This window comes from Bacillus cereus group sp. N6, assembly GCF_016483705.1.
Lineage (GTDB): Bacteria > Bacillota > Bacilli > Bacillales > Bacillaceae_G > Bacillus_A > Bacillus_A wiedmannii.
Genome location: NZ_JAEHBI010000001.1, coordinates 57,672 through 115,342, shown reverse-complemented (window position 1 = coordinate 115,342; position 57,671 = coordinate 57,672). Strand labels below are relative to the sequence as shown.

Sequence of the window (57,671 nt, the reverse complement as noted above, 5' to 3'; positions counted from 1 at the left end):
AACTGGTCCAAAAATTTCTTCTTTCACAATTGTCATATCATCAGTAACATTTGTGAAAACTGTTGGCTGTACAAAATATCCTTTTTCAAATGCCCGTTCACCACCAGCAGCAACAGTAGCTCCTTCTGCTTTTCCTTGTTCAATGTAATGTAGCACACGTTCTTGTTGCTTTTTAGATACGAGTGGCCCCATTTCCGTTTCCTTCTCCATACCTGCTCCAAGTTTTACGTTGTTCGCCATTTTTACTAATTCAGCTACGACTGTTTCGTAATGTTTTCGGTGAACGAATACGCGAGATCCAGCACTACAATTTTGGCCGTGATTATACATAATACCTTGGAATGCGCCGTTAATCGCTTCTTCTAAATCAGCGTCTTCTAAAATGATATTTGGTGATTTACCACCAAGTTCTAACGTTACATGTTTAATTGTTTCTGCAGATTGACGCATAATATATTTCCCTGTAACTGTTGAACCTGTGAAGGCTACTTTATCAATATCATGATGGTTTACGATTGCAGCTCCTGCTTCAGGGCCAAAACCTGGAACAAAGTTTACAACACCGTTTGGAAAACCTGCTTCTTTAAAGAGCTTCGCTGTATATAATAACGATAAAGGCGTTTGCTCTGCTGGTTTTAATACGATTGTACAACCTGTTGCTAGTGCAGCTCCCATTTTCCAAGAAGACATAACGAGTGGAAAATTCCAAGGAATAATTTGACCTACAACGCCAACAGGTTCATGGCGTGTGTAATTTAAGTAATCTTTTGAAATCGGAATTGTTTGCCCGATAATTTTCGTAGCCCATCCCGCATAATAACGATAATTTTCTACAGTCGCTGCAATATCATCATCCAGTGCTACTTGATATGGTTTTCCATTATCTAAAGCTTCTAACTGCGCTAATTCTTCTCCATGCTCTTCAATTAAGTCTGCTAATTTATAAATTAGGTGCGCTCTTTCAGCGGTAGTCATTTCTGCCCAAGGTCCTGATTCAAATGCAGATCTTGCAGCTTTTACCGCTACATCAATATCCTCTTCTCGCGCTTCGCATACGACAGCTAAAACATCTTCTGTTGCTGGATTGTATGTCTCAAATGTCTTCCCGCTAATGGAAGGTACAAATTCACCATTAATAAACATTTTAATTTCTTCATTTAAAAACGCTTTCACTTTTGGTCTCAGCTCAATGTTTGTCGTTAACATATATGCTCTCCTCCTTATTTAAACAGCTGCATGAGCTGCAATTTTTGAAATAATCGTTTGAAGTTTTTGATCTTCTTCTTCAGTTAATCCGAGTCTCGGATAACGAGAAGGTCCCCCTGCTTGCCCGTGTAATTCCATTGAGCGTTTAACACTTTGTACATATTTTCCTGATCCTTCAAGAAACTCGCAAAGAGGTAAAATAGCATCGTTTATTTCCCAAGCTTTTTCTAATTCACCATTTTGGAAATGCTCATACATTTTCGTAACAAGTCCCGGCACGATATTTCCTGCTACTGAAACCCATCCCGTTGCACCTACTAAATAAGATTCCATAACTAAATCTTCAGATCCACAGAAGACTTGAAAAGCACCTTCGCCTTGTCGTACTAAATCTCTTGCTTTACGAATATCTCCGCTAGATTCTTTAATATGTGTAACATTTTCACATTCTTTTCCAATACGTAGCATGAGCTCTGTACTCATATCAACACCAGATGTAAACGGATTATTGTATAACATAATTGGTATATTTACAGCGTTTGAGATTTCTTTAAAATGAAAATAAATTTCCTCTTCTTTCGGCTTACAATAGTACGAGTTAATAATTAATGCGCAATCCGCTCCGTGTGCTTCTGCATGTTTCGTATATTCAATCGTTTCTTTCGTCGTTTCTGCTGCAGTTCCTACAATAACTGGAATACGACCATCAACTTCTTTTAATACTGTTTCTACCATTTTAAATCGTTCTTCTTTTGATAAACTAACAAACTCACCTGTACTTCCATTAATAATAATGCCAGCTACCTTTTGATCGATAAAATAGTTTACGTTTTGTTTTACACCGTTCCAATTAATTTCTTGAAACTCATCCATCGGTGTGATCAATACTGGAAATGCCCCTTTAATTTTTTTCATATTTATCTCTCCCTTTACTATTTTAATAAAAATCCTGTCGGAAACGGATCTGTAGAGTCTAATAGAAACGTCTGCATCCCTGTAATAAATCCTCTACTTTCAAAGCGAAAAATGTATCCTTGTTCTTCTTTCTTCACTTGTTCCACTGTTATAAAGCTATTAAATATACTTTCATTTTTAAAAGGTTTATCCGCTATATAATCATTTTTAAATAATGTATGAACATAAGATACAATAGTAGAAACAAAACCAGGCGAACGTACGATAAAGTTATCTTCATGAAATGTAATCGACTTTATATGGTTCTTTTCTGTTTGCATAGATTCTACTAAAATAAGTCTTTTTATTAATGACTGTTTTTGTATAGCTTGAAGTGTAACTTCACTCCATTTTTTTAATTTAGAGATATTTTCAATACTGATTTCTGGTGAATATGCATCCTTTTCTACAACTGCATATACTTTATCTGCCTGAATGAGAGAGTAACTTATATTACCAACTTGTAAATTTTTCTCAATCATATAACATAGTTTACTTTCAAACGAAACAGATACAACTTCATCATTCTCTACATACGCATGGATTGAAAATATACCAGATAGCGTTTCAATTTTGTATTGGTTCGTCTCTCTCTTTTTTAAATACCCGCTTTCTAGTAACATCGTTATGACTGCGACAATCCCCCCATAATGAAGCGGAATGGATCCTTCATGATTAAAAAATAATACAGCTGCATCGACTTCCATATGAATAGAAGGAACGACAATACATCCATTTAATCCGATAAAACCACGTGGTTCATTTAATACAAGCTTCATTTCTTCTGCTAATTCACCTGAAAATTGTTCGTTTAATTGCTCTAAACTGTAGTAGTATTTGCATGGTACATCTTTCATTACACGAAATGCTTCACCATTTACATGTACGTCTACTGCTGTATACATTTTTTGAATGTTCATTTTACATCCTCCGTTTCATGTTCCATCGGCGGAATTAGCAAAAAGCCTTCTTTAAGTGGGTCCTTTTCATTATAAAAAAATCTATGCATCCCCATAAGCCAAGCTGAACCTGTAATTTTCGTTACGACAGCTTCAATATTTTCTACAGATGTTGTATTTATGACGCACCCTTTAAATAAAGAGCCAACGATACTCTCATGAATAAACTCTTCATCCACTTCAATTTTTTGATTTGCGTATAATACAGCTAACTTCGCTGATGTTCCTGTACCACATGGAGAACGATCAATTCCTCCTGGCGGAACGACAACTGTATTTTTCACATGAGCACTTTCATGAGTAGGATCTGTATAAAATTCAATATGGGTTAACCCTCTAATAAATGAATACTGCGGATGAATGATTTCAAATTCCTCATTAATGATATTTCTAATATGAATTGCCTTATCGATGATTGTAGATGCATGTTCCGGTACTAACTCTAAACCTACTGACTTCGCATCAATAATGGCATAGAAATTTCCTCCATACGCAATATCTGCTTCTACAGTTCCAATCCCCTCAACTTGTACAGTAATATGTTTCAATAAAAAAGCTGGTATGTTACAGAAAGAGACTTCTTTCGCTTTTCCATCTTGAACAAAGATATCCACTTCAACTAAGCCGGCTGGCGTGTCTAACTTTAACGAAGTAATCGGTTCAACTACAGGAATTAAACCTGATTCAATTAAAGCTGTACATACACCAATTGTATCGTGACCACACATCGGTAAATATCCACCTGTCTCTATGTATATAACACCAATATCTGCTTCAGGATGACACGGATCTGTTAATAGTGCTCCTGACATTACATCATGACCACGCGGTTCATTCATTAACAATTTGCGAATCCAGTCATACTCCTTTTTCATATGTAACATTTTCTCTGCCATCGTCTCTCCAATTAACTTTGGAAGTCCGCTTATCAATGTCCTCGTCGGATTCCCGCCCGTATGTGTATCAATCGTCGTAAAGACTCTTTGTGACCTCATCCATTTAACACCCTTTCTGTAAAACGACTCAAACGAAGTGGTTCAATAGGAATGATTGTTTCTTTTTCATTTAATAACTCTTCAATTACTTTTCCAGTAACCGCTGCAAGGCTAATGCCATCCCCTTCATGCCCCGCTGCGATAAAGTAGTTCGGGATATGTTGCACGCGTGAAATGATTGGCAAATGATCTTCTGTCCACGGGCGTAATCCAGCATATGAACGAATCACCATCATATCCGCCATTTTCGGATAAAAACGAATTGCTCTGTTTGCAATACATTTAATAACCTCGTTGTTTATCTTCGTATGAAAACCTACAAACTCTCTACTACTACCAATTAAAAAATTTTGGCTTTCTGTCGGCTCAAACACAAGAGCTACCCCATATTTCTCAGTTAAAGCATCCACTTTTCGTTTTCCGCCAAATTTAGAAATTAAATAGCCAAATTCCATTACTTTACGGCAACCAACGTGTTGTTGCCTTGAAGCTACAATAATATGCCCTTTTCTCGGTTCAATTGGGATATTTACATCCAACATTTCTCCGATTTTCGGAGCCCACACACCGGCTGCGTTTACCACTTGTTTCGCAGTAAACGTCCCGTTAGTCGTTTCTACAATAAAGGAACCGTCTATATCTCTTTTCATTTCTTTTACTTCCGTATGATTAAAAGCTTTCGTACCAAATTTCTTCGATTCTGTAAGAAGTGAAAAAGCAAGGAGATATGGATTTACAGTCGAATCCGTTGCGCATTCTAACCCGCCTAATAAATCTTCTGCAAAAAATGGCGATTCTTCTCTTATATCTTGTCTATCAAGCATTCGAAACGGTAAACCAGCTTCCTTTTGACGATTCACCCATTGCCGGGCTGCTTCCATTTCTTCGTCCGACTCACATACGAGAATACTTCCTGGTGCTCTATATTCAAATGAGTGCTCTAACTCTTCACTTAAATCAGTTACTAACTTTTGACTTACTAACGACATTTGACTATCAAACCCTGGGTCTTTATCAATAGCCAAAATATTCCCGTCACACCGTGAAGACGTCCCACTGACAAATTCTCCTTTTTCAATGATTGTTACGTCTCTTCCGTATTTTGAAGTGTAATAAGCGATTGAACATCCTATAATTCCACCACCTATTATTAAAACGTCACAGTGCCTCACGTAGCACCCCTCCCTTCTTTTTAATCCCTCACTTTCTTTTATGCAATTGACGTGCCAACTCTACATATATACACTTTTTACAAATAATATTTTTATTTGTAAAAATATTTTGAATTTATCATAAATAGGTGTATTATTTTTTTATCACTGTCAAAATTTTTATACATAATAGGAGGACAATATGGCATTCTCATTTCCCACAATACAAGAATTTCTAAAAACTTTATTAATTGATCACACAAACAATTTGCAACATATTGAGCAAGTTAACGAAAAGTTTTATTACAGCCCTTCTACTACAGAAAAATACAACTGTGCAGTTATAGATGAAGATGATTCATTCAACACTTTAATTGACGCGTTTTCTCATGAAATGACCGTTATCGTAATAAACGAAAATAAAGAGCCTATATGCTGTATAACGGCTCAGCAAATCATTCCGTTTCTTGTTAAGTCTTACAATGAACTACAATCTTTCTATAACACCGTAATACAAACAACTGATTCTTCTGTTACAGTCATCGATGATAAAGAATGTGTTCGTACTTGGACAGATGGCGCCGAAAAGATTTTTTCAGTCAATCATAATGAAATTATTGGACAACCTATCACTCGCTTTTTTGACTATAAAGATTTGGAAATTTTACAATCATTACATGACGGAAAAAGCATAATTGCTCAGTTCCATCAGCCTCGTCCAGATTTATTTGTATTAATTAACTCAAACCCAGTGTATTGTAACGATGAAATTATTGGAGCAGTCGTTTCAGAAACTGATGTTACGAATCAAGTTGCTTTAAATGAAAAACTATTTAATATGTCACATGAAATGCACCGATTAGAACAAGAGGTCGCAAAATATAAAGATGAATTAGACCCTTTCCTTGCGATGAATGGAAAGAGCCCTGTTATACAAAGAACAATACAATTAGCTAGAAAGGTGTGTTCGGTGAAATCAACAGTTTTAATACTCGGAGAAAGTGGTGTTGGAAAAGAAGTATTCGCGAAAGCAATCCATGAAGCAAGTGAAGCAGCTAAAGCACCTTTCATTTCAATTAACTGCGGCGCCATTCCAGAAGCGTTATTTGAAAGTGAATTATTCGGGTATGAGCGCGGGGCGTTTTCTGGTGCAAATAGTAAAGGGAAAAAGGGTAAAATAGAGCTCGCGCAAGGCGGTACATTATTCCTAGATGAAATAGGAGAAATGCCGCTCGATATGCAAGTAAAGCTTTTACGTGTACTACAAGAACGAAAATATTACCGAGTTGGTGGAGAAAAAGAGATTCATATTAATTTCCGCATTATCGCTGCTACAAATCGTGATTTACAAGAGGAAATGAGAAAAGGCACGTTCCGAGAAGATTTATACTATCGCCTAAATGTAGTTAGCTTGCATATTCCACCGCTGCGCGAAAGACGCGAGGATATTATTGAATTAACTTATTCTTTCTTAAATGATTTTTCAATCAACTATAACAGACCAATTCGTGACTTACCTTCCAGCATTATGCATGAACTGCTTCATTACAATTGGCCAGGTAATATTCGTGAGCTTCGTAACGTTGTTGAAAGACTTGTCGTATTTGCGACTGACGGGATTATAAAACAAGAATATTTACCATTTCATACAACTGAAACGTTAGACAATCATACGGCTCATTCCCTATTACTCAGCAACAATCATACAATCCTTTCTTTACAAGAAGAAATGGATGAACATGAGAAAAAAGTCATCGAGAGGGCTTTACGCATTTTAAATGGGAATAAATTAGAATGCGCGAAACAGCTCGGTGTTACGAGGGCCACTTTATATAACCGCCTAAAAAAACTTGGGTTACAATAAACCTTCCTCCTCTATTTTGGCATAGTTTTTGCATAATAATTTGTGCAAACCGAACTAGAGGAGGAATACATATGACGAATAAAGATCACTTAATTGTTTGTCGATGTGAAGAAGTTACATACGGACAACTTCAATCGACAATTGCTGAATATAATTGCTCGGCGAGAGAATTAAAACTAAGAACACGTGCTGGCATGGGATTTTGCGGTGGCCGCACATGTAGAATGATGATAGATCGAATGATTGAAAGTGCAAATCCTGAAGTAACTACTAATGAAATTCCATTAAAATATCAACCACCAGTGCGCGCAGTTACCTTTAGAGCGGTAGGTGAAAATAAATGAATAGAATTACCCATCATCCTGTTTTAGGGAGTTTAAATAGTAGTAATCGCATCACTTTCCAATTTAACGGGCAACAATATGAAGCATATGAACATGAAACGATTGCGGCCGCTTTACTTGCAAACGGAATAAGAACTTTAAGAGTGCATGAAGATAGCGGGACGCCGCGAGGTATTTACTGTAATATCGGGCATTGTTCTGAATGCCGCGTGACAGTAAACAATCAAACGAATGTACGAGCATGCTTAACTGTTGTTGAAAAAGATATGGTAGTTGATAGCGGTAAACATCATCCAAATATCGTGAGAGAGATGGTGAAAAAGCGATGAATGATGTCATTATTATCGGAGCTGGACCAGCAGGTTTGTCAGCCTCCATTTCTTGTGCTCGATTTGGACTAAATGTACTTGTTATTGATGAATTTATGAAGCCTGGCGGAAGGGTGCTCGGACAATTACATCAAGAACCTACTGGAGAATGGTGGAACGGAATAGAAGAATCAAGACGCCTTCACGAAGAAGCAAAATCACTTTCAGTTGATATTCGATGCGGCATTTCCGTATATAATTTAGATAAAGATGAAAGTTCTTGGTTCGTACATACGAATATCGGTACGTTAGAAGCGCCGTTCGTTTTACTTGCTACTGGCGCTGCTGAGTACTCCATCCCCCTTCCTGGTTGGACACTTCCAGGAGTCATGTCGATTGGTGCAGCCCAAGTAATGACAAATGTACATCGCGTTCAAGTTGGGCGAAAAGGAGTAATTATTGGCGCTAACATTTTGTCATTCGCTATTTTGAATGAATTACAACTAGCGGGAATTAAAGTGGAACATATTGTACTTCCTGAAAAAAATGAATTAAGTCAAAAGGCTGGTGAACCAGAAGAAGTATTAAACTCTCTCTTACATGCTGCCCACCTTGCCCCATCACCTTTATTACGTATAGGTAGTCGATTGATGAAATATAATTGGGCGAAACAAGTTGGATTAAACTTCTATCCTAATAAAGGTATGAAAATAAACGGAACACCACTTCACCTTCGAAAAGTAGCTCTTGAAATTATCGGTACAGATCAAGTTGAAGGTGTACGCGTTGCTAATATTGATACGAAAGGAAACATCATAACTGGATCGGAACAAATATATGAGGCAGACTTCGTTTGTATTGCCGGTGGCTTATACCCTCTTGCTGAGCTTGCTGCTGTAGCTGGCTGTCCTTTCCGTTACATTCCGGAATTAGGCGGCCATGTTCCACTGCATTCCGAAACGATGGAAACCCCTCTTCCCGGTTTATTTGTAGCCGGCAATATAACTGGCATTGAAAGCGGGAAAATTGCAATGGCACAAGGAACTGTTGCTGGATATTCAATCGTAAAACAGGCAAATAATAAATCCCATTCGGTTGAACAACACTTGCAACAGGCGATCCAACATGTACATACCGTACGACAACAAGCTGCCATTCAATTTAATCCGATGATTGATCTCGGTAGACGGAAAATGAATGAAATTTGGCGTGATTATTCCCTGGCATATACACATACTAAAAAGAGCTGCTGAGATTACTCTCAACAGCTCTTTTTTCTACTCATCTGAGTTATTAAACTTTGCTAATGCGTAAATGCCTTCTTCATCATCTAATTCAAGTTGTAATCTTGCTGCAAATGAATTGACATTATATTCTCTGTCAAGTAATAAGCGTAATGCTTCAATTAAGTTCGCTTGAATTAAAATTTGCTGGCGACCATTTACCTCTACTTCAGCAGAGAAACCGTAGTCATCATCATACATTAGTTCAACTAAAACTTCTTCTGGACCAACTTGTCTTTTTTCAGCGATATATACACAAAGCGCATTGATAAGTTCTTGTTCAGAAATTTTTATTGTTTCCATGCTACTTCATCTTCCTTTTTCTTACGTTGATCTTTGAAGTATTTAAATGCACGAACTGCTAACATTACGATACCAGCCATTACTAACATATTTACCATAAACGCTAATACAGAACCAAGAGCTCCCATATTTGCAAATAGGCTACCCATTAGTAAACCACCAAGACCACCTAGTAATAAACCTTTCATAAAGCTTCCTTTATTACTCTTTGGTGCTGTGTTTGTTGCCTTTGTTTTTGAATCTGTTGTTGTTTTTTGTGAGTTTACGTTATTATCTTTTTTGTTCAAATCAACTTTTGACTTTTGACCAGAACTTGGTGTGTATGATTTTTTACCAGATTTGTAACCCTTCGCTGCTGCGTGATCTACAAACATGAAGCTACTAGCTCCAAAGATAACCATGAATGCTGTCATGACTGCTACAAGTTTTTTCAACATATTATATCCATTCTCCTTTTATATAGATATATGTGAAATCTACCTTTCTAGTAAATTCAGAATGATAGATTTGTTTTTAAAAACATTTTAAAGGTTCTTATGAACTTATTATATGAACTTTTGTCGAAATATGCAAGTATTATTTACTTCCGACAGTTTGGTGACAAAGGAAAAATTAAGCAAAACAGAATTGACTTTAAATGAAACAAAACATATTATAGGTTCATAAGAACTTTTTATTATTTTTGGAGGTGAAAAGATGGAAACATTTCATCTCACACGAAACGAAATGGCTACCCTTCTTCTATCATTAAGAGGATGGAATACGAAAAAGCCTCTCGGTATTTTACAAGAAGCTTGGGCGAAGTCACATAAAAAAGATATTGAAAGCGGACAAAGCGTAACTGCTTTTATTACTACCGCACTTTCACCTATTTTTGAAAAACTGATTAAAATTGATGATACAGACGTCGGTTTTTCATTAAATGAAATAGTTGCGCTTGGAAATCAGATTGAAAATACAAGTTTCTCAGTAACAGCCATGCAAAACTGGGTGAAACGAGATATAAAAGAAATGATTGGCTCTCCTCAAAAAGGAAAAAAATATTCAATTGAACAAGCAGCCTTACTATTCATTGTTGAAGATTTAAAAACAGCACTTGATTTTGAATCCATTCGTAAGCTATTACGCCTTATTGTAAATGACCCAGCCGATCGAAGTGATGACTTAATCAATCCTGTTCATTTATATGGGGCATACTCTTCTCTATTTGAAGAACTCAATCAAGGGAACTGCTTACAACTAAATGCAACAGATACAATCCATACAATTGAAAATATCGTGAAAGAAAGAGCTGATAAAATTGCAAGCAAGTTCGATCAGGTTAACAACGAACAACGTGAAGCAATTCGTAATGCGATTATTATTGCCACATTATCTGTGCATACCGCTTATGTACAAATGTTAGCAAAACGTTACGTAACAGCAACTTTATTTTTACAAAATTTAGAAGTGAAACCGTAAAAAATAGGAGCAGAAATGCTTCTATTTTTTTATGAGAAATTTTTAATAATCTTTTCATTTTCTCTTCATGAAAACTAAGCTCATATCCTGTACTATACTACTTATGAGAGACATAAAAGAATTGAAATAGCAATCCCCTATACAAATAAGGTATAATCTACACATAGTGAATCTTTTATGTTATTAAGTATAAGGTTCACCTATTCAAAAATACATAAACTAGAAGGTGCAACAATGGTAAGTAGTTTTATTCATTCAGTATTAACGTTTTTTGAAGGATTAGGTTATTGGGGCATTATGCTTGGTCTAATGATTGAGATTATTCCAAGTGAAATCGTCCTTGCTTATGCGGGATTCTTAGTATTCAATGGTAGTATCTCATTTGTAGGCGCCGTTGTATTCGGTACAATTGGCGGCGTTATTGCTCAAATCTTTATTTATTGGCTTGGACGATACGGTGGACGACCTATATTAGAACGATACGGAAAATATATTTTCATTCATAAAAAACATATAGATGCAGCTGAAGATTGGTTTAACCGTTACGGGACTGGTGTAATTTTCACTGCACGCTTTATTCCAGTAGTACGTCATGCGATTTCAATTCCTGCTGGTATTACAAAAATGCCATTATTACGTTTCACTACATTAACAGCACTTGCAATCATCCCTTGGTCTATCATTTTCATTTATTTAGGTGAAAAACTAGGTCAAAATTGGGAGAATATAAACGATATTGCGGGACCGTATGTGAAGTCTTTCGCAATTGGCGGCGTCATACTTATCCTACTATACTTCATCCTTAAAAAATGGACAAAAAAACGTAAAAATCTTGCTTAAGATAATATAAAAACCGCTATACATTCATTACGAATGTTAGCGGTTTTTATATTAGACTTGATTATGTATTAAAAATTGGATTATTTCTTCCTTATGCTTTAAGTCATGCTGAATGAGTGATGAAAAATAATGATTCAGCATGACTTTTTTAGTACCAATTTGAAAGTCATTATAAAAATTATCGGCAGGAATTCGCTCAATTTCGTCTACTAATTGTTTACGAGTATAGCTAAACTGATTGATAAGCTCTTCTCTTGAAATACCTGATCTTGCATATATAATTGCACTCTTATTCATTTCCTCTACATCTGTTGGAAAATGAGGCACTGATTGAGTACTAAGAAAATAAGGAATTCGATACTTCATTACAAAATCATCCCAAATAATAAAATGTGAAATCACATCTGCAATCCCCCACGAACCATTTTTAAATGATTGAAACCATATATCATCAGGTACTTCCTTCAATGTTTGACACCATTCTATTATATTTAACTTTTCTTCTAAAATATTTTCTTTCTTCATTATGCATTCCTTTCTCGCACTTGTAATTCATTCATATTAATATCTTCTAGAAATTGTATAAAAAGCCTCCATAATTATGTGGATAAGCAACAATTCATTCGTCCATTTCGTATATTAACTCTAAAAGGAGTGATTTCCCTATGCATTGGCAACAAAAAATACAATACTTAATCGGACGCCCTATCGGTATTTCCTTCATAAATGGGCAGGGAACTTCTGGTGTATTATGTTCAGCACATGATGGTCAATTATATGTGTATGAATACCTTTATCAAGCGCAGTTCGCAATGAAGCATTATGATTTTAGACAAATTCAAGATATACATGCCTTTCCGAATTGCCCACATCAAAATACTCTATACTAAAAAAGGAACAGCTTATAGCCGTTCCTTCTTCTCCACTCTTATTTTTCAGTATAAAAGTTTTGTACTGCTTCATCAAAGTAAATCCAGCCTTTCCAACCTAAATGAATTGTATCTTTTAAGAAATACTTATCATATTCATGGCCAGAAAAATCAACTACTGGGTATCCTGCTTTCTCAACTTGTTCCCGAACTTTTTTATAATACACTTCACGGCGTTCTTTAGGGAAACCAGCGTAATCATACCACGGTCCGTTTACAGGTACAGAAATGAATAGTGGCTTAACATTTTTCTCTTTAAATATATTTAAAACAATTTGTAAGTCATCATATTCTGGTGATTCTTCATATGATTCATTTGCTCTAAAGTTTTTTAAACCTTTTAATTTTTTCTTTAAATTATGTTTATAGTAATACGGATTTTCAATTCCGAATGTGTTTGTAGTAGATTCCGTTTTTCCTTCTTCCTCCGCATGTTTACGTGCATCTACCCAAGAAATTGAACGTAGTCCCATATTTGTTTTTTCTTTCATCGGTTCAATCTTAAATAAGGAGTTAAATACATCTCTATGATCTAAAATATTTCGATGCATATAAGCAAGTGGTTTAACTAAACCTGCTTTTATGTTATGTTTCGTATCATTATATACAATACCTTCTAATGAATTTTTTAATATATCATCTTTTTGAACAACTTTATAGTCTAATAATCGTTTCGCAATTTGCTTCTTCATTTCAACATTTATTGTATCATTAAAAATAAAATGATAGGCTTGTTGTTTGGAGAAATTGTTTGGAGAAATTGTTAGTAAAATCCCCTTGTGATACACCCGTTTTAGTAAACCATTGTGGTGATAGAACAAAGACTACTTTTTTACCTTCTAACTCATCCATTGTAGACGTCATATTTAATATATGAGCTAAACTTTGTGTACCGCCAATCCCCATTAAATATGGTGTAAAACCTGCAGGATTTACTTTAAAGTAATTAGACGGATGATATGCATCCATTCGTAAAAATTCAGATGAACCATACATCGGTAAATACTGCGAATTCTCTAACATTTTTTGCTGTAAGAAAACACTTTGTAGTTTTTCTTTTTGTAAGGAAGTTGCCGCATCTTCTACCTTCTTATCACTAATAAGTGATACTAAACTTTTCGATGGGATTAATATGATAATGAAAAAAAGCACACACGCTAAAATTATGGGACCAAAAGCATGCTTCATTTTCATCGTCTCTTCCTCTTTCTATCGCTATTAAATTGTAACCCTTGTTTTTGACACGCCATCATTTCTCTCCTTTTTCTCTATACATGTTCCATTCTATTTATCTATTCTATACATGTATGTATTTCTTTCCTTGTTCTATTAAGTTCTATACAAATATCGCAAGAAAATGTTTCCATAGAAACACGTTAATTATACAAGATTCTACATAAATTTCACACTGGAATTTTACTAATAATTTTATTTTTAAGACATGAAAAAATATATAAAATGTCTATAATTCATCAGGAGCTATATTAAATTCAAAATAAGATAAGATACGTCCACTATAATCAATATCATGAGTATATGTAAAACCTAACTTTCGTAAAAGATTTTTCGAATTGTCATTTGCTATTTTCACCCTAGCAATTATTCTTTTTACACCCATCGTCTCTTTTACATATTGAATAGAAGCCCCTGCTGCTTCTGATGCATATCCATTTCCCCAATAGTCTGGATCAAGTAGATACATAATCTCTATTTCATCAGTTTCATCCACTTTTCTTAAACCACAATGTCCTAAAAGCTTTCCTGTTTCACTATTAAATAACAACCATACACCAAAATTATACTGTTCCCAATGTAATATAAGATTCCTGATATAATCATTTGCTTCTTCTTTTGACATTCCTCTTGATTTAGCAAGCCATTTGCCAACAGCTTCTTTCTTTAATATGTTATAAAATTGATCAACATATTCTATACTTGGTTTCCTCATGAACAATCTTTTTGTACATATTACTTCCTTTTCTTCAAACATAAACATCATTCCCATCCAAACATTTTATACAGACCAGTAAATTATACCACGGACTATTTCTCTAACTTTAAATAAGAAAAACAGACTATCACACATGTGAAGTCTGTTTCTCCATACTTTTATTTTTGTACATCTGCCCATTTTAAACTTGTAGCTGGACCGAATTGATGTACATATAAATCTTTCACATGCGGCTTTTGTAAGTATGATAATCCGCGCTGGAATACCGGTGCAATTACTGCATCATCCAGTAACATTTTCTCAGCATCTTGCATTGCTTTCCAACGAGCTTTTTCATCATTACCTAATTCTGTTTTAATCTTCTTAATTAACGCATCATATTCTGGGTTTGCATATTCTGTATTGTTCACACTGCTTCCAGAAAGGAATACTTCTAAGTAAGTCATTGGATCTGGATAATCAGGTAACCAGCGTGATAATGACATTTCATATTCTTTCTTCTTCTCTAACGCTAGTTTTTGCGTGTGTGGTTGTAATTTTACATTTACCTTTAAGCCTGGTAAGTTTTTCTCTAGCTCTTCTTTAATGTATTCTCCTACTTTTTTGAAGTTTTCTAAGTCATAGTTTAATAATTCAAGCGTCACTTCATTTGTACCGGTCTCTTGCTTCGCCTTTTCCCAATATTCTTTCGCCTGTTTTACATCAGTTTTATTAAACTCACCTGCTGTACTTCGAAAATCTTTTTTATCTGGACCTTTTAAAAATCCTTTTGGTACATAATAGTTAGCAGCAACCGAACCATCATTTAAAAATGAAGTCGCAAGTCCTTTCTTATCAAACACTGTACTTAGCGCAAGCCTTGCGTTTTTATTTTTAAGAATCGGTACATTTTCATTGAATCGGAAGAAGTACATAACCGGATCTGTATATTGTTTTAGCTCTTTATTACTTTTATATTTATCGACGAATTCTGTAGAAATGACAGCTCTATCAACTTTATCTGTTTCATATAAATTTACCGCAGTTGAAATTTCTTTAACAATTTGATAGTTTACTTCATCTAGCTTCACTTCTTTCTTATCCCAATACTTATCGTTTTTTTTCAGTGTAAAACTAGCTTCATGCTTCCACTCTGATAATGTAAATGGCCCGTTATACACCGCTTTATTTGCTTCTAATCCGTACTTATCGCCCTGCTCTTTCGCATATTTTTCGTTAATTGAATAGAAGGACGGTAAAATAAGTAATTTCGTAAAATACGGCACTGGATGTTCTAGTTCTACAACGAATGTTTTATCATCCGTCGCTTTTACTCCTAATTCATCTAAACCTAATTGTTTCTTATTTATTTTCTCCGCATTTTTCACATCGTAAGCAATGTATGCATATTGAGAAGCAGTATCCGGATTAATCAGCTGCTTCCAAGCGTATACGTAATCTTGTGCTGTTACTGGATCTCCGTTAGACCATTTCGCTTCACGCAAGTGGAATGTATATGTTTTTCCATCTTTACTTACTTCATATTTTTGTGCTCCAGCCTCAATCACTTCATCATTTTTCGATAAACGGAATAATCCTTCCATTACGTTATTTAAAACGTTAAACGATACCGCATCTGTTACTTTCCCTGAATTTAATGACGGAATTTCACCCGTTTCTAGTAACTGTAATACTTTCTTCTCATCTTTGGGCTTTGTCGTTGTTTTTTCTTTTGCGCATCCTACTAAAAATGAAGAAACTAATAGTGTACTAACTAATGAGTAACGAACAACTTTTTTCATTTGAAAACCCCCTCTATTTTTTAAGGTAAGTAACGACGAGCACCAGCGTATTCTTCTATATATCCTGGTGTATTTAGCGGTATAATCTCTACTGACCTTTCAGCTCTCGGTGAGTGAATCATATTTCCATCACCAATATACATAGCAACATGATGAACACTACCTTTTCCTTGATCATGTGCAAAGAAGATTAAATCTCCTTTTTGTAAATTTTCTTTATCAACTGCAACTCCATTTCTCGATTGCGGACCTGAATCCCGCGGAATTGTAATACCGTGTGATTTATAAATCGTATGTGTAAATCCAGAGCAATCAAATCCAAAGCCACTTGTACCTGCCCATATATACGGTAATCCTAAAAACATTTTTCCAGTGTTTATTAAATCATCAGCTGTCGGAGTTGGAATATCATTTTGCGAACGGTAAACTGTCCCATCATTTTTTCGTAGCCAAGCTTTCTGTCCGTTTGGTAACAACACGCGGTACGAAATCGTATCTTCACTAAGTAGTGGCAGTCGCGTATTATAGCTCACTTCAAGTGATTTATGTTGTTCAGAAGGATTTATATATAAAATGGCTGTCGGTTTTGTTACTAATACGAAAGGTTCATTTGTTTTATCAGCAAATTCTTGATTATATGTTAACTGTTTTTCGGGCATCCACCCTGGGTAGCCCTCTTCATTTCGAGGTGTTGGCTGACCATGGACTAACACTTTAACCCAGTCCCCTTTTTTATCAACAACCGTTACTTCTTGACCTAATAACGCTTGCGTTTCTAATTTATTTGCATTTGTTAACCAAAGTTTCTCATCAAGCGTCATTGATTTCGTCCACTTCCACAAATCAACTGGGTTTGTAGCGCTCGGTACATCAATTGGCCGTAATGAATCAGGCGCAGTCCAAAGTGTTGCGGCAGATACATCGATAAACGCTTTACTATCTTTCTTCTCTTCAGCATTTGCTGATGTAAACGATGAAAATATAAATAAAGTTGTTAAAAATGCAGTTCCTACTTTTTTCATAAATATCCCCCTTAAAAGATAGTTTACTAGTCTCTTCTCCTAAGATTTACTATTCACTGTCGTTTGAAGGTTTACCTTTGATCCAGAATAAGTCATTCCTTCCGGTTCTTCCATTAACCAAAGCGGTGCATCCAGATCGAAGTAATGAATATTAGGATGTGCAGCAGCTAAATGGGCTACAGCGCTAACAGAAAGTGAAGATTCCATCATACTTCCGACCATACATTTTACACCAGCTGTTTCGGCAATATCGGCAATACGCCACGCTTCACGTATGCCGCCACATTTCATTAATTTAATATTAATTAAGTCTGCATATCCTCCTTGAACAATTTTCAATGCATCACTCGCTGAAAATATGCTTTCATCTGCCATAATGGGCGTTTGTACATGATCTTTGACATACTTTAACCCATCCCAATCTTTCGCATGAACAGGTTGTTCAATAAATTCGATGTTTAAATTGCGATTTTCCATCTCTTTAATGATCGTAACCGCTTCTTTTGGATTCCACCCTTGATTTGCATCTAATCGTAACGTCGTAAATTTTGGTACACTATTTCGAATTGCTTCAATACGTTCTAAATCTAAATGAGCAGATTTTCCCACTTTAATTTTTAAAGTTTGAAATCCTTTTTCTACATGTTGCTTTGCCTCTTTCGCCATAATAAAAGGCTCATCTACACTCACCGTAATATCTGTATGAATTTCTTTCTTCCCGCCTAATAATGCGTAAAGTGGAACGTTTTGGTGTTGACAATACACATCATATAAAGCAATATCTACCGCGGCTTTCGCACTTGGGTTTCCAATACAACTCATTTGAATGTGCTGCAGTAACTGCTGAAATTGAATGATATCTTGACCAATTAAACAGGAACGCATCGGTCCTAAAATTGCTTCTTCAATCCCGTTAGCGAAATCACCCGTAATAACTGGTGTTGCGGCTGCAGCCCCCTTGCCAATAACTCCTTCGTCTGTATGAATATATACATCTATACTTTCTATTTCAGTTACGGTACGAAGCGCCGTTTTAAACGGTGTATGAAGATTTACACGTCTACGCTTTACTTTTACATCCGTAATTTTCATATTGTTCATCCTTTCATTGTCTGACAAAGTGGAACCTTAATCCACAAAATAAATTAGTTTTTTACGGACAATTAATCTCCTCTTTCGCTTACTTTTCATATAGGAGATTAATGTGAAATAAAAAAAATCCAGCCATAAGAAGATTCTTATGGCTGGATTTTGTCTAGGAATAGGTAGACAAAGCAGCAATTTGATTATATTTTTTCTGCGCATCTTTTAACGCTACAAGTAGTGCCTTTTGAGACGAACCGAAGTATCTATTTTTTATTTCTGTTACCAATAGTGGATCATTAATATTTTTATGTAGAAACAAATATTTAACGAATTGAGATGTTAATGCAATTGTCGCTGAGCAATCTGCATCTACAATTTCCCCTGTCTCCTTAACAAGTACAAACGCTACAAAATAACTTTTGAACTTTTCGGTAATAGGATTATTTTGAGGTGCTTTCGCATCCCCTACGATATAAATTGTATTTGAAGCGTACACAGCTATCTTCCTTTCTAATACGGGATAACGGTTTTCTTAATAGTCGTATGAGTGATAAACTCAACGTTGATTAAGAAATGTATCCGCTTACCTTGTATTATAATACAATTGACAGAATTTTAACAACATTTATTTCAGTGTATATTCCATAAGTATAAAAACAGCTCAAACTCTTCATTTTTACAATATGTGATTGTTACTTGTACCATGCCATTCATACATCAAAAAACAGCTAGCAATCGCTAACTGTTCTATTACACTACTTCGGCAACACAAATATAGTTTCATTTGACTTAGAAAATTGATATTCTTTTCTCGCAAACTTCAAAATTTCTTCCTCATCGTCTGTTAAATTTTCTATGTTAGTCTTTAAAGAATCCTGGTCTTTCTTTAAAGAGACCAATTGTTTTTTTTGATTCGTTATTGTATCTTTTTTTTCTACGATTATTTCTTGTTGTTTCGTTAAAATAAATTGAAGGTACAAAGTAGCCGCCGCAATAAATATAAACATGAATATAAATCGTCTTAGTTTTTTCTTATTAATTGCTCGCTTCTCATTAGGCTGTGATAGTTGCTCTTCTATATTAGGAACATTTATTCGCTTGAGTTTCCTCATTATGAAATCCCCCTAACACATATATTTTCACTACCCTCGGCATAATCCCTTACTAACTATAATTCTATTCTTATAAAATAAGCTCCTTCACAAAAATATCTTACAAATTAACCAATTAAAGATAGCATTCGACGACATTTCCATATTTACATTGCATTTTTTATGTATGCTGCCATAAAATAGTAGTTTCTGTTATTCTTTTTCTACTATTGTAGAAGAGTTTTTTTACATATGAAATTCCTCCTTGTAATAACATGCTTACAAGGAGGAAAAAGATAAAGTGAAACTTTAATCAGTGGGGATTTTCTTCATCCCCCACTGATTATTAGTTGAACCAATCGGGCTGCCCATTAATGCGGGATAAATTATCGTATATTCGATAAAACTGGAATTACTGTTTTAGAACTAAGATTTTGAGCATAGATCACCTGTTAAGAAACTTTACTAAATAAAATTTCATATTCCATGCTTTTTACTGTTTCCTCAGCAATCTCCACACCTAACAAATTTTTCACAATATGAAATGACATGTTAATACCAGCTGAAATACCTGCAGATGTAATAATGTGTCCTTCATCTACAAATTTCACATTCTCCATTACTTCTACATTCGGAAAATCTTTTTTGAAGGTTTGAATACTAGCCCAATGCGTTGTTGCTTTTAAGCCTTCCGGTAAACCGGCTTTCGCGAGTAATAGCGCACCCGTACAAACTGAAGTCATTAGCTTTACTTCTTTCATTTGCTGACGAACCCAATTTATTATAATATCATTTTGCACTTCATTTTCCCGAACACCTTTACCACCTGGAATGATTAAAATATCAACTGGTGGTAAATCTTCAATACTATAATCTGGCTTTACCTTTAATCCGTTTCTTGCTGTAATCATTTCTCCATTTTGGCTAACTGTATAGACAGTAAATGTTTTTTCTTCATCCGCTTCGGTTACAGAAAAAACTTCAAATGGCCCAGCAAAGTCTAACACTTCTACCTCGTTAAATAAAAATATGCCTACACTCCATTTATTTATCATACTTTCACTTCCTGTTTTAAATAATGTAAAAGGTGATCATGTCCTTTTTCTAATGCAATATGATATGCTGTTCTCCCATCTTTCAAAATATTTAAGTATCCCTTCTTCTTATATGTTCTATTGATTATGATATTTTCCTGTTAAAACTAAAGTTTACATAATAATATTATCTATCTAATTTCCATCTTTTATTTTAAATATTAAAATTTTCTGTTAAAATAACTATAATCATGTTTAATACGGAGGATAACATATGTTACAAGTAATGCCTTTAAATAGTGAAGACTATGATTTAATTACAGCTGCTGAAAAAGTAATCGAAAAAAACTATAAATATGGTCGTCATCATATCGGATCAGCTGTAAGAACTAAAACAGGTAATATTTATGCAGCAGTGCATGTTGAAGCGAATGTTGGAAGGATAACAGTGTGCGGTGAAGCTATGGCGATTGGAAAATCTGTTTCAGAAGGCGATCATGAATTTGATACCATTGTAGCAGTTGCTCACCCACACCCTCATGAAGACATAGAAAAATGTTGGGTTGTTGCTCCATGTGGTATGTGTCGAGAATTAATAAGTGATTACGGAAAAAATACGAACGTTATACTTTCTTATAATGGTGAACTTGTAAAATGTAACGTAATGGAGTTATTACCTGAAAAGTACACAAGTGAAGTAGAATAATCATTCCTGTTTTCCATTCATCAAATAATATTATTCCAATAAAAAACAATCCATTTTAAAAACGGATTGTTTTTTTATTTCTTTTTTATGCAGTTTATTTTATTTTTCTATTTTCGATAATTATAAAATTAGCATTAACAAAAATGAAATCCAAATATTTAAGTACGTATTTCGGTTCGTTTTTCATTTGAAAATTAAAACTCTATTTCTCCTTACATTCGAAAAATATCAATATAAATTCTCTAAAATAAGCAGCCTTATCATACTAATCTATAACAATTCTGTCTTCTTCCCTTACCTGTTTCCTTTAACACATATGATTTTAAAACAAGCGCTGTTAATGAATCTGTTAATGTTTTATATGATAAATTAGATAACGCTAATAGATCGTTCGTATATAACATTCTATGCTTCTCTAATAATAATAGTACTAATCGTTCCGACGGTTTTAATGCCTCATCACTTTCTAGTATAAAGTCTATATTTTTCATTTCTCTAATTGTTACTCCTTATATAAAAAAATACTTGCACAACTAATTTAATATAAAAATAATACACAACAAGATTTGAAGTATATTAAAATAACATCGTTTCAAAACACTATTATACTATAACATAGAAAAAGCATTTCCCGAAATAGGAAATGCTTTTTTATATTACTTATATAAACCTTCCAAACTTACATTTTATTTCGAATTCTTGTCCTTTTAATTTACTCCTAATCTCCTAGTCATCCCTATGTATTTGTAATCAATCGAGTTCTTCTAAAATAATATAAACAAATAAAAACGGTTAGTCATTCATTCTATACACTTGAATGACTAACCGTTTTCCAATTTCTTCTCAATTAACATGTTCTACCTTAAATATTTCTTGCAATATGCGGTTTACTGTAATGACTTGTTCCACCGCCGCCTACTACTACTTTACCGCCTTTTTCAAATATTAATAATTTACTTGAACCATCTCCAAGAAGGACAATTACTTCAGCATTATTACTTGTCGCTACATAAATTACATAACCACTTTTTGATATACATGTTTCCCAATTTGCATCAAATTCTGATCTTACTACCCGATTTGAATACACTTGATTTTCAATTCTTCCTTGTGCTTCGTTTTCCAAATTTATCCCCCTACTTCTCTAAAATATCATTTATAGAAAAATAACAGTTCTATTGAAAATAGTGACTGTCTTTAATATAAATAGTATATGTATTTAGTAGAAGAATGCTTGGACAATGAAAACGTAATAACATATAGGTACTATACAATTGAAACAAGACAATCGATACTATATCGACTGCCTTGTTATCATAGATAGTTCTTTATTTTTCGTTTCGCATAGCTTCAAAAGTAAACATTTGATTTGCATTTGACGGTTCATTTTCATAAACATAGTCAGCGGAGCAAGTAATGTTAGAGAAACCTATACTTTCTAACAGAAGTTTAAACTCTTCAATTCCATACCAGCGCAGCGCGAAGCGTTGTAGTTCCGTTTGTACTAATTGTCCTTTACTCCATTTTTCATATTTTAAATATGATAGAGTAACTTGGTTCAGCCAATCTATTTCAATTGATTTATTTTCTAATGTAATTCCATCTCCACTCGGCAAAGAAAAAGTCGATGTATGAATCTCTCCTGTTTTCCAGTCATGCGGAAGCATAATATCTACGATTATTCGCCCGCCTGGATTAAGATGTTCATAAAAACATTTTAATGCGTTTATAGAATCCGCACGATTTTCAATTAAACAAAAAGATCCAGTAGGAATGATAATTGCCTCATATTTATGTGGCAGTGAAAATTGTTGTAAGCTTCCTTCATATAAATTAGGATGTAATCCTCTCTCTTTACAGCGTATACGGCAAGAATCTAGCATTTCAGGTGAATAGTCTATCCCATCTACTTTAAATCCAGCTTCAAGAAGCGGAATGATGACACGCCCTGATCCTACTGCCGCTTCGAGAATTCTTCCACTACAGTTTTTCAAACGTTCTTGGTAATACTCAATATCACCATTTAAAGAATAACCGACAGGCTTAGTGAAATCATAAAGTTCCGTGCAAAGTGTACTATAAAAACTAAACATTTATTTTCTCCTCCGTTTTTTACGTACGGAAGATTTTCTTTCAATTAATCTTCCTGTACCTTTATTTTTAATAAAAATTCGAAAGAGCTGACTGTCATAATATATCACTCGCTTTCCATACAATATAATTATATTGTATAATATTCCATTCAAAATGAACATATGAAAATTCAGACTTATACTGAAAGGAGGATATGATGAATTCATTAATTGGATTTGTTTTTCTTCTTATTTCTTTTAATACTCTGATTTTCTTTATAGCAAAGAAGTATGAACAAATATGGAAAATAGCCAGTGGTATTTTCATTCTTTCTTCCCCCATTGTTTTCTTCTCCGCTTTGCACGAAATTGGTGAAAAAGTAGGAGATGGATTTGCTGGAGGTTTTGCGGGGCTTACCTTTAGTGTCCTACTGATCATAAATGCCATTTTTTTATTTATTGTAAACATTTTTGTATCTACCAATAAAAACTCACATTAAACTCCTATTTCAAAATGTAAAGAGCTTACTATGCAGTAAGCTCTTTATCCATAACTATTTATTTCACAATTGGCAATGTCACTTCACTTAATTTTACTGTAAGATTCGTTCCAGCTTTCGGTCTAATTGTATAATCATAGTCACTAGCGAGTAAAACAACCCCTATTTGATGCCCCGATTTAAATACATAATCATCTGGCTGCATGTCCCATGTGAATGTATAATCTTTACCTGGTTTAAGTGCTGTTGAATCTTTTATACTATTTAAGTTTTGTGGGTCCATCCAACCTCTCGTAACAATTTCAGGCTTTTCTCCGCCATAATCAACAAGTAATGCTGTTAAATTTGATACAGGACGATCAATATTTCCTGTAATTGAAATCTTTGGTGTCCCGCTTATTCTCATATCTTTTTGTAATACCGGCATTGTATACACTAAACGATTGGCCGCTTCTAATTCTGGGTTTGCTATTAATTGATTTGATTTCATTTTTGCATCATCCACGAATGAGAAAACTTTATTTGCAGAGCCCATACTTAATGGCAAATTAACTGCTTTGTTACTTAAATACATACGAACTTTTGACGGTACAGCTGCTGGATCCGGCCAATTTTTTATTTTATCCCAAGTTTTATTTTCACGTTGTACATCAACCATTGGTTCATTCATAATTCCATTTTCAATTCCATACAACCAGTAATCGAACCATTTATTTTGTGTTCTTTGCCAATCATTTGTTGATGTTCCACCGTGTCCACCTTGATGTAACCACATTTTACGAGGGACATCATTTTCTCCAAGTGCTTCCCACCACTGCGCAAACTGCTTCGTCTTTACATTCCAATCATTTAAACCATGAACAACAAATACACTCGCTTTTACGTTTTTAGCATCTTTTACATAATTACGTTTATCCCAAAAATCATTATAATTACCAGTTTTCCGGTCCTGTCCAGCTGTTAGCTCTTTTATTACTTGTCCGCAAACTTCAGGATTTTCTCTTGTTAGAACTGCTTCTGCCATGTTATCTGTATCTTCTCCTTGGTATCCACCAGGCGCAATGACTGCACCGTTCGCACGATAATAATCATACCAACTACTAATCGCTGCGATTGGTATAATTGTTTTTAAACCTTCAACACCAGTCGTCGCAACAGCATTCGGTAACGTACCATTATAAGATACTCCTGTCATACCTACATTTCCTGTTGACCAATCAGCCTTAACTTCCTCACCATTTTCTGTATATGCTTTCGCACGTCCATTTACCCAATCAATAACAGATTTCGTCCCTAATATTTCTTGCTCATCCCCAGTAGTTGGACATCCGTCTGATTTTCCAGTTCCAATACTTTCACCTAAAATGACTGCATAGCCTCTTGGCACATAATAATTGCCGTACGAACCAAGATTAACAGCTCCATACGGTTTGCCTTCATACGCATACAATTCTTCATCTACATTATATACAGGTACATCTTTTAAACCAGCTCGATATGGGCTCATTTCATATATAACAGGAACTTTCACATTAGGATCTGTTTTTGGACGCATAACCTTTACTGATACACGATCCTTTTTTCCATCTCGATCACTATCAACTTCCGTCTCTACAAATAGATTTTCGATAATTGCTTCATCAAGCGAGTAAATTGGCTTTGTCATCCCATTTTCTAATTCGATCTTCGTATTTGATTGTAGTCCTTCTGCAACTTTCTCATTTAACTTCACGTCATTCTCATTTATGTAGTTTGTTTCTTTCTTGTCTGCATACGCAGTCATACTAGAAACTCCTGATGTGACTGATAAAGATAAGATTGTTGATAATGTAATTGCTATTTTCTGTTTCCCCATATTCTTTCCTCCCCATATATGTCTCCTTTTTACTATACAACAAAATTACTGAAAATTCAGTTTATATTTTATGCAATAACTTGAAAAATTGGTAGAACACCATTCAAACGAGCTTTCGAGGTTATATATTCTGATTTACTGCTCTCATATAATCATAAAAAAACATCGCCTAATAATAGACGATGCTTTTTATAGTTTCGAATTAGTCATTCTTCATATTAATATAAAATCTTATATCTCCCTCTATTGTAGAGACTCCATAATCAAAACCATGTCTTTCTAAAATACTTTTCACTATCGCTAAACCTAGTCCTGTACCAGAATGATCTTTACTACGAGAAGATTCTAGGACGTAAAAAGGTTCCCAAATTTTATCGATATCTTTCATTTGTTCAGCATTCATACCATTTTGAATTTGAAAATATATATTTTCATTTCTATCTTCTAAAGTAATTTTTATATTTTGATTTGCTGTATATTTTATCGCATTAGATATTAAATTTTGAAAGACCATTTTCATTTTATTTACATCAGCATTAACAACTGCATCGCTAACATTATAGTTCACTTGCAAATTGATTTCTTTCGATTCCAGTTCAATCTTATGCTTATCTAATATACTTTGGACTAGTGATTTAATATCGAATTCTTCTTTTTGTAAAACATCTCTTTCTAGTTTAGAAAATCGTAATAACTCTTCAATTAGGTTTGAAATGTGATCAGTTTGTTTAATGATTGTATCTATGTATGTACCATCATCTAAACCATCTTTTATTCCCATAGAATATGCTTTCACTAATGCGATTGGAGTTTTTAATTCATGCGTCACATCACCCATAAATCGTTTTAAATGTTCATTTCGATCTGTTAAATCTTCATGCGCTTCATTTAGTTTTTCACTCATGATATTAATACTATTAGCTAAGTCCCCTATTTCATCATTTGTTTTCACTTTTGCTCGTTCAAATTTCAAATTTGAAATATCTTCTGCAACATTACTTAATTCTTTCAATGGTCTGGTGATTGTTGTTGAAAGTATCCATACAAGTACGATAATGAGAAAAATCGTAATGCCAAAAATGTAAAAATAAAATGAATTTAACGTTTTTATTACTTCATTAGAATGTGCGATCGAAACTCCTACTAAAATTAACATATCGTCTTTCGCAATGTATTTCACAAAAAAACTAGATTTAATCTTTTCTTGATCATATATTTTATTCGCTTGCCCGAAGTTCTTTACTTTCATTACTTCTTCTTTTGTAATCCAAAGTTTATTAAGGGCAACCCTTTTCCTTGTAAGTTGCATACGTAACTCATCATTAATTTGATCTTCCGAATTGTTAATTGATGTATACGCAATCGTAACATTTCCTTTATTTTCAATGCTAGTAATTGCTTCATCCAGTTGTTTGCTCGGTATGGACTGTATTTGTGCTGTAATACCTTCTAAACTTTCTCGCGTTTTGTAAATATTATATTTCGGTAAAAGATAGTTAATTAATAATAAAGAGATTGTAAAAATAAGAATAACAGTTAAAGAAATGCTGAGAAATAGCTTTTTTCCAAGTTTATTCACTCTGCTCCTCCAAACTATATCCTAAACCACGATGCGTCTTTATAATATTTTCTCCTACTTTTTTACGTAATCTTCTTACATGTGTATCAACAGTTCGCTCTTCTCCGAAATAGTCAAATCCCCATACGATATCTAACAATTTTTTTCGAGTTAAAATCATGCCTTTATGATTTAAAAAACACTTTATCAATTCTAACTCTGTTTTTGTAATATCTAACTCTTTGTCATTTTTATAAACTTTATTTTTAGTGAAATCTATTTTCAAATCTTGAACTTGAATGACATCATCATGCTGTATAAGTTTTTTCGCTCTAGTTATTAATACGCCTGGATGAAATGGTTTTTTTACATATTCATCTGCGCCACTTTGAAGTGCTGCTAATTCATCTTCACTTTCACTTTTCGCTGTAAGCATTAACACTTTTACGCTTGAATTCTTTTTTATTTCCTGACAGACAGTAATACCACTATGTTTCGGCATCATCCAATCTAAAACAGCTAAATCAACTTTTTCATCATAAAATATTTGAAGTGCTTCTTCTCCATCTTTTGCTAATAAAACTTCGAAGCCTTCTTTCTCGAAATAAGCCTTTAAAATCCTTAACATATCTTGTTCATCATCTGCTATTAATACTCTCATACATTATCCTCCATTGCTATTAAACAAAAACCAATTGTATTATACAACTTCTTTGTTACATCAATGTGACAGAAAAATATTTGAACGTTTTAAGGGTATAGTAAAAACGAGGTGTTGTATTATGATTAAAAAAATCGGGGTCATTACTCTTCTTTGTTTCTTATTATCAACAAATGTGTTCGCAAATACAAATCAACAAATTGAAGTGTTTGATTGTCAAAAAGAAATGGTCGTTCAAAAACAATCTTTAGATCCAGCTATTCAAAAAGAAGCTGTTCAATACGCTAAATCCATTACTGGCCCGTTCAAAAACTTAAACGTCGTTCCAAAAGATGGTCACATGATAAAAATCCCATTATCTAAACCAATTTCTATTACAAATCAATGGTTACATACAACAATTGATGAAGTACTTATTCTCCTCCCGCTTAATCAAAAACCTTATATTATGCTTTACGATGATGAAAACAATCCGCATTTTTATTATGTGAAAGGTGATCCGAAGGGATTATTGAAACAAATGAATGTTAAATTATAATGTAAGAAAGATCCCACAAATATCATTTGCGGGATCTTTTATTTAGCAGTTAGCAACTACATTTTCATTTAAAAAATAAATAACCTGTCTTTTATGATGATTATCATGATCTATAAATTCTTTAATAATATATATAAGAGAATACGGCGTTCCAGTATGAGGACAGTGTGATACCCCATTGGCTGTTAAAGGTGTCTTTAGATTTTCATCAGGCAGTAATCTAAGTTCTTTTACGAGTAATTCTCTTTTAGCTTTTGCTTCTTCAAGAAGTTTCACCTTAGATATACCTGATTTAGCATAATTAGATGCTAGTTTATTATATGTATCAAAATCAGGGAACTCCATTCCCTGTCCATTTCTCACTGATGATAATGTCTCACATAAAAGATAGTCATCCCAGTTCATAATATGTGATATGATCTCGCTAATAGTCCATTTCCCCTCTGATATTGGATCCACCCACAATTCCTCTTTCATATCTTTCAATGTATTTAACCAAATTGAATATTCATTAAAATCATTAATAATTTTATTCTCTCCCATTATCTAATTCCCCATTCTAATAATAGATTCTAATAAATTATACCATCAATCTATACAAAAACGAACAAAAGTTCTGTTAGAAAGATAAATATTAATTCACTACATCCTTTTATGTAAGTTCAAATAATGGCTTGCTCCCACATATTTTATCCCTTTCACAAATCCACTCGAAGTATAAAATTTGTCGCCCTGTTCTGTATCTGTATGTAAGACAACAATATTAAAATATTTTTTCGCTTCGCCTAAAATTCGCACTAACAGTAACCTCCCTAATCCTTTCCTTCGGTATTCTTTTGCAATATAAAATCTCCTTATCCTACCAATCCTATTGTTTTCTGTATATGGGTCCTCATTTAACCCTCCTATTCCAATTAACTTTTCCCCTTGAAAAATACCATATAAACATTCTCCAGTTTTATTAAATATGTTTATTTTATTTTCATATTCACTTATTAGTTTTATTAAGAAATTAAATCCTTCTTCTTTGCTTTCTTGAACAAGATAATCGTGCTCGTATTTCATTACATCTTCAATTTGTTGAATATGTATATCTTTCAAGTAAATTCCCCCTTAATATAAAAATACGTAAAAATGCTCAAGAATTATTTATTCTGAGCATTTTTATGGTTGTTATTTTATTTAATTCGTAGTGTGCGTATTCTTCACTTCAGATGTAAATCGATAATATAATTGTTTAATTTCTATACATTTAAAGTTATTTGTACTCAAAATCATGAATAAAGCCGTTTAAGTAAATACATTTATAATATCTCTCAAATATTGTATTAGTTTATATATTCGTCATTCTTCTCTAACAGACTCAAGATAAATTATAATTTGTTAATTGATATGTTTGTGTAACCACTGTTCAAATATCTTGAACTGTTCTTCAGTATGAAAATAATGTTCACCTGTCTCCATGACTTCTAATTTACAACGATGTTTTTTTGTAAAATAGTTAATAGTTTCAAATTCGCACAGTTCATCCTTGGATCCGTACATAATATATGTATCTGTATTCCATGTATTAATAGGATGTTCTTTTACATAACATAAATAATCCCAATATAACTTTTGACCAATCGGTGTCTCTATAGTCATTTCTTTTTGCAAAAGCTCTGGTGTTACATTAAACCATTTCATCATATTTTCGATAATTCGTTCCATATTAACTACTGGTGATAAAAATAATGCCTTTTCTATCACATCATTTTGATAAGCTAAAAGGCTAAAATAAGCTCCTATACTACATGCAAACACGCTTACTTCTTTCCAATGTTCTTTTGCGTAATTCATAATTATCGATAATTCACTAACACAAAACTGTACTTTGCAAGGAGTATTATCATTTTTTCTGTCTCCATGCTCAGGTAAATCAAAGCTTAATACTTGATAACCTTTTTGATTAGCTTCTTCAGCTAATATTTGAATAACTGTATCTTCCTTATTTGACATATTTCCATGTACTGCAATAAAAACTTTTTCACTTTTATCTCCCCACAAAACCGCGGGAATATTACTAATGTTAAAATTATCTTTAAGCATATTTCCTCCGTGGAATAAGATATATAGGAATTGGCAAAAAACTGCACACACTTTATAATCCTCTACTCAGTTTTTTAAAAAATCAAACTATTACTAATTTATCACAAATGAATTCTACTCCATTCGTGGAAGAAGGATTTTTAAAATATTGTATGATTTTTTTAATGAATTTATAATCTCTGCACAGTAGGCGATATTCCCTTCAACTCAAGTAAATCATCTATTACTAAATCCGCCTGCGCAAGTTCATCTTCTTGTGCAAAATCAAAATTGCATCCAATCGCAATCAAGCCATTATCTTTCGCTGCACGTATATCAGATAAACGGTCGCCAACTACCGCTGCTTCTTTTATATCATATTTGTTCAAAATACTTTTTACTAAGTCACTTTTATTAAGTGAGTTTATTTGCTCAATACTAAATGTTTCAGTAACCCATTGGTCTAAATCATAATAAGATACGATTGCTCGTAAATATTCAGTTAAACCATTACTAGCAATATATATTGAACAATTATTTTCTTTTATGTATGTAAAAACTTCTTTTACGTTCGGGTATAAAGCACCTTTTCCGCTCTTAATGTTTTCAATTAATCTTTCTAAAAAATATGCATCTGTTTGTTCTCTTACTTCAATAGAATGATTCGGTAATAAAGCTTCCCAGACTTTCGGCAAAGGCACACCCATAATTTCACGGTATTTTTCAATAGGTGTTACCGTATCCCATAATTGTAGTGATCTTAAGTAATCAAAAGTATCATCTAACGATAATTCTAAAATTTTATCAGTTTGAAATAACGTTCCGTCCATATCAAAAATTAATGCTTGTAACATGGCATTCTCCCCTTTTGAACTATAAGTTTTACTCGATATATTTTTCAGCATCTCAACGATAATTTCTGAACAATAATTTGCGGCAGTTTTCGCGAAGTCGTCATAAGAAATTTGCGCTTCATCATCTGCACTGTCAGAAATACATCTTATAACGAGAAATGGTACTTCATTTATGTAAGCAACATGGCCAATTGCTGCACCTTCCATTTCAGTACAATGCGGCGCATATTCGTCTATTAATCTCGCTTTTAGTTTTGAATCTTCAACAAAACATTCACCGCTGACGATTCTTCCTTCATGAATCTCCATATGTAAACTACTACTATTGCATGCTGTACGTGCTAACTCTATTAATTCCTTACTTGCATTAAATTCTTCTTGGAACGGGAATAAGTTTTTCATTTGAGTTTTACTTACATCATGATGGGTAACATTCGTTGAAATAACGATATCACCAACTTTTACATCTGGATGTAATCCACCAGCAACACCTGTATTGATGATAGCATCTACATCAAATTTATGAATTAATGTTTGCGTACATGCGGCTGCATTTACTTTTCCTACACCACATCTTGTAACAATCACTTCAGTTCCCATAAATTCGCCAATGTAAAAAGGCATTCCCGCAATCGTCTGTTCCTCTTGTATAGCTAGTTTTTCTAAAAGTAAGTCTATTTCAATTTGCATTGCTCCGATAATGCCGATTTTTTTCATGAATGTAGTCTCCTTTTTTCTTATAAATCTGCCAATATATTATGTAATGCACTGTAATTTTTAGCTATCCAATTCATTTCATCCGCAAAACGTGAAGGTGGTACACTATGCTGATCCATATTGGCATGAATCCACCATGTACTCTCCATATACCAAAGCATTTGAATTGCCCGAACAATACTCCCTACTGGAAAGTCTAATTTATGACGGTATCCCGCTAAAAGTGATGCAACAAGACCCTTATTTAATACTCCATCATGTAAGGCACAAGATATAACCGCACGCCCAATATCCAACTCTACATAATCATAATCCATACGATCAAAATCTAGAATTGCTGAGACTTCATCGTTATGGAATAAGAAATTATCTACCCATAGATCGCGGTGCACCCATCCTCTTTTACTACTATAAAATTGATCTATATTTACTAATTGTGTTACCTCTTGCTGTAATTTTATATGGGAGAGAATATGTTCTTTTCCTAACTGTTCTGCTTCTTTCCTTTTATCTTCCCAATGTTCCAACCTTTCCTCTTTAGTAGGCGGAACAAATTTAGGATTTTCTCCTTCTATTAAAGAGCCATCATTTAACAAATTATGCATAAGACCTATTGTCTTACCAAGAGAGTAGATTTCCTTTTCATTCAATTTTCCTGGTGAAATTAGATTACCTTCTTTATGTTCTAAAACTATAAATCTTTCATTATTTTTTGATGTATGCATTACATTATTTTTATAAGTTAGAAGATTCGGACAACATACACCATTATTATGTAGTCTTTGCTGTTGTTGTAATGCTTGTATTAAAAGTTCTGGGTTGTACATTTTGTACCGTTCTTTATTATATTGCTTTAATACAAAAGATCCTGCATCCGTTTCGAGTTTCCACTTCAAATTTAGCCAACCACGATAAATAGGTATTGCATTTCGAATTTTAAACTTAAATAAAGATTCACACTCCACTTTCAGCTCTTGAAAAATCATTTCAGCTTTTTTATTACATAATGGCTCAATCATCTTACTTATCCCTTCTTAGCTTGGCGTTCCTTACATCAGTTGCAAATATTCATCAATATCTTTAGAAATTTGTCTAAAAGCTTTATCCCAAAATACATAGCTCTTTATATCTATTTCAAAATGTTTTTTCATAAGCTCTTCCACTGGAGCTTTTCCTGTTTCTCGTAAAAACTCTTTATATTTCAAATGAAAAGTACTTTTACTTTCTTTAGCTATTTCTAATAAACTAAAACTAGCTAAATAGCCAAATGTGTATGGATAATTATAAAAAGGAACATCTGCTATATAAAACTGAACATATTTCATCCAAACAAACGGTTGATATTCTAATAATACATTCCCATATGCTTTTTCTTGCGCTACTATAGATAATCTCTCGATTTCATCAGCACTTAATGGACCTTTTTTACATTTTTCATAAAAATTCTTCTCAAATTCAAATGATGCTCGAATTGCCATTACATAATTAAAACAGTTTCTTATTTTCCAACTAAGCAATGACTTTTTCATATCTATACTATCTGTTGTTTGAATCAAATAGTTTATGAGCACTGTTTCAAAGAAAATAGACGCCGATTCAGCCGTACTCATTGGCAAGTAATCATCTAAAAAAGAAGTAGATTGTTCAAAACTCATATTATAAAAATGCCAAGCATGTCCTAGTTCATGGGCAAGTACTCTTAAACTATCGATACTTCCGTCATAACGCATTGAAATTCGCGATTCTTTCTCACTGAAGAAAGGAGCGCAAAACCCACCTGGTGGTTTATTATCTCTCGGTTCCGCATCTATCCATCCATTCTCTATTGCATTACGTGCAAATTCTGCTAATTCTTTATCTATATTTTCAAACGCATCGTATATGTTTTGAACTGCTACTGAAAAAGGGATATTAATCTCATTATTTTCCTTTACGGTCATAAGTTCATGCCATGTAATCGAACCGTCCCCCTTCTTATACACGTTTAAAACACTTACTAATGTATCAAGATTTTCTTCTGCCGTATTCCACATTTGTAATAATACAGTTTCAGTAATACCATTCGCATGTAGAGATTGCGTTAAAATCTCTCTATCTTCTAATTCATTACTCTTTGTATTACGCAATTTCCCTATTTGATTTAATACAGTAGCGAAGATTTCTTTTTCCTTATGTAAGGCATTTGTTAATAACTCGAATACTTCTACTCTTTCCTTTTCATTATCACTATTCATTGCAATGTTATTCGCTTGTCCAAATGATATTTGCTTATTATTGTGCTCTATTTCTATCTTATTTCTTAATTGTATGTACATATTTTCCCATGCACCAAGTTCATCTTTTATTAAATTAGTATTAAGATTATTGGAAGTTTCCATTTCACTTTTCTGTATTACTTGCTGTACTTCTTTTTTCAAATCTTTTACTGTCGTAGTCGATATAGCAAGGTCAGATGAAATACTTTCTTCAGCAGATCGGCAATACAAATAGTATTCTGCTTTTTCAATAGCTTGTATAAGTTTTGAAAGAATCTCTACATCTTTTGTCGCATAATATTGTTCTTTCAACCTCAATATTGGAGTTACAATATCCTCAATTGGATACAATCGATCTAAATCCCACCTATTAATTTCATACATTTTTATAGCCGCCTCCTATTTTTACAAATAGTTACAGATATTTCCCCTCACAATTATAAACGAAATGTAAAAAATTTAATATCTTTAAATATTTAGATTTCTACAAACGCATTCTTATTTATATTCTTTTCTTCTGCTACTGAAACGCACATAACATAAACAGATAAACGATACAGCTACTGGAATCAGTATTACTCCTCCAATAAAAGGATAAACAACCACACAACATGTAAAAGCTACTATAGAAAAAATTTTACCTAACATATTCTTTATTAATTTCATTCCAGCTGCAGTACCGACTATATATGTAACAATTCCTAACGAATTCGGTATTAATACAATTTTATCTATACTAATATGGAAAACGAAACTTATTAACAAACCTATTATTGCAGTGCAACCTACAACTTTTACTGCATTTGTTGGGGTTTCTCTTTTTTTATTAATATGTGCTAAATAACGTGGTGCAACTTCTGTTTTTCCTAATGAATAACCTAAGCGCCCCATACTTGCGATAAATGCATTTGTCGTCCCTAGACAAATAATAAAAGCTACAAATCCAATTATCCAAGCAAATTGGTCACCTAATGTTTGTTTGATAACAAGCACGAGAGCTGTAGTATTATCAGCATTTATATAATAAGATTTCGTTCCAATTACCGATAATGCAATACCTATATATAAAACTCCAATAATTATAATCGCAAATCCCGTAGATAGAATAATATTTCTTTTTCTAGGTGTTTTAAATTCTGGAGCTAAACTTGCAATAGCTTCCCAGCCGAAAAAAGACCAAAAAATTAATAATGATGCCTCTAAAATTGGATTTATTTCTTGCATAGAAATATGTACATTTATATTTTTCATTTCAATATAAGGTAGTGAACCAATAATTGTTACAATTAAAATAAAGAAAGTTAATACACCAATACATACTTGAAACCACCCACTCATTTTTAACCCGTATAAATTAAAACCAATTGAAATACTTAAAATAATAAGCGCTATAACGTAAGAGAAATATGGTGATAAAGCAAACACTTTCACTATATACATTCCACCAGTCATTGAGACTACGATTTGTCCAACGCTACCCGCAATAAAAAAACACCATCCTATAATAGCACCTATATTTTTACCGAAAGCTTTTTCTGCAAACGTGGCAATTCCACCTGCACTTGAGTACTCAATCGATAAAAAAGCGAATGTGAATGCAAGTGGAACACTAAGTAATATCATAACAAGCCAAGAAACAATCGCATTCCCTTCTGCTACACTCGCCGTCATACCAGGTAATATAAGGATTCCCGATCCTAAAACCGCTCCGACATATAAGGCTGTTCCCCTTTTAATAGAAATTGTTTCATCAAAATGATTAGACATTACAAGCACCTCCATTTATATTTTAATTATAGAAAGTTATCAGTCTATTCAATATACAAAAGTGTATGTATTTTTACATAAGGTTTTATATTATGTATTTGTTTAAGAAATTTACTTTCAATTTTGCAAAGGAGCATAATTCATGGATGAAATTGATAAGAAAATAACGCTATTACTACAAGAAGATGCCAGAATGACAATTACAGAAATGACCGAACACTTACACCTCAGCCGCCCTAGTGTTACCGAAAGACTAAAGAGATTACAAGATACTGGAATAATTGAAAAATATACCGCACGGATATCATTAGATGCAGTTGGAAAATCAATTCAAGCATTTTTAAGAATTGAAAGTCTAAAGATTCCTTGTAAAAAATTTGAGGAGAAAATCTACGAAGAATATAGAATACTCGAATGTCATCGAGTAACAGGTGAAAGTAGCTATTACTTAAAAGTAGCGGTTCACTCTATGAAGGAATTAGAGGAATTAATTGATATCGTTATACCATTTGGTACAGTAAAAACTTCGATGATTTTATCTTCACCGATACCATATCGACCGATTATTACTGATTAATAAGAAAAAAAGGATTGATCAAAAGATCAATCCTTTACTCTACTTCATTTAAGAAGAACAATGTTAACGCACCAGGTCCTGTATGCGCTCCGATTGCAGCTCCAATTGTATTTACGATAAATACTTCACAGCCGAATCTTTCAGTAATTAATGCCTTTAATGCTTCGGCAGTTTCTAAATCATCACCGTGAGTCATAGCGATTGTTTGACCTTTAAGGTCTTTTCCACGCTCTTCCATAATATCTACAATTCGGCTTAGTACTTTCTTTTTCCCTCTTACCTTTTCAAGTGGTACAAGTTTTCCTTCTTGCACGTTTAAGATCGGTTTAATGTTTAGTAAACCACCGATAAAACCAGCTACTTTACTTAAACGCCCACCTCTCACTAAGTACTGCAAGTCAGCTACTGTGAAGATATGTTCTATATGGTTCATTAGAAAATCAACACGTTTTAAAATATCTTCTTTTGATGCGCCGTCTTTCGCCATTTTAGCAGCTTCTAATACGACAAGCCCTTGACCAAGCGAAGCACATTTCGTATCAATAATTTCTAAATCTAAATCAGCATATGTTTCTTTCACTTCTTCTTTAATAACAACTGACGATTGATATGTACCAGACAGTTCAGATGAAAAAGCTAAATATATACAAGGATTACCTTCTTTTGCATAAGAAACAAATTTTTCTTGGAAAGTTTCAAGTGAAGGCAATGACGTTCTATAAACAGCGCCTTCTCTCATGTTTTGCAATAATGTAACTGACTCTAATGTAACTCCATCTAAATACTCTGTTTCTGCTTCATCATAAACACGGAGTGGAATTAAATCAATATCATATGCTTGCAGCAATTCTACCGGTAAATCCGCCGCACTATCCGTAATGATTTTAACACCCATTTTTAAACCTCTATTCTGTTATAAATATAAAAAATATAAAATAAAAATAGTACTTTTAAATTATATACGTAAAACTTAAATGAAGAAAGGAAAAGACTTTATATTGTATGCACTATTCTTCAAATGTTGAACTGTTAATAAAAATCATTCCAATTTAACCAATTGTTTATTGTTATTTTTTCTATACCACGAATAATTTTAGGGATTTCTTATTATTATATTTAAATTATTTAATATGGTCTTTTCAAATTTATACTGTTTAAAATTAAAAAGCCAAATCCAATAAAGGAAACGGCTTTTTAATTTTTAAAAAATAACCAAACTTTATTTTCCATCACATTGTTTGTTAACCTTATTATTCATGCAATGTTAAATATTAGTCCAATTATGATTAATATTTTAGCCTGTACTATAATTAAAACAGTGAATACTTATCCCTAAGAAGCACCATATTTAAAAAACAGGTCAAATATTTTATAGAATATTTAATTTTACTAGTAAAGCTAATAAAATTTGGAGAAGAATTTGAACATTTACTGCTATGTCTGTATCCGTAGTCGTAACTGTAACATTTCTAGAATTTCTAATGACAGTTTCTTGTTTATTAACTTGTTTAATAGATGATTTTTGAAACAATTCTTGTGCTACACGGTCAGCTTTTTCACTATCTGCTATAGAAATACTTATTATAACCACGATAGCTGCTTGTAATGCTGCTTGAATAGATAACGCAGCTTTTGTATCTGTAGTAGTAACTTCTACATCTGCTGAATCAACAATTGTAATAGATTCTTCAGAAATTTGGTAAGTTTTGCTTTCTTGTACAGCTGCTTCTGAAACATTGGCATTTTTAAAAGATGGATGAGGATTTGAAGAATCTAATGCACTCCACTTTTTATTTTCATCTGTATGGCATGCTTTGTCCATAAGTTCACCCCCTTTCAATCTAAATAATTATTAACCTGTGATTGTATTTCAGAAACAATACTTTTAATTTGCTGTTTTTTTTCTGGCGATAGATTTTTTAACCTTTCTTCATTTATCCCATGCCTATTAAAAATATCTGAGAGTAAAAGGTCTATGATTATATTCTTTTGATCCTTATCAAACTTAAAGGAAGAAAATTTGTTTAAATCATCCATTTACAATATTCACTCCAATCAATTTTCTATAAAAATTTCAAATAACTACCAGCATTATATGTAATTTAATAAAAATTGCTTGGACAAGTAACTCAATCTTCTATTTCTACTTATTTTTACTAATAAAATCAAAAAGCTGGCTTCTAATAAGAAGACAGCTTTCCTTCACATAAACATAAGTTTCATTTACTGTTAAATAATGTATTTAAATTTTACTATTTTGCAGTTTTCCACACTTACTTTCCCATTAATCTTGAATATTAATTCAGTCATAATAAGAATTCCAAGCTTGTACCACATATTACAACAAAAAATATTTGCTTAGAGTGAACCCCTATAGCTAAATATAAACAGATTAGAAACATTATAAAATATTTAGTTTAACTAATAAAGCTAATAAAATTTGAAGGAGAATTTGAACATTCACTGCAATATCTGTATCAGTAGTTGTTACAGTTACGTTTCTGGAATTTTTAATAAATGTTTTTTGTCTATTAATTTGTTTAATAGATGATTTTTGAAATAATTCTTGTGTTATTTTATCTGCCTTTTCACTATCTGCTATAGAAATACTTACTACAACCACAATAGCTGCTTGTAATGCCGCTTGAATAGATAGCGCAGCTTTTGTATCTGTAGTAGTAACTTGTACATCTGCTGAATCAACTATTTCAATATATTCCTCAGAAACTTGATCGATTTCATCTGCTTGTATAGCTTCTTCTAAAAAATTCGAATTTTTACTAAATGAATAAGAATTTAATGTTTCGGAATCCTGTTTTATTGATTCAGAGTCCCCTTTTTTTAGTTCGCAATCCTGTTTTATTGGCTCAGAAACTCGTTTTTTCGGCTCAAACTCCCGATTTAATGGATCTCGGTTTTTCTTTCTTCTACAAACTTCACAATCACACATAAAATCACCCCTTGTAGTCTAAAAAATTAGCAATATGACAATATTGGCTAACTACTAGCATTTTATGTATTTTAAAAAATATTGTTTGGACAAGTAACTTGAATTTTTATTTTATTTCTAATTCTTTTTTCTAATAACAAAAAGCTGCCTTCTAATAGGAAGACAGCTTTGTTTGTGACTATTCTAGAATAGATTTCATACAATATAATTTTTCCTTTCTTATAACCTAAGCTCGTCACTTTAGTTATAAAAATATGAGTATATCCTATAACCTTTTTGAGGAATCATCCATAATTTATTTCAGAAAAAGTGCTTTATTTTACTGAAAGGTAGTTGAGGAAACAACCGTCTATTTATTTAAAACAAAATAAAACTTTTATATAAAGGCCCATAATTAAATACACTTAACTTCATATGATATATTGCATCCTTTCTTTTTAGAATGAGTAGTCGTTACTGAAGGGCACTTTTCGAAGTGCTCTTATATTTATATCCCTTTTCCTTTTTCTGGATGTTTTTTATCACTCAGGCTGGTGATTACCACTTTTCCTTAATAGTTTCAATTAATACAGTAGCTACTAACCCTATAAACTCTATACGCTTAAACAATAATGCGTTACCGAACGCATGAACTAATTTTCATTTTGACTATGTAACACTAAATTCACAAGGTTATTATCCTCTGTTTGGTGAAGCTATCATTTCAATACCAACAAACCCACACCTTCAACTAATAACTTAAACAAATGTGCTATAGCTAGTTTTTTTTGATATAGCATCTTACGTTCTATATAATGAAGATAGAGCTAGTATTCTGAAGGAGGGTGTATATGAGTATTCAACTAGCCACATCTAATGATTTAGAATGGATTAATAATCAATATGACTCAATAGGTTTTGTAAGAAGTGATTTAAAAAGGGATAAAGTTGCAATTATTACTTACAACAACGAGTATGCAGATGTTGGCCGATTAGTCCAAATAGATGAAGATACTATAGAAATGGGCGGGATTTTTATTCTCACTAAATTTAGAGGCCTACAATTAGCTGGGGAACTTGTTTCATTTTTAGTAGAAACTGCGAAGAAATTACAAGTACAACATGTATACTGTCTTCCTTTTGAGGAATTACAAAACTTTTATAAGAAATATGGCTATACTGAGGTTGATACTACGAAAGAAGTAGTTCATCCAATTATTCTAAAAAAATATAATTGGTGTTTAGATCATTATGATAAGCATGTTTTATTATTTAAGTTGTAAGTATGCCTAAAGAGAGCGTATACAAAAATATAAATTACTAGACCACTCAAATAATAACCGTACTTTATTTGGTCACCATCAGCTTCTACAAGTTATACAATTACTACATACGTTTCCTTTTTCCACTAACCTTACTTTTGTATAAAAGATTATTTTGTTTAAAATTACCTTAATTCGTATTCCAATAAACTAATCTGAAGGTGAATTCCTATATAATACAATTAAGTAATTAAAAGGAGCGTTATTCATGATAGATGTAATAAGACTCGTTATCTTTATTGTAGTTGCAATTGGTGCTATTTTTAACATTTACCTAGAATTTAAAAAACCTAAAAAAAGTATATTCTCAATCGTTTTTCTATCAGTACTCTTTATCGGTGCCTCAGGTTTAATCAAAGATATTTTATCTAAAATTTTATAGTTATTTGATTAAAAATTACTGTTCTGTCAATAATGTAAGTAACATGATTGTATTTCTCCATTCTCCTTTGGAGAGGAGCAGTTAGCTTTTGCTAGCTGCTCTTTTATTTAAAAATGATTTCATCTATTATCCACAAAATACGTATCATATGCCTTATCAAAAACATATCCTAGTTTTTCTGCCAGTTTAGCAGACGTAGTATTCGCAGCATCCCAGTTTGGATATATCCCTTTTTCTAAACAGTCCAAGATTAACGCCGCACTAACTATAGTTGCCAATCCTTTTCTTCTATGATTGTGATCAGTCGCAACTTCAATTTCAATGCCATCATCATAAATACTATATGATGATGCACCACATACAACTTCACCTTGGTACAAAATACTATACCCTATACCTCGTTTTAAATAATCTTCTACCGATTGAAATTGACTTGTAAAATCTTCAGAGACCTTATGTAATGTAGGGGTATTTACAATATGTTCATCTATTTTTCTTAACTCGTATCCTTTTGAAAGCGCTAATATAAAAGATTGTAATTTTGAACGATTAAAAACTTCCGCATTACGTTTGAATTTATAGCGTAAAAACTTATCTATTTTTCTTTCGTAAAATGTTTCTAAACGCTTTTTCCACTCTTCACTATTTACGATTACTAACATTCTATCAGGAATGTTACGTAGTAATTCTTCTGTTTCTTCCCTATTTGGATCCCCAGCGTAAAATGTGAAAATCCCTACCGTAACTTGCGCTACTGTTGGGTTTTCAAGATCATTTACCCAAGCAGTACCCATATGTCCTTGTAAATAAGAAAGTAAAACAACGTTATTGAAATCCTCGAACATAGTAACTAATTTTTCTCTCGTATGTATACTCGCTTCATATACCATTCGCATTCCTTCTTTCGTTAGAATCAATGTACTTCTACTTTTTTCATAAGTCCTTTTATTCTACATATAAGCAAACTTCTACTACACTTCATATTATTATAAATTATTCATAAATATAAAATTATTATAACATCTAATAATAAGTAAATGACTGTCCTGTAAAAAGGTTTACATATAATATACTTAATAATAATTCGCAATCTATAATCTTTTATTATGTAAAAACCCTCAACATTAGTTTAAGGGTTTATTTAAATACATATGTTATAACTCATTCTTATAAACAAATGATTCTGTTCCTCCATTTTTATATACTTTAGTCACTTTAACAACTGATGAGTACGTATTATCGTCATTCGATATCATCTTTTTCATCTCTTCTATCTCAGTATTACCAGCTCCACTCTCGATTTTCAAACAGTTCGAGATGTTGAGGTATCCACTCGATGCGAAAAGAATAATAAACGTAAGATCTGGGAAATTAATGAACAGTATTCCAAACTTTACAGGATTCGTAGCCGTATCAGATAAAACTAATCGAAAGTTTAATAGTTCAGGCACTTGAACAAAATCTTTAGAAACAATCGCTTCACCTATTATAGTAATTTGCTTTACGACATTCCCCATCTCATCTATAAATTCAGTACAACTAGGTGCATCAATTGTTTTTGCTTGTAGTAATAAATTCAATTCTGGATTGTGAAAGTCAAAAAAGAGTGTACTACCCTCTGTTAAACATTGCGGACAAACATTCCCAAGTAAACTAAAATCCTCTTCAATAAATTTAACTTTTGTTTTACAACTACAAACTTTTCCTATTCGAATTGCATCAATCCTAGAGCAATCTACAAAAATAACCTCATTGTCCTCCTGTACGAAGGATACGATTCCATTCCTCTTATTAAATGAAAGAAAATAATATACAACAATTTCGTTTCCGGCGATTACAATACTCTCAACTTTTGTAGAAGACTCTAGATTTTGCAAAAATTCACAAATACTATTTTGGCAAAATCGATAATTTCGTTTCGGCTCACAACCCACTTACACTCCATCCCTTCTCTATATATTTTATCTAATACATATAATATGAACGGAGTATAAAAAAGCTTGGACAATATAACTTTAACTCAGGAATATAATTACTTACTCATCACATTAATAATGAAATTACGCCAATAATGAGTAATAGTACATAAATTCTCCTATAAATACATATAACAATTTCATCTTTCATGAAAAAAACGTTATAATAAGGTGTAGCCTCTACGATTACGTTATAAAGGAGAATAAAACAATGGCTAAAATTAAAGTATACCAAGCAAAAGAAGAAAATATGGAAGCAGTAAAAAATATCATTGATGTTGAGGAACAAAACCCAACTGCTGAAAATTTACAAAATCTATATGCATGTGTATTAGAAACAGAAGATATGGCATTGCCTGAATCATACATTGAAGAAGATATCTTAATTGATTCTATGGAAGTTATGGTTAACGCTTCTCAAAACAAACTAAGAGACTTAGGTGCATACGATGTAATCGAAGTTCAAAACAAAGGTAAGAAAACACAAATTTTATTATTAGCAGACGAAGAATACGAAATTATCGAAGGCTAATCTAAATCCGTACATACGAAAAAGCTACTTTCCAATTGGAAAGTAGCTTTTTCATTACGCTTTTGATGTTTCACTCTTTTTATTCGTTTGCTGTTTCTTAATTACCATACGCTCATTTCCCATAAAGAAAATAAATATGAATGCTAGACCTGCTGGTACTAATGCCCACATAAATGTTTGAACAATGGAGCTAGAAAGAGCGTCAATAATTTTATCTAATATTTGCGGCGGGATTTGAGATCTTGCCGATTCTGATAGAATAGCTCTTGAATCTCCTAAAGCGTTTGTATTCATTCCTCCGCTCATACCTTTAAAAGCTTCTTCTAATTGATCTTGGAAACCTGTTCTTTGAATCATTCCGAAGATTGTAATACCAAGTGTCATTCCTAATGAACGAATGAAATTACTCGTTGAAGTTGCAGATCCGCGCTGTTCCATACCGAAGTTGTGAATAGCTGCCATACTTAGTACAGAGAATGAGAAACCTACTCCAAATCCAATAATAATCATATAAACCGTTAATAATATACGACTTGTTTCTGGCGTTAATGTGCTTAATAAGAATAGTCCAATTAGCATAATAACAGCAGAAATAATCATAATGTTTCGGTAGCTAAGCTTCGTCGTTAAAAATCCACCTAACTGCGCTGTTACGACTGATCCTAACATCATCGGTAAAAGTAATAATCCTGAGTTTGTTGCGCTACCACCGTATACACCTTGAATGAATAACGGTATGTATACAGTTGCTGACATGAACGCAGCACCGTAACATAATGCAATAATGGTACTCATTCCGAATAAACGTTGTTTAAACATTTCAAATGAAATGATCGGTTCTTCTACTTTACGCTCAATAAAAATAAATGCAATAATTAAAATAGCGAATCCGCCAAATAAACTTAATATAAAGTTAGAATCCCAATCATACTTTTGTCCACCTAGTTCTAAAGCAAACATTAGCGAAACTACTGCACCAACTAAAGTAACTGCGCCAAACCAATCAATTTTTTGCTTTCTATGAACTCGTGATTCTTTATAAAAGAATGTAATAAAAATAAGTGCTAAAACGCCAAGCGGTAAGTTAATGTAAAATACCCAGTGCCAGCTTATGTAATCTGTAATATACGCACCAAGCAGCGGACCAAAAATACTTGATAAACCAAATACTGCTCCGAATAATCCACCCATCTTCCCGCGCTTTTCAGGAGGGAAAATATCAAAAACGATAGTAAACGCGATCGGCACTAATGCCCCGCCGCCAATACCTTGAATGGCACGATAAATACCCAACTGTGTAATATTTTCAGCAGTACCACAAAGTGCCGAACCAATCATAAAGACGATTAAACCGAAAATAAAGAATCTCTTTCTACCATACATATCTGATAGTTTTCCGAATATCGGCATACCTGCCATTTCTGCAACCATATAGGCAGAAACGACCCATACAAAGTTTTCAAGGCCTCCTAAGTCACCAACAATCGTTCCCATCGCCGTTACGACAATGGTATTATCCATTGATGCCATTAAAATACCTAGCAATAAGCCCGCCACAACAAAGCCGAGCTTATTATTCTTCTCAACCATAACCTTGCTCTCCCTCGTACTACTTATATTTGTTTATGTTCTTTTACAACTGCATTACCTTTTTGATTAAAACTAGTATGATATTCTACAACACTAATTTCACATCCTGGACCAATGGTAACGTTATTTCCTCGTACTACTTCAGCAATCGTATGCTCTAAATAAATTTCATCTCCTTCAATGATAGACGTTTGGAGGCTTCCAGCATGACTTGTAAATGGAATAAATCTCGCTTTTTTACGAACGGTAATCTTTTTACCGCCGATTTCTCTCACTTTGCTGCCTTCATAACGAAGTGAAATTTCAATATTTTCAGCATTAAGTAATCCATCACTTTCAAGGCCACCAGTTAGTGATAGTTCTTCAACTTCAATATCTCCTTTCACATTTAAAGCGCCTTTCACATCTACGAAATCACCAGTAAACTTCCCTTTAACTTCTATCATACCTCTTACTTTCGTTTTTTCAATATGGGCATCACTATTCATTTGTGTATTTCCGTATACTTTTACATATTCCGCATCTACATTTCCTTGTACTTCACTATCTCCATACACGACATAATTTTTCACTTTCATATTACCGCGCACTTCACTCGTGCCGTACGTTTTAAATTCATTACAGCTCATATCATTAGAAATCGTTCCTTCACCGCGAATCTTCACTTTGTTATAATCACCGCCTGCTGAACTACCAGAACCATTAACAGTAAGACTATGTTGATCTTCCATATTACTTTCTCCCTTCCATTAAATCTGCTTCATTTCTTTTACATTTGCGCTTTTATCAACAGTAAGAACACCCGTATATTCGATCAGTTCAATCTCACAGTTAGCTCCTACTGTAACATTGCTTCCTCTTACCGTTTTTATGTGAGCATAATCAATATCGATATTGTCACCTTCTAATAGTTCAGCCTCTAATTGCATACCAAATACTGATTTAAACAGTCTACTAAAAGTACTTAGTCTATGTTTTACTTTAATCGTTTGACCACCAATTTCTTTTGCTCGACATGTACCGTGAATATTAATATTTATTTCATCGGCGCTTAATAATCCACCAATTGTAAATTGTCCTTCTGAAGAAAAAGTATCCACTTCACAATTCCCATCAATCGTTGCTTGACCGTTGATTTTAAATTCTTCACCAGTTACATTTCCACCTACTGTACCTTTTCCTGCAATTTTTAAACTGTTCGCCTTCACATCTTGCGTAATTGTTGCTTTCCCATCAATTCGCATCGTTTCCGCAATAACTGTACCATCAACTTTACCTGATCCACTAATTCTTGCATTGCTACTTTTCAAATTTCCAGTAACAGCACCGTAACCGTTACATTCAAACTGGTCACATTCAATATTTCCATTAACAGTCCCTTTTCCATTTAATTGCACTTTATGAAACTCGCCGCCATTCGATGAACCGTAACCATTTATAATCAAATTATCTGTACGCATACTTTCTCCTCCACTACAACAGTTTCGTTTTTAATGCTTCGGTATATTTCATAATCGCTTCACGTAAGACAATTTTGGTTCCTTTTTCAAAAATTAAATCATCCACGTTTGAAACTAAGAAACATGTAGAAATCCCTAACTTTCGGACAATGATTAAGTCACAAGGTTTATGCTTAATCGCTTCATAATTTTCACGTAAAACTTGCAAGACCATTTTTCCTTCTTCTAAACTAATCTCTCCCGATTGTAGTAATTCTTCTAACATATACACATAAAGAATATCTACAAATTGAAACTCAGTTGTTTTATTCGTTTGTTCTATGAAGAATTGTAAAACTGGCTCTGATGCAATCCCTTTACGTAAAACGTCTTCCTTAGTTAAAAGGATTTCTCTTACACTCGGTGAAAACATATTCGCTAGTTCATCAAGAGATAAATCTTCTTTCATCGTTTGGATTTTATCAATACGCTCTAATATCTTTTCTTTCGGAAAAAATGTCTCTTGACCCGTGAATGTTGACTTCCGTACAAACCAATCTTCCGGTATTAAATTTTTTCTTTTCCACCTATATAACTGTCCGTATGAAATACCGGTTAGTTCTAATAAATCTTTTTTTGAAATTAAATCTGTACTCAACTGTATAACACTCCTTCCTGATAACAATGTAACATAACACTGTTACGCTGTAAATAGACTTTTATCACAAGTAGCGTAACAATGTGTAAAACAACCCTATTTCACACACAAAAAAGAGTTCTCACGCATCCTATAAAATGCGTAAAAACCCTTATATATCAACATGTAAACCATATTTCATAAAAATCAATCCACCCTTGTGAATTAATCATTATATTTTGTACTTTTTCGTGAGAAGTTACTTGTTGTTTATTGCGGTATAAAGGAATAATATGAATTTGACGTAACAAAGTGCTCTCAATATCGCGTAACAATGTAACTCTTTTTTCTACTCGTTCTTGTTTATAATACGGGGACAACGTTTTATGAAAGTTCATGCCGCTTTGCCCATGAATAAAGCTACTTTTTGTAAGAAACATATATAGCAGACTATCTTCAATACGTTCACTAATAGTTGCACTATCATGCATCATATCAGCCCTTTGTATCGTACTTATTTCCAATAACTCTTCTATTTCAAGAAAATTAGTTTCTACACGAATCCCGTACTTCGCACACTCTTTCTGTATCCATTGTGCATCTTCTACGTGATCTTGTCCTATAAATGTATAGAGTTGTAACACTTCATTATGATACGTACTCCTTTTAATTAACCAAGCTATATCTTCTTCAATCTCTACTATGCTTTCATTTGCTAATATTAGTTTCTTTGCCACTTCTCCACGCTCACCGCCGAGCTCTTGAACAATTTTATCGCCATGAATAATTTTATATAGCGCCTTTCGAAACAACTCATCTTGCATTGGCCCTTCTTTTACAAGATTGCACGTTACATATGTCACGTTCGATTCAAGCCGCGACAACTCTTTTTTAGGCTTTTCTTTATCTTTATACTGCGCCTTTACTAATACATCATACGTATTTACATTTTGCTCTACATTCATTAGTTCAATTCGGTCTAGAAAAGGTCTTTCACGATAATATAAATCATGCACTTCTAATACAAATAACTGTGCATTTTTCTCACGTAATATAAAAGGACCTGTACCAATGAAGCTTCCTGTTTCATCTTCATGTACGATAGAACACTGTTCTGCACTTAGCATATGTAAAAACATCCTATTTTCCGTATGTAATTGAATTTCAACAACATATTCATCCACTGCACGAACATTTTCAACATGTTGTAACATCCATGCGTGTGGGTTGTTTTCAGCTTCCATAAATCGATTCAACGAATGGATAACATCATGTGCAGTAAGTCGTTTTCCATTATGAAGATAAATGCCTTTTCTTAAATAAAATGTCCAAACCTTGTCAGCATTATTATATTCCCAGTGAAAAGCAATCCTCGGTTCTATAGAATTTGTTTCCTCATTTACATATACGAGTGTATCAAAAATATGTTTAACCATATGACATTCTGAGCGCATTGTCGCGTAAACTGGATCTAAAGCGATGTCCAGATTCATCTGTACTTGCAAACGAAGTACGTCTTTTCTTCCTTCAGGTGTCCGTTCTATTTGATGACCAAATATGGAATCTATCCAAGCTTCATACTCTTTCTTTACTGATGGAAATTGTGAGCTGTAGCGTTCCACAAATGAGATTCCACTTTTCACATCCCCCTTTTTCGTCAATTCTTTTCCTCTTTCTAAAATTAGTGGAATTGGTTGCTTTTGAAATATTAATTTAGAACGATTCCCTCTCCCGCGACCAGGAAACCAAGTGATCCATTGTAAATCTTCTAATTTTTTTATAATTAATTTACTATTACGCTCCGTACAAAATAATGTTTCTGCTATCATTTGTACCGTTACTTCTAATTGCTCTCCTTCTTGTCTACCTTTACCATAGGCACACCATAGTTCAATATATTGATCTAAAATAAACATCATAATCCCCCTAAAAGGTGAAAAATAACCCCTTTTGTTTCTACCCTTTTTCCACATCTCCTTTCATCTTATCATTTCAATATAGAAAGGAGGAATTAATATTGAACAATCTCATACTACGTTATAATAAACCTATTATTATTAGGCTGTGCGGCGAATTATTAACCCGAACGACTGAATCTATGTTAGCTCTCATTATGATTATTTACGTTAATAAAATGTTAAACGGTAATATAATAATAACTATGCTCATTTTTGGACTACAACCTCTCTCAGACATTGTATTTACACTTATTGCTGGAGGAGTGACTGATAAATATGGGCGAAAGAAAATTATGTTACTCGGCTTATTGCTACAAGGCGTTGCAATCGGCAGCTTCGTATTTGCTCAATCTGTTTTTATATTTGCTTTGCTTTACGTCATAAATGGGGTGGGCCGTTCCTTATATATTCCCGCTCAACGTGCACAAATTGCTGATCTAACAAAACAAAAACAGCAAGCAGAAATTTTTGCTCTTTTGCATACAATGGCTGCAATTGGTTCCGTAATCGGTCCAATAATTGGTACTATCTTTTATCGTACGCACCCTGAATATTTATTTATAATGCAAAGCATTACACTTATGATATATGCAGTCGTTGTTTGGACGCAGCTTCCAGAAACTGCTCCAGCACTTACAACGCCAAAGCAAAAACTTGAAGTAACATCTCCAAAACAATTTGTACACAAACATTACGCCGTTTTGGGACTTATGATTTCTACAATTCCTATTAGCTTTTTTTATGCTCAAACTGAGACAAATTATCGCATTTTCGCTAAAGATATATTTCCAGATTTCGTATTCATACTCGCTTTTATTTCAACATGCAAGGCTATTATGGAAATCATTCTACAAATTTTCCTCGTGAAATGGTCTGAACGATTTTCTATGGCGAAAATTATTCTTATTTCTTACACCTGCTTTACGATAGCTGCAATTGGCTACGGATTTTCAGCAACAATCTCGTCACTATTTTTCACATTACTCTTTTTAGTCATTGGGGAAAGTATTGCTTTAAACCATTTACTTCGATTCGTTTCAGAAATTGCTCCTACAGATAAACGTGGATTGTATTTTTCAATTTACGGGTTACATTGGGATATATCTCGAACGTGCGGTCCTGTACTTGGTGCGGTTTTATTAAGTCAACTAAACGGTAGCATGCTATTTTATATTTGTGCTTGTTTCTTAGTAGTCGGAGGCATTATTCAAGCAATGTTTATTCAAAATATAGAACGTAATAAAATGAAAAAAGACCTTTCGGAGCATACTACTCATATTTTATAGGATGCTTTCTTTATAAAAAGAAGGATGTCACAAAAGTCTTAAGACTATTGTGACATCCTTTTTTATTACCCTGCCATTTTATTAATACTATCCTCTGGCGAAAATACCGAAATATGATTTACCTTACCAGTCGATTTTGGAATAATGAATTTTAACTCAAACTGATTGTTTACTTTATATACATATATTTGATCTTCCCCATTTACTTTAACTGAAGCTGGTTTTCCTAATGCTTTCTCTATTTCTTGTAATGTAATTGATTTTAGCTCAGCATGATAGGAGCGTACATCAAAAACTTGTGATCCTTTATTAAAACCGAAGCTAACATTTTTATTTGTAAAGGTAGCGTACATTCCGTTACCTGCTTGTTCCGTTTTATCTGCTTTCCCCCAAGCTTTTTCAATTTCTTCAATATCTCCTGTATGTGCTGCGAACGGAACGTTAGGTACTTTTCCTTCTTTCGCTAGTTCAAACAAATCTTTAACATAGTTAATTGATTTTTGATTTATTACTGTATCTTTCGTGCTTGAATCAGTCTTTGGTTTTGTTGATCCTTCATTATTTGATTTTGCATCAGGTTCTTTCTTTTCTTCAGCAGAGTTATTCTGTTCGTTTTTACTATTTTCAGAGGTTGGGTTTGTTTCCTTTTTTTCGTCTGTCCCTTTACATGCTACTAATGCAAATATGCATGTAAAAGCGAGAAATAACATAGCTATCTTTACATACACTTTCATACATTTCAGCCCCCTATCATAATCTTATTCCTTTCGATAACCAATCCATGACACCACTTTTCAAATTGTGTTTGTTCCAAAAAATAAATACTTCACTCTCTCCCAATGCTTGTACAACATATTCTACAAAAGCTGTTCCTAAAAAATAACCGAGTCGGTTGTATCCAAAATACTGTCCTCCCGATAACCGGAACCACTCTTTCTCTTTTTCGAACGTCCATCCTTCTATATAATCTTCCAAAAAACGATTCTTTATTTGTTTTTCATTTTCTATATAGCATTGTAACCAACGTTCACCATCATTGTTATATGAGTAGTACACTGATTCATTTACGCCTTTTATAATTTGCTTTGATAAATATGTTGCAACACCTTCACGATACAAAGTAACTGCCGCGTCAGTCCACTCAGCTTTTGTCCAATCCATTCCATCATTTTGTAACATAACATTATGATATATATGTCCTATTTCGTGAGCGACAATAACACGAAGGTGATTTACATCTGGAGATAATTTTTCTGCCGCAAAAAATATGTCCCCAATAATTTCCCTTTCTACAAATGCATTAGAGCCAAAAGCTCCAACAAATAGATGAAAATTCATATTTACATCAAAGTTATATTTATAATGATATTCATTCGTTATCTCTTGAATAATAGTCGGTAATGTTTCTGCAATGATACGAATTTCTTCTATTTTTGCGGGATATCGTTTAATGGCATTAGAAACTCGTTCTCTCGTATGTGGACAATGATACTTAAAGTATTCTTCAAATATCTCTGGATGCGAAGTAAAGTATTGGTTGAGGACTGCTAATTCTACATCGTTACTTTCCCATAATTTTAAAAAACTTGGAATTGTATTATTTATCATTTTTTCCATCTCCTTATATATCCCTTCTCGCCATTTACACTGCAATCCTTCCTGAAACGTAGAAAAAGCAACAAAGAAAGATAAGTCTTCTTTGTTGCTTTTTCTGTTTAATCAAACCATTTATCACCATCAGAAATCCATTTACCATTATTCAAACCATAACATTCATCATAATAATAAAAAAAGCTGTCCAAAAAGGACAGCTTTACATATGTATTTTTACACTTCGATTGACTTACCATCTTCAACAATATGATAAAGTAAGTGAGCTAAATGATGAATTGGGCCATACTCTTCCTCTTCCTCATCTGTTTCACCGTGGAATTCAAGATCATTTAAGTATAGTGCTAAAAATTGATAGTATAGTTTTAAATCAAATCCGTAGCACGCAGTTGGCTCTTCATGATCCCCTTCGTATTGTAACATTAAGTATTGATCATTACCTTCTGCATCTTCTGCGTCAAAGAATACGAAGAATCCAACGTTTGTATCTAAATCAAATAGATGACGAGTGCCTTTTTCTGTTGCTTTATTGAAGTCCTCTTCACTTAATTTATGTACTGTTGTCGCTTTAGCATTATCTTCTTGATGGAAATTTACTGTAAATGTTTTCAATGCTGACACCTCCTGATTGTATAATACTAGCATAACATATAAAAAGGACTGCTTACAAATGTAAACAGTCCTTACATTCATTTTCGCATTGCTCGCAATAAGAAGCTTACGATGAAAATTAAAACGATCGCACCGATTAAAGCTGGAATAATTGCATATCCACCAATGACTGGACCAAAACTACCAAGTAATTTCGAACCAATCCATGAACCGATAATACCAGCAATAATATTACCAATTACACCACCAGGTACGTCCTTTCCAGTAATTAAGCTCGCAAGCCATCCTAATATACCACCGACGATTAAAGACCAAATCATATGATAACCTCCTTTATATTTTACCAATCAAAATATAATTAGAAACAATTGCTTACCATTAGTTATGTTACATTTTTCAATAGTTATTCATACAGATCAACTATTAGATTATTTCAAAATAATGAACGGCCAGTTTTTCGACTCGAGGTTGATGTTATTCGTAATACACATATTAAGGACAGTCAGGCTTTAATATTGTCCGCATAAACTCTTCTTTAAATGCAGGATAGTTAAAACCAACTGCAATTTTTTGAATTGGTCTATTATCAAATGTTGTTGGCTCGGCTATTTTTCTAAAGTCTGCCACACTTTGTCCTCTTGTTACGTCATTTGTCGTACTAATCCAAACTGCAGATTTTTTGTATTCAAAAATATCATCATTTATAAATGAAATGAACGGAAGTAAATCGTGAATTGGACTTCCAGCAATACCCGGGTATTCTTTTTTATAAAAGTTCTCATAATAAAAATCGATCATTGGTTTAATAAGCTTCGCTTGCCCTGTTCCTTCTTTATTAATAATATCCACCATTTCAGGAGTAATGAGGGCTGCTTGCGTTACATTTAACGGATAAATAGTCGCATTCTTTGCGTACTTCATCACAATATTTGCGGCGATTGGATCTCCATAAAAATTAGCTTCTGATACAGGAGTAACGTTACCAGGAAATAAAAACGCACCGCCCATAATATAATATGAACATACCTTATCCATTACATTTGGATATAATAAAAATAACGTTGCCAATGTTGTTAATCGTCCAGTCGCTACGATAATAATATCTTCTGGACAAGGCTCGATGAATTTAATTAACTCACAAAAATTTTCCCGTTTACAAATCCTCATATCAGGTGGAATAATCGGTCCCAAACCGTGATCCCCATGAATTTCGGGAAAGAACAATGGTTCTTCCGCTGTCATTGGTCTAGCTGCACCCTCAATGATTTTCACTTCTGTAGCATAGTATCTTTCTAAAAAATACACATTTTCTGTTACGATTTCTCGCGATACATTCCCATATTCAGCAACAATACCTATAATATCTAATTTACATGTTTTATTTGCATAAATTAACGCCACAGCATCGTCAATACCAAAGTCTCCAAAAAAGATGATTTTCTTTTTAACTATCCTCACCCCTCTTCAACATAATCTACTATTATTATTATGTAAAAAAGACAAGGCTGTGAAACAGTGCAAACTAAAAAAGCCGCCTATTTATTGGCGACTTCAATCTTTTTATATGATAAATATGCTAATACATTCTTACTTGAATCGTATTTTGGATTATTCCCTTTTCTCGGTTCTCTCATATGTGTTTTTTCAAATCCAGGAATGTCCGGCATTTTCTCCATAAATTCAAGCATTTCTTCTTCAGTTCCTTCAATACGTACGCGAATCATTATTACTTTTCCTCAATTCTCATTTTCTCTGTACTAAGTATAACGTACTTTGAAAAGACTGCAAGAAATTTATCTTTTTAATGTCGCGCTTTTTTTACATACAAACAATGCCATTTCAGTATAAAACGAATTTATTTTATTATTTTCAATTTGAATATTAAAGAATTCTTGCATTTCAACTGGTGTTTTCATCATACACTCTGTTAATTTCATACGTTTCTGCAAAGGTACATTCATCATATCGCACCACCAGTCAAATTCAAATCTCTTGTCAAAAGTAAGACATGACTGCATTTGCAAACCGTTTTTTTCTAACAAGGTAATCCATTCTGTTTTTTTCAGCGCTCGTTCATGACTCGGATCCCGCTTTTTTTCTATAAAATTATAAAATGTATCGTATTCATTATTTTCCGGTGAAACATTATCTATTAAAATAAACAATCCATTATGTTCTAACGTACGATTTACTTCATATATAAACTGAGGTGGATTCGTAAAATGATGTGCTGCAATTCGGCACGTAATTGTATCAAAAAAACCATCAGCAAACGGTAAACTTTCAGCGTTTCCAGCAATAAAAGATACATTTTCATGTCCATTACTGATAATAAAATTTTTCGCATTCTCTAACATTTTTTCTGTTAAGTCTAAGGCAACTACTTCTTTAAACAATGGGGCTAATATATTCGCAACATGTCCACCGCCAGTAGCAATATCAAGAAGACGATTATTATGACGAGACTCAACTTGTTGAACGACATATTGTAAGTCTGGTCCATTAGCATGAATTTTACTTTTTACATATTTTTCCGCATTATTACCAAACTGTTGTTTCACAAGCTCTTCTTTACTCATTTTATCATCTTCTTTCTATTGTTATTTACATATGGGATTCATATAATAATTAAAGTTCTCTTTATGTATTTTCAAATCCTCTTTTCAGCTTACTTCTTATCATGCTGTCCTATCATCAATATAATATTAATTTTACGTTTTATTACGAAACAAAAAAGGCTACGGGAACTTGTCCCCTAACCTGACTAAATATTTATTACATTTTTACTTTTTTATATACATCTATATAATATAAATCCTCTTTCAACTTCATAATAACGTCTACTTCGTTATAAGTAGCCTCACGAGCATGTAAACCAAATTGATCCATACCAATCCATATCCATTCAGGTGTATGCTGTAGAACATCTATGTTAAAATACTCTAATTTAATAAGCTCCGATTTTATAAATTTATCTTTATTAGCGATTTGTTTATCCATTAAGCCGTATTCTTTTCCATTTTCAAGTAGCGATATAATTTTCCCTAAAATCGGATGTTCACGTATAATAAAATGATATTCCCTTTCGTCTACATTCGCCATAATTAAACGAGAATTAGATAAATCTAATCCCAAACTCGGCATATTTATTTTAATCACCTCCAATATTAGTTTCATCTCCATCCTAACAAACAAATATTTAAATAATATTAATATAATGTAAAAATATAAAGGCTGATTTCCCTTTAGAAATCAGCCTTTATATTTTTATATCGTTTCTTTTTCCTCATTATTTCTAGAAACTAAATTTCCAATAGCATCTGCCGTTACTTCAACTACAAATTCACACATACCTGCTACAACTTCTCCAATTACTTCATCCATCTTTTTTACCCCCTTATTTTTTTATATAACTTATTTGTAGTATAGAAGAGATTGGTTATTTTTAACTATCGGAAAACGTGACAACAACATTACAGTTTTGTAAGCTTTTTCAATTTACGTAGCTTCTATCCTTTGAAACTCCAAGTATGATTAACAAGCATATAGACCATCATAATATTAGGTAAGTTCCAATTATGAATTATGCTAGAGGAGGCGTGTAAAATTTACTACGTAAAATTAATTAAAGGTCAATCATTCTATGCTTTTGAACATCGATTTTTAATGTCTGAAGAAGAAGAGGTTTCAGAAAAAGTTTATAATTACTTACGTCGTAATGAATTTTTCGAAGTACGTAAAGAAGAATATTCTGCTTAATTAAAAAAAGCATCAAGAAATATATCACGTAATTGTGATATATTTCTTGATGCCCTCATGTAATCTCCCTCTTTGATCAATTTTGCTCAATTCTCTTAAAACATTCTATTATTTGTCCAAGCTATTTTATCGTAAATTTCATATTTTAGTATATGAGGAGGTGACAAATATGACTCATATCATTGATTACCAAGCTACTCAACCTATAAGTAAAACTGGTGAAACAACTTTTGCAATCCCAGCTTCTCCAAATAAAGCAATTCTAGCAAATTTGAAATTAAGAATTTCAAGTAGAGATTCACGTAATAATCGAGTAGAATTAATAGCTACAGTTGGTGTAGAAGGTATAACTGAGATTTCACAAATTTTATTCCGAATTTTCCGTGATAACATTGAGATTTTTAATACACAAGTAGGTATTGAATCTACAGATTCTGAACAATTCTATGCTCAAACATTTCAAGCTATAGATCAAAATGTTAGTAGTGGAACACACGAGTACTCATTAACTGTAGAAAACCTAACTAGTGGTGCAAGTGCAGAAGTTATTGGTCCTCTATCTTTTAGCGCTTTAGCTATTGGACAAGAACGTAACTGCTGCTAAGCCAATCTAATATTTAATTTTGTACTTGAGAAAAGCAAGACGTAGTATATGCGTTCTTGCTTTTTTAATTTCTTTATATTTATCCTTATTTTTAATAGACACTTCATCATAAAATTTTTACATTTTCATTGCTTATTTTAGCAACTAACAAATCAAATTTTTGACAAATCAAAAAGATTGAAATCCACTCATGAAACACGTAATATAGACTCTGACTCTAAAAAAGTTCGTTATAAATTATACATAAAATAAGGAGGTTTTATATACGAGTTTTTCATTTTAAAAGACGGAGAGGTTTTACATTATGTGGCGTAATAAAAATGTTTGGATTGTGTTAATTGGGGA

At 33.1% G+C, this 57,671-nt stretch carries 65 protein-coding genes and 2 pseudogenes (2 of these 67 cut by a window edge); 18 read left to right on the top strand and 49 right to left on the bottom strand.

What is annotated here, in order from left to right:
- The 5 genes in view from JDS99_RS00635 to JDS99_RS00615 are tightly spaced (at most 18 nt apart) and all read right to left on the bottom strand, a layout consistent with a single transcriptional unit that may run on beyond the window.
- Positions 1-1,206 carry the 5' portion of an aldehyde dehydrogenase family protein gene (locus JDS99_RS00635; protein WP_147787670.1) on the bottom strand. Its footprint begins 279 nt before the window's first position, so the window shows 1,206 of its 1,485 coding nt (coding positions 1-1,206); it begins with the start codon at positions 1,204-1,206; its stop codon lies off the left edge, out of view.
- An 18-nt stretch (positions 1,207-1,224) separates the two neighbouring features.
- Positions 1,225-2,121, bottom strand: coding sequence for a 4-hydroxy-tetrahydrodipicolinate synthase (gene dapA / locus JDS99_RS00630; protein ID WP_199694201.1), 897 nt, complete (start codon positions 2,119-2,121; stop codon positions 1,225-1,227).
- A gap of 17 nt (positions 2,122-2,138) precedes the next feature.
- On the bottom strand, positions 2,139-3,080 hold the full coding sequence (locus JDS99_RS00625) for a proline racemase family protein (protein WP_088063711.1): 942 nt from the start codon (positions 3,078-3,080) through the stop codon (positions 2,139-2,141).
- The gene (locus JDS99_RS00620) at positions 3,077-4,114 is read right to left on the bottom strand and encodes a proline racemase family protein (RefSeq protein WP_060487075.1); all 1,038 of its coding nucleotides are present in this window, start codon (positions 4,112-4,114) and stop codon (positions 3,077-3,079) included. The genes JDS99_RS00625 and JDS99_RS00620 overlap by 4 nt, the downstream gene beginning before the upstream one ends.
- Positions 4,111-5,286, bottom strand: a complete 1,176-nt coding sequence (locus tag JDS99_RS00615; protein ID WP_097907905.1) for an NAD(P)/FAD-dependent oxidoreductase — start codon at positions 5,284-5,286, stop codon at positions 4,111-4,113. The genes JDS99_RS00620 and JDS99_RS00615 overlap by 4 nt, the downstream gene beginning before the upstream one ends.
- Positions 5,287-5,467: 181 nt before the next feature.
- Between JDS99_RS00615 and JDS99_RS00610 the strand changes: the two genes are divergently transcribed.
- The 4 genes from JDS99_RS00610 to JDS99_RS00595 all read left to right on the top strand — a co-directional run bounded on the left by JDS99_RS00610 (position 5,468) and on the right by JDS99_RS00595 (position 9,034).
- Positions 5,468-7,129 carry a sigma-54 interaction domain-containing protein gene (locus tag JDS99_RS00610; RefSeq protein ID WP_199694200.1) on the top strand — a complete coding sequence of 554 codons (1,662 nt, stop codon included), beginning with the start codon at positions 5,468-5,470 and terminating at the stop codon, positions 7,127-7,129.
- 71 nt (positions 7,130-7,200) lie between these two features.
- Entirely contained in the window at positions 7,201-7,473 is a 273-nt protein-coding gene (locus tag JDS99_RS00605; RefSeq protein WP_097907903.1) for a (2Fe-2S)-binding protein, read from the top strand.
- Positions 7,470-7,802, top strand: a complete 333-nt coding sequence (locus JDS99_RS00600; RefSeq protein ID WP_199694199.1) for a (2Fe-2S)-binding protein — start codon at positions 7,470-7,472, stop codon at positions 7,800-7,802. The genes JDS99_RS00605 and JDS99_RS00600 overlap by 4 nt, the downstream gene beginning before the upstream one ends.
- Positions 7,799-9,034, top strand: coding sequence for an NAD(P)/FAD-dependent oxidoreductase (locus JDS99_RS00595; RefSeq protein WP_199694198.1), 1,236 nt, complete (start codon positions 7,799-7,801; stop codon positions 9,032-9,034). The genes JDS99_RS00600 and JDS99_RS00595 overlap by 4 nt, the downstream gene beginning before the upstream one ends.
- A 24-nt stretch (positions 9,035-9,058) precedes the next feature.
- Here the strand turns inward: JDS99_RS00595 and JDS99_RS00590 are convergent, their stop codons facing one another.
- A complete protein-coding gene (locus tag JDS99_RS00590; RefSeq protein WP_000447759.1) occupies positions 9,059-9,367 on the bottom strand; it encodes a YxcD family protein in 309 nt (102 codons plus the stop codon).
- Entirely contained in the window at positions 9,355-9,804 is a 450-nt protein-coding gene (locus JDS99_RS00585; protein ID WP_000914471.1) for a hypothetical protein, read from the bottom strand. The genes JDS99_RS00590 and JDS99_RS00585 overlap by 13 nt, the downstream gene beginning before the upstream one ends.
- Before the next feature lie 259 nt (positions 9,805-10,063).
- On the opposite strand from JDS99_RS00585, the gene JDS99_RS00580 reads away from it, so the two are divergent.
- Together JDS99_RS00580 and uptA are read left to right on the top strand one after the other, a co-directional pair.
- Complete coding sequence (locus JDS99_RS00580; RefSeq protein WP_000447225.1) at positions 10,064-10,828, top strand: DUF1836 domain-containing protein; 765 nt, start codon at positions 10,064-10,066, stop codon at positions 10,826-10,828.
- A gap of 234 nt (positions 10,829-11,062) precedes the next feature.
- A complete protein-coding gene (gene uptA, locus JDS99_RS00575) occupies positions 11,063-11,668 on the top strand; it encodes an undecaprenyl phosphate transporter UptA (RefSeq protein ID WP_061664652.1) in 606 nt (201 codons plus the stop codon).
- A gap of 51 nt (positions 11,669-11,719) precedes the next feature.
- Here uptA and JDS99_RS00570 read toward each other — a convergent pair whose 3' ends face one another.
- A complete protein-coding gene (locus JDS99_RS00570; RefSeq protein WP_199694197.1) occupies positions 11,720-12,193 on the bottom strand; it encodes a DinB family protein in 474 nt (157 codons plus the stop codon).
- Between the two features lie 140 nt (positions 12,194-12,333).
- Between JDS99_RS00570 and JDS99_RS00565 the strand changes: the two genes are divergently transcribed.
- Positions 12,334-12,558 carry a hypothetical protein gene (locus JDS99_RS00565; protein WP_000558704.1) on the top strand — a complete coding sequence of 75 codons (225 nt, stop codon included), beginning with the start codon at positions 12,334-12,336 and terminating at the stop codon, positions 12,556-12,558.
- Between the two features lie 38 nt (positions 12,559-12,596).
- On the opposite strand, the pseudogene dltD reads toward JDS99_RS00565, so the two are convergent.
- The 9 genes and pseudogenes from dltD to JDS99_RS00520 all read right to left on the bottom strand — a co-directional run.
- Positions 12,597-13,791: pseudogene (gene dltD / locus JDS99_RS00560) on the bottom strand (D-alanyl-lipoteichoic acid biosynthesis protein DltD).
- 268 nt (positions 13,792-14,059) lie between these two features.
- Entirely contained in the window at positions 14,060-14,587 is a 528-nt protein-coding gene (locus JDS99_RS00555) for a GNAT family N-acetyltransferase (protein ID WP_199694196.1), read from the bottom strand.
- A 119-nt stretch (positions 14,588-14,706) separates the two neighbouring features.
- A complete protein-coding gene (locus JDS99_RS00550; RefSeq protein WP_199694195.1) occupies positions 14,707-16,329 on the bottom strand; it encodes a peptide ABC transporter substrate-binding protein in 1,623 nt (540 codons plus the stop codon).
- Positions 16,330-16,349: 20 nt separating this feature from the next.
- The gene (locus JDS99_RS00545) at positions 16,350-17,351 is read right to left on the bottom strand and encodes a C40 family peptidase (RefSeq protein WP_199694193.1); all 1,002 of its coding nucleotides are present in this window, start codon (positions 17,349-17,351) and stop codon (positions 16,350-16,352) included.
- 39 nt (positions 17,352-17,390) lie between these two features.
- The gene (locus JDS99_RS00540) at positions 17,391-18,452 is read right to left on the bottom strand and encodes a dipeptide epimerase (protein WP_199694364.1); all 1,062 of its coding nucleotides are present in this window, start codon (positions 18,450-18,452) and stop codon (positions 17,391-17,393) included.
- A gap of 154 nt (positions 18,453-18,606) precedes the next feature.
- Positions 18,607-18,933: a DUF3870 domain-containing protein gene (locus JDS99_RS00535; RefSeq protein ID WP_048547447.1), complete on the bottom strand. Its 327-nt coding sequence runs from the start codon at positions 18,931-18,933 to the stop codon at positions 18,607-18,609.
- Positions 18,934-19,192: 259 nt separating this feature from the next.
- Positions 19,193-19,549 (bottom strand): FtsB family cell division protein, encoded by a 357-nt coding sequence (locus JDS99_RS00530; RefSeq protein WP_001228712.1) that lies wholly within the window; start codon positions 19,547-19,549, stop codon positions 19,193-19,195.
- A 431-nt stretch (positions 19,550-19,980) separates the two neighbouring features.
- A complete protein-coding gene (locus JDS99_RS00525) occupies positions 19,981-20,583 on the bottom strand; it encodes a DJ-1/PfpI family protein (protein ID WP_199694191.1) in 603 nt (200 codons plus the stop codon).
- Positions 20,580-20,666: pseudogene (locus tag JDS99_RS00520) on the bottom strand (ankyrin repeat domain-containing protein); the annotation flags it as partial. The pseudogene JDS99_RS00520 and the gene JDS99_RS00525, both read right to left, overlap by 4 nt.
- A 170-nt stretch (positions 20,667-20,836) precedes the next feature.
- Here JDS99_RS00520 and JDS99_RS00515 point away from each other — a divergent pair.
- A complete protein-coding gene (locus JDS99_RS00515) occupies positions 20,837-21,268 on the top strand; it encodes a cytidine deaminase (protein WP_199694190.1) in 432 nt (143 codons plus the stop codon).
- A 260-nt stretch (positions 21,269-21,528) separates the two neighbouring features.
- Here JDS99_RS00515 and JDS99_RS00510 read toward each other — a convergent pair whose 3' ends face one another.
- The 3 genes from JDS99_RS00510 to JDS99_RS00500 all read right to left on the bottom strand — a co-directional run bounded on the left by JDS99_RS00510 (position 21,529) and on the right by JDS99_RS00500 (position 23,361).
- On the bottom strand, positions 21,529-21,759 hold the full coding sequence (locus JDS99_RS00510) for a hypothetical protein (RefSeq protein ID WP_000789031.1): 231 nt from the start codon (positions 21,757-21,759) through the stop codon (positions 21,529-21,531).
- A gap of 371 nt (positions 21,760-22,130) precedes the next feature.
- Entirely contained in the window at positions 22,131-22,394 is a 264-nt protein-coding gene (locus JDS99_RS00505; protein ID WP_098857890.1) for a hypothetical protein, read from the bottom strand.
- Positions 22,395-22,596: 202 nt separating this feature from the next.
- Positions 22,597-23,361, bottom strand: a complete 765-nt coding sequence (locus JDS99_RS00500; RefSeq protein WP_199694189.1) for a class I SAM-dependent methyltransferase — start codon at positions 23,359-23,361, stop codon at positions 22,597-22,599.
- A gap of 197 nt (positions 23,362-23,558) precedes the next feature.
- On the opposite strand from JDS99_RS00500, the gene JDS99_RS00495 reads away from it, so the two are divergent.
- Entirely contained in the window at positions 23,559-23,840 is a 282-nt protein-coding gene (locus tag JDS99_RS00495) for a hypothetical protein (protein ID WP_199694188.1), read from the top strand.
- 58 nt (positions 23,841-23,898) lie between these two features.
- Here the strand turns inward: JDS99_RS00495 and JDS99_RS00490 are convergent, their stop codons facing one another.
- From JDS99_RS00490 to JDS99_RS00480, 3 genes are all read right to left on the bottom strand, one after another.
- Positions 23,899-25,695: a Xaa-Pro dipeptidyl-peptidase gene (locus tag JDS99_RS00490; RefSeq protein ID WP_199694187.1), complete on the bottom strand. Its 1,797-nt coding sequence runs from the start codon at positions 25,693-25,695 to the stop codon at positions 23,899-23,901.
- A gap of 202 nt (positions 25,696-25,897) precedes the next feature.
- The gene (locus JDS99_RS00485) at positions 25,898-27,274 is read right to left on the bottom strand and encodes an ATP-binding protein (RefSeq protein ID WP_199694186.1); all 1,377 of its coding nucleotides are present in this window, start codon (positions 27,272-27,274) and stop codon (positions 25,898-25,900) included.
- Entirely contained in the window at positions 27,267-27,914 is a 648-nt protein-coding gene (locus JDS99_RS00480) for a response regulator transcription factor (protein WP_046959692.1), read from the bottom strand. Before JDS99_RS00480 ends, JDS99_RS00485 begins: the two co-directional genes overlap by 8 nt.
- Positions 27,915-28,035: 121 nt before the next feature.
- Between JDS99_RS00480 and JDS99_RS00475 the strand changes: the two genes are divergently transcribed.
- On the top strand, positions 28,036-28,452 hold the full coding sequence (locus JDS99_RS00475; RefSeq protein WP_046954155.1) for a hypothetical protein: 417 nt from the start codon (positions 28,036-28,038) through the stop codon (positions 28,450-28,452).
- Positions 28,453-28,494: 42 nt separating this feature from the next.
- On the opposite strand, the gene JDS99_RS00470 is transcribed toward JDS99_RS00475, so the two are convergent.
- The 7 genes from JDS99_RS00470 to JDS99_RS00440 all read right to left on the bottom strand — a co-directional run bounded on the left by JDS99_RS00470 (position 28,495) and on the right by JDS99_RS00440 (position 36,112).
- Positions 28,495-28,995 carry a DinB family protein gene (locus JDS99_RS00470; RefSeq protein WP_098857886.1) on the bottom strand — a complete coding sequence of 167 codons (501 nt, stop codon included), beginning with the start codon at positions 28,993-28,995 and terminating at the stop codon, positions 28,495-28,497.
- 99 nt (positions 28,996-29,094) lie between these two features.
- Positions 29,095-29,553: a GNAT family N-acetyltransferase gene (locus JDS99_RS00465; RefSeq protein WP_098857885.1), complete on the bottom strand. Its 459-nt coding sequence runs from the start codon at positions 29,551-29,553 to the stop codon at positions 29,095-29,097.
- A gap of 282 nt (positions 29,554-29,835) precedes the next feature.
- On the bottom strand, positions 29,836-30,540 hold the full coding sequence (locus JDS99_RS00460) for an alpha/beta hydrolase (protein ID WP_176551449.1): 705 nt from the start codon (positions 30,538-30,540) through the stop codon (positions 29,836-29,838).
- Between the two features lie 170 nt (positions 30,541-30,710).
- Positions 30,711-32,090, bottom strand: coding sequence for a 5'-methylthioadenosine/adenosylhomocysteine nucleosidase (locus JDS99_RS00455; RefSeq protein WP_199694185.1), 1,380 nt, complete (start codon positions 32,088-32,090; stop codon positions 30,711-30,713).
- Between the two features lie 20 nt (positions 32,091-32,110).
- Entirely contained in the window at positions 32,111-33,109 is a 999-nt protein-coding gene (locus tag JDS99_RS00450; protein ID WP_098857882.1) for a phosphotransferase, read from the bottom strand.
- Between the two features lie 30 nt (positions 33,110-33,139).
- Positions 33,140-34,729, bottom strand: coding sequence for a M3 family metallopeptidase (locus JDS99_RS00445; protein ID WP_199694183.1), 1,590 nt, complete (start codon positions 34,727-34,729; stop codon positions 33,140-33,142).
- A 114-nt stretch (positions 34,730-34,843) separates the two neighbouring features.
- The gene (locus tag JDS99_RS00440) at positions 34,844-36,112 is read right to left on the bottom strand and encodes an APC family permease (protein WP_199694181.1); all 1,269 of its coding nucleotides are present in this window, start codon (positions 36,110-36,112) and stop codon (positions 34,844-34,846) included.
- A gap of 142 nt (positions 36,113-36,254) precedes the next feature.
- Between JDS99_RS00440 and JDS99_RS00435 the strand changes: the two genes are divergently transcribed.
- Positions 36,255-36,689, top strand: coding sequence for an Lrp/AsnC family transcriptional regulator (locus JDS99_RS00435; protein ID WP_199694179.1), 435 nt, complete (start codon positions 36,255-36,257; stop codon positions 36,687-36,689).
- Between the two features lie 34 nt (positions 36,690-36,723).
- On the opposite strand, the gene JDS99_RS00430 is transcribed toward JDS99_RS00435, so the two are convergent.
- The 4 genes from JDS99_RS00430 to JDS99_RS00415 form a co-directional block, all read right to left on the bottom strand.
- A complete protein-coding gene (locus JDS99_RS00430) occupies positions 36,724-37,584 on the bottom strand; it encodes a DegV family protein (protein WP_087980723.1) in 861 nt (286 codons plus the stop codon).
- 474 nt (positions 37,585-38,058) lie between these two features.
- The gene (locus JDS99_RS00425; protein ID WP_199694177.1) at positions 38,059-38,511 is read right to left on the bottom strand and encodes a spore coat protein; all 453 of its coding nucleotides are present in this window, start codon (positions 38,509-38,511) and stop codon (positions 38,059-38,061) included.
- 14 nt (positions 38,512-38,525) lie between these two features.
- Entirely contained in the window at positions 38,526-38,726 is a 201-nt protein-coding gene (locus tag JDS99_RS00420; RefSeq protein ID WP_060487103.1) for a hypothetical protein, read from the bottom strand.
- A gap of 364 nt (positions 38,727-39,090) precedes the next feature.
- Entirely contained in the window at positions 39,091-39,639 is a 549-nt protein-coding gene (locus JDS99_RS00415; RefSeq protein WP_199694175.1) for a spore coat protein, read from the bottom strand.
- Between the two features lie 830 nt (positions 39,640-40,469).
- On the opposite strand from JDS99_RS00415, the gene JDS99_RS00410 reads away from it, so the two are divergent.
- Together JDS99_RS00410 and JDS99_RS00405 are read left to right on the top strand one after the other, a co-directional pair.
- Positions 40,470-40,901 (top strand): GNAT family N-acetyltransferase, encoded by a 432-nt coding sequence (locus tag JDS99_RS00410; protein WP_199694173.1) that lies wholly within the window; start codon positions 40,470-40,472, stop codon positions 40,899-40,901.
- A 247-nt stretch (positions 40,902-41,148) separates the two neighbouring features.
- Positions 41,149-41,322, top strand: coding sequence for a hypothetical protein (locus JDS99_RS00405; protein WP_098091713.1), 174 nt, complete (start codon positions 41,149-41,151; stop codon positions 41,320-41,322).
- Between the two features lie 119 nt (positions 41,323-41,441).
- On the opposite strand, the gene JDS99_RS00400 is transcribed toward JDS99_RS00405, so the two are convergent.
- Complete coding sequence (locus JDS99_RS00400; protein WP_199694362.1) at positions 41,442-42,212, bottom strand: GNAT family N-acetyltransferase; 771 nt, start codon at positions 42,210-42,212, stop codon at positions 41,442-41,444.
- Between the two features lie 264 nt (positions 42,213-42,476).
- Positions 42,477-43,256 (bottom strand): BC_2878 family exosporium-associated protein, encoded by a 780-nt coding sequence (locus JDS99_RS00395; protein WP_199694171.1) that lies wholly within the window; start codon positions 43,254-43,256, stop codon positions 42,477-42,479.
- Positions 43,257-43,509: 253 nt separating this feature from the next.
- Here JDS99_RS00395 and JDS99_RS00390 point away from each other — a divergent pair, with 253 nt between their 5' ends.
- On the top strand, positions 43,510-43,830 hold the full coding sequence (locus JDS99_RS00390; RefSeq protein WP_064449455.1) for a hypothetical protein: 321 nt from the start codon (positions 43,510-43,512) through the stop codon (positions 43,828-43,830).
- A gap of 54 nt (positions 43,831-43,884) precedes the next feature.
- Here the strand turns inward: JDS99_RS00390 and JDS99_RS00385 are convergent, their stop codons facing one another.
- The 5 genes from JDS99_RS00385 to JDS99_RS00365 all read right to left on the bottom strand — a co-directional run bounded on the left by JDS99_RS00385 (position 43,885) and on the right by JDS99_RS00365 (position 49,412).
- Positions 43,885-45,420, bottom strand: coding sequence for an MDR family MFS transporter (locus tag JDS99_RS00385; RefSeq protein WP_199694169.1), 1,536 nt, complete (start codon positions 45,418-45,420; stop codon positions 43,885-43,887).
- A gap of 23 nt (positions 45,421-45,443) precedes the next feature.
- Positions 45,444-46,151 (bottom strand): cytoplasmic protein, encoded by a 708-nt coding sequence (locus JDS99_RS00380; RefSeq protein WP_048560762.1) that lies wholly within the window; start codon positions 46,149-46,151, stop codon positions 45,444-45,446.
- Positions 46,152-46,169: 18 nt separating this feature from the next.
- The gene (locus JDS99_RS00375; protein ID WP_098091709.1) at positions 46,170-46,880 is read right to left on the bottom strand and encodes a bactofilin family protein; all 711 of its coding nucleotides are present in this window, start codon (positions 46,878-46,880) and stop codon (positions 46,170-46,172) included.
- Positions 46,881-46,893: 13 nt separating this feature from the next.
- Positions 46,894-47,517, bottom strand: a complete 624-nt coding sequence (locus tag JDS99_RS00370) for a YhbD family protein (protein WP_073515374.1) — start codon at positions 47,515-47,517, stop codon at positions 46,894-46,896.
- Positions 47,518-47,675: 158 nt separating this feature from the next.
- Positions 47,676-49,412, bottom strand: a complete 1,737-nt coding sequence (locus JDS99_RS00365; protein ID WP_199694167.1) for an ABC transporter substrate-binding protein — start codon at positions 49,410-49,412, stop codon at positions 47,676-47,678.
- A gap of 101 nt (positions 49,413-49,513) precedes the next feature.
- Between JDS99_RS00365 and JDS99_RS00360 the strand changes: the two genes are divergently transcribed.
- Positions 49,514-50,740 (top strand): MDR family MFS transporter, encoded by a 1,227-nt coding sequence (locus JDS99_RS00360; RefSeq protein WP_199694165.1) that lies wholly within the window; start codon positions 49,514-49,516, stop codon positions 50,738-50,740.
- Between the two features lie 65 nt (positions 50,741-50,805).
- Here the strand turns inward: JDS99_RS00360 and JDS99_RS00355 are convergent, their stop codons facing one another.
- The 8 genes from JDS99_RS00355 to JDS99_RS00320 all read right to left on the bottom strand — a co-directional run bounded on the left by JDS99_RS00355 (position 50,806) and on the right by JDS99_RS00320 (position 56,107).
- The gene (locus tag JDS99_RS00355; protein ID WP_088082026.1) at positions 50,806-51,474 is read right to left on the bottom strand and encodes a YjgB family protein; all 669 of its coding nucleotides are present in this window, start codon (positions 51,472-51,474) and stop codon (positions 50,806-50,808) included.
- A gap of 16 nt (positions 51,475-51,490) precedes the next feature.
- A complete protein-coding gene (locus tag JDS99_RS00350) occupies positions 51,491-52,348 on the bottom strand; it encodes a gluzincin family metallopeptidase (protein WP_199694163.1) in 858 nt (285 codons plus the stop codon).
- 219 nt (positions 52,349-52,567) lie between these two features.
- Entirely contained in the window at positions 52,568-52,963 is a 396-nt protein-coding gene (locus JDS99_RS00345) for a hypothetical protein (protein WP_000847586.1), read from the bottom strand.
- 77 nt (positions 52,964-53,040) lie between these two features.
- Positions 53,041-53,283, bottom strand: a complete 243-nt coding sequence (locus JDS99_RS00340) for a GlsB/YeaQ/YmgE family stress response membrane protein (RefSeq protein ID WP_000638305.1) — start codon at positions 53,281-53,283, stop codon at positions 53,041-53,043.
- Between the two features lie 172 nt (positions 53,284-53,455).
- The gene (locus JDS99_RS00335) at positions 53,456-54,421 is read right to left on the bottom strand and encodes a nucleoside hydrolase (RefSeq protein WP_199694161.1); all 966 of its coding nucleotides are present in this window, start codon (positions 54,419-54,421) and stop codon (positions 53,456-53,458) included.
- 77 nt (positions 54,422-54,498) lie between these two features.
- Positions 54,499-54,687 (bottom strand): DUF3970 family protein, encoded by a 189-nt coding sequence (locus JDS99_RS00330; RefSeq protein ID WP_000621879.1) that lies wholly within the window; start codon positions 54,685-54,687, stop codon positions 54,499-54,501.
- Positions 54,688-54,756: 69 nt separating this feature from the next.
- Complete coding sequence (locus JDS99_RS00325; RefSeq protein WP_088063751.1) at positions 54,757-55,542, bottom strand: class I SAM-dependent methyltransferase; 786 nt, start codon at positions 55,540-55,542, stop codon at positions 54,757-54,759.
- Positions 55,543-55,738: 196 nt separating this feature from the next.
- The gene (locus tag JDS99_RS00320) at positions 55,739-56,107 is read right to left on the bottom strand and encodes a hypothetical protein (protein ID WP_199694360.1); all 369 of its coding nucleotides are present in this window, start codon (positions 56,105-56,107) and stop codon (positions 55,739-55,741) included.
- Between the two features lie 462 nt (positions 56,108-56,569).
- Here JDS99_RS00320 and JDS99_RS00315 point away from each other — a divergent pair, with 462 nt between their 5' ends.
- From JDS99_RS00315 to JDS99_RS00305, 3 genes are all read left to right on the top strand, one after another.
- On the top strand, positions 56,570-56,722 hold the full coding sequence (locus tag JDS99_RS00315; RefSeq protein WP_131932391.1) for a YqbF domain-containing protein: 153 nt from the start codon (positions 56,570-56,572) through the stop codon (positions 56,720-56,722).
- Between the two features lie 169 nt (positions 56,723-56,891).
- A complete protein-coding gene (gene exsC, locus JDS99_RS00310; protein ID WP_199694159.1) occupies positions 56,892-57,326 on the top strand; it encodes an exosporium protein ExsC in 435 nt (144 codons plus the stop codon).
- 304 nt (positions 57,327-57,630) lie between these two features.
- Positions 57,631-57,671, top strand: the start of a protein-coding gene (locus JDS99_RS00305) for an MFS transporter (RefSeq protein ID WP_048560752.1). The gene runs 1,162 nt beyond the window's last position; 41 of the gene's 1,203 nt are visible here — the first part of the coding sequence; it begins with the start codon at positions 57,631-57,633; its stop codon lies beyond the right edge, outside the window.

Coding starts and splice junctions, on each gene's coding strand:
- JDS99_RS00625 (WP_088063711.1), bottom strand. CDS start 3,080: ATGAACATTCAAAAAATGTATACAGCAGTAGACGTACATGTAAATGGT.
- JDS99_RS00590 (WP_000447759.1), bottom strand. CDS start 9,367: ATGGAAACAATAAAAATTTCTGAACAAGAACTTATCAATGCGCTTTGT.
- JDS99_RS00570 (WP_199694197.1), bottom strand. CDS start 12,193: ATGAAGAAAGAAAATATTTTAGAAGAAAAGTTAAATATAATAGAATGG.
- JDS99_RS00390 (WP_064449455.1), top strand. CDS start 43,510: ATGGCTAAAATTAAAGTATACCAAGCAAAAGAAGAAAATATGGAAGCA.
- JDS99_RS00580 (WP_000447225.1), top strand. CDS start 10,064: ATGGAAACATTTCATCTCACACGAAACGAAATGGCTACCCTTCTTCTA.
- JDS99_RS00600 (WP_199694199.1), top strand. CDS start 7,470: ATGAATAGAATTACCCATCATCCTGTTTTAGGGAGTTTAAATAGTAGT.
- exsC (WP_199694159.1), top strand. CDS start 56,892: ATGACTCATATCATTGATTACCAAGCTACTCAACCTATAAGTAAAACT.
- JDS99_RS00405 (WP_098091713.1), top strand. CDS start 41,149: ATGATAGATGTAATAAGACTCGTTATCTTTATTGTAGTTGCAATTGGT.
- JDS99_RS00555 (WP_199694196.1), bottom strand. CDS start 14,587: ATGTTTGAAGAAAAGGAAGTAATATGTACAAAAAGATTGTTCATGAGG.
- JDS99_RS00355 (WP_088082026.1), bottom strand. CDS start 51,474: ATGAAAGTGTATGTAAAGATAGCTATGTTATTTCTCGCTTTTACATGC.
- uptA (WP_061664652.1), top strand. CDS start 11,063: ATGGTAAGTAGTTTTATTCATTCAGTATTAACGTTTTTTGAAGGATTA.
- JDS99_RS00350 (WP_199694163.1), bottom strand. CDS start 52,348: ATGATAAATAATACAATTCCAAGTTTTTTAAAATTATGGGAAAGTAAC.
- JDS99_RS00620 (WP_060487075.1), bottom strand. CDS start 4,114: ATGAGGTCACAAAGAGTCTTTACGACGATTGATACACATACGGGCGGG.
- JDS99_RS00440 (WP_199694181.1), bottom strand. CDS start 36,112: ATGTCTAATCATTTTGATGAAACAATTTCTATTAAAAGGGGAACAGCC.
- JDS99_RS00610 (WP_199694200.1), top strand. CDS start 5,468: ATGGCATTCTCATTTCCCACAATACAAGAATTTCTAAAAACTTTATTA.
- dapA (WP_199694201.1), bottom strand. CDS start 2,121: ATGAAAAAAATTAAAGGGGCATTTCCAGTATTGATCACACCGATGGAT.
- JDS99_RS00515 (WP_199694190.1), top strand. CDS start 20,837: ATGTTACAAGTAATGCCTTTAAATAGTGAAGACTATGATTTAATTACA.
- JDS99_RS00460 (WP_176551449.1), bottom strand. CDS start 30,540: ATGCTTAAAGATAATTTTAACATTAGTAATATTCCCGCGGTTTTGTGG.
- JDS99_RS00545 (WP_199694193.1), bottom strand. CDS start 17,351: ATGAAAAAAGTAGGAACTGCATTTTTAACAACTTTATTTATATTTTCA.
- JDS99_RS00475 (WP_046954155.1), top strand. CDS start 28,036: ATGATTAAAAAAATCGGGGTCATTACTCTTCTTTGTTTCTTATTATCA.
- JDS99_RS00420 (WP_060487103.1), bottom strand. CDS start 38,726: ATGGATGATTTAAACAAATTTTCTTCCTTTAAGTTTGATAAGGATCAA.
- JDS99_RS00380 (WP_048560762.1), bottom strand. CDS start 46,151: ATGGAAGATCAACATAGTCTTACTGTTAATGGTTCTGGTAGTTCAGCA.
- JDS99_RS00585 (WP_000914471.1), bottom strand. CDS start 9,804: ATGTTGAAAAAACTTGTAGCAGTCATGACAGCATTCATGGTTATCTTT.
- JDS99_RS00525 (WP_199694191.1), bottom strand. CDS start 20,583: ATGATAAATAAATGGAGTGTAGGCATATTTTTATTTAACGAGGTAGAA.
- JDS99_RS00510 (WP_000789031.1), bottom strand. CDS start 21,759: ATGAAAAATATAGACTTTATACTAGAAAGTGATGAGGCATTAAAACCG.
- JDS99_RS00435 (WP_199694179.1), top strand. CDS start 36,255: ATGGATGAAATTGATAAGAAAATAACGCTATTACTACAAGAAGATGCC.
- JDS99_RS00540 (WP_199694364.1), bottom strand. CDS start 18,452: ATGAACAATATGAAAATTACGGATGTAAAAGTAAAGCGTAGACGTGTA.
- JDS99_RS00500 (WP_199694189.1), bottom strand. CDS start 23,361: ATGTTTAGTTTTTATAGTACACTTTGCACGGAACTTTATGATTTCACT.
- JDS99_RS00470 (WP_098857886.1), bottom strand. CDS start 28,995: ATGGGAGAGAATAAAATTATTAATGATTTTAATGAATATTCAATTTGG.
- JDS99_RS00430 (WP_087980723.1), bottom strand. CDS start 37,584: ATGGGTGTTAAAATCATTACGGATAGTGCGGCGGATTTACCGGTAGAA.
- JDS99_RS00480 (WP_046959692.1), bottom strand. CDS start 27,914: ATGAGAGTATTAATAGCAGATGATGAACAAGATATGTTAAGGATTTTA.
- JDS99_RS00320 (WP_199694360.1), bottom strand. CDS start 56,107: ATGCCGAGTTTGGGATTAGATTTATCTAATTCTCGTTTAATTATGGCG.
- JDS99_RS00490 (WP_199694187.1), bottom strand. CDS start 25,695: ATGGGGAAACAGAAAATAGCAATTACATTATCAACAATCTTATCTTTA.
- JDS99_RS00330 (WP_000621879.1), bottom strand. CDS start 54,687: ATGATTCGCGTACGTATTGAAGGAACTGAAGAAGAAATGCTTGAATTT.
- JDS99_RS00455 (WP_199694185.1), bottom strand. CDS start 32,090: ATGAAAAAAATCGGCATTATCGGAGCAATGCAAATTGAAATAGACTTA.
- JDS99_RS00425 (WP_199694177.1), bottom strand. CDS start 38,511: ATGGACAAAGCATGCCATACAGATGAAAATAAAAAGTGGAGTGCATTA.
- JDS99_RS00410 (WP_199694173.1), top strand. CDS start 40,470: ATGAGTATTCAACTAGCCACATCTAATGATTTAGAATGGATTAATAAT.
- JDS99_RS00415 (WP_199694175.1), bottom strand. CDS start 39,639: ATGTGTGATTGTGAAGTTTGTAGAAGAAAGAAAAACCGAGATCCATTA.
- JDS99_RS00385 (WP_199694169.1), bottom strand. CDS start 45,420: ATGGTTGAGAAGAATAATAAGCTCGGCTTTGTTGTGGCGGGCTTATTG.
- JDS99_RS00445 (WP_199694183.1), bottom strand. CDS start 34,729: ATGTATGAAATTAATAGGTGGGATTTAGATCGATTGTATCCAATTGAG.
- JDS99_RS00340 (WP_000638305.1), bottom strand. CDS start 53,283: ATGATTTGGTCTTTAATCGTCGGTGGTATATTAGGATGGCTTGCGAGC.
- JDS99_RS00400 (WP_199694362.1), bottom strand. CDS start 42,212: ATGGTATATGAAGCGAGTATACATACGAGAGAAAAATTAGTTACTATG.
- JDS99_RS00595 (WP_199694198.1), top strand. CDS start 7,799: ATGAATGATGTCATTATTATCGGAGCTGGACCAGCAGGTTTGTCAGCC.
- JDS99_RS00565 (WP_000558704.1), top strand. CDS start 12,334: ATGCATTGGCAACAAAAAATACAATACTTAATCGGACGCCCTATCGGT.
- JDS99_RS00605 (WP_097907903.1), top strand. CDS start 7,201: ATGACGAATAAAGATCACTTAATTGTTTGTCGATGTGAAGAAGTTACA.
- JDS99_RS00495 (WP_199694188.1), top strand. CDS start 23,559: ATGAATTCATTAATTGGATTTGTTTTTCTTCTTATTTCTTTTAATACT.
- JDS99_RS00325 (WP_088063751.1), bottom strand. CDS start 55,542: ATGAGTAAAGAAGAGCTTGTGAAACAACAGTTTGGTAATAATGCGGAA.
- JDS99_RS00450 (WP_098857882.1), bottom strand. CDS start 33,109: ATGATTGAGCCATTATGTAATAAAAAAGCTGAAATGATTTTTCAAGAG.
- JDS99_RS00365 (WP_199694167.1), bottom strand. CDS start 49,412: ATGTTTATTTTAGATCAATATATTGAACTATGGTGTGCCTATGGTAAA.
- JDS99_RS00530 (WP_001228712.1), bottom strand. CDS start 19,549: ATGAGGAAACTCAAGCGAATAAATGTTCCTAATATAGAAGAGCAACTA.
- JDS99_RS00550 (WP_199694195.1), bottom strand. CDS start 16,329: ATGAAAAAAGTTGTTCGTTACTCATTAGTTAGTACACTATTAGTTTCT.
- JDS99_RS00375 (WP_098091709.1), bottom strand. CDS start 46,880: ATGCGTACAGATAATTTGATTATAAATGGTTACGGTTCATCGAATGGC.